Annotated in this window: 49 protein-coding genes and 1 tRNA gene; 19 read left to right on the forward strand and 31 right to left on the reverse strand. The window is 63.7% G+C overall.

Features of this window, described 5'->3' with window-relative positions:
* Positions 1 to 155 precede the first annotated feature (155 nt).
* The 6 genes from IVA82_RS32635 to IVA82_RS32660 all read right to left on the reverse strand — a co-directional run bounded on the left by IVA82_RS32635 (position 156) and on the right by IVA82_RS32660 (position 7,342).
* On the reverse strand, positions 156 to 917 hold the full coding sequence (locus IVA82_RS32635) for a slipin family protein (RefSeq protein ID WP_247381412.1): 762 nt from the start codon (positions 915 to 917) through the stop codon (positions 156 to 158).
* Positions 914 to 2,296 (reverse strand): nodulation protein NfeD, encoded by a 1,383-nt coding sequence (locus IVA82_RS32640; protein WP_247381399.1) that lies wholly within the window; start codon positions 2,294 to 2,296, stop codon positions 914 to 916. The genes IVA82_RS32635 and IVA82_RS32640 overlap by 4 nt, the downstream gene beginning before the upstream one ends.
* A 143-nt stretch (positions 2,297 to 2,439) precedes the next feature.
* The gene (locus tag IVA82_RS32645; RefSeq protein WP_247381401.1) at positions 2,440 to 3,540 is read right to left on the reverse strand and encodes a dihydrolipoamide acetyltransferase family protein; all 1,101 of its coding nucleotides are present in this window, start codon (positions 3,538 to 3,540) and stop codon (positions 2,440 to 2,442) included.
* 20 nt (positions 3,541 to 3,560) lie between these two features.
* Positions 3,561 to 4,541 carry an alpha-ketoacid dehydrogenase subunit beta gene (locus IVA82_RS32650; protein WP_247381403.1) on the reverse strand — a complete coding sequence of 327 codons (981 nt, stop codon included), beginning with the start codon at positions 4,539 to 4,541 and terminating at the stop codon, positions 3,561 to 3,563.
* Entirely contained in the window at positions 4,534 to 5,631 is a 1,098-nt protein-coding gene (gene pdhA, locus IVA82_RS32655) for a pyruvate dehydrogenase (acetyl-transferring) E1 component subunit alpha (RefSeq protein WP_247381405.1), read from the reverse strand. Before pdhA ends, IVA82_RS32650 begins: the two co-directional genes overlap by 8 nt.
* Before the next feature lie 937 nt (positions 5,632 to 6,568).
* A complete protein-coding gene (locus tag IVA82_RS32660) occupies positions 6,569 to 7,342 on the reverse strand; it encodes a gamma-glutamyl-gamma-aminobutyrate hydrolase family protein (RefSeq protein ID WP_247381408.1) in 774 nt (257 codons plus the stop codon).
* A 236-nt stretch (positions 7,343 to 7,578) separates the two neighbouring features.
* Here IVA82_RS32660 and IVA82_RS32665 point away from each other — a divergent pair, with 236 nt between their 5' ends.
* Positions 7,579 to 8,724, forward strand: coding sequence for an AI-2E family transporter (locus tag IVA82_RS32665; RefSeq protein ID WP_247493697.1), 1,146 nt, complete (start codon positions 7,579 to 7,581; stop codon positions 8,722 to 8,724).
* 97 nt (positions 8,725 to 8,821) lie between these two features.
* On the opposite strand, the gene IVA82_RS32670 is transcribed toward IVA82_RS32665, so the two are convergent.
* The 6 genes from IVA82_RS32670 to IVA82_RS32695 form a co-directional block, all read right to left on the reverse strand.
* Complete coding sequence (locus tag IVA82_RS32670) at positions 8,822 to 9,118, reverse strand: antibiotic biosynthesis monooxygenase family protein (RefSeq protein ID WP_247387237.1); 297 nt, start codon at positions 9,116 to 9,118, stop codon at positions 8,822 to 8,824.
* Between the two features lie 101 nt (positions 9,119 to 9,219).
* A complete protein-coding gene (locus tag IVA82_RS32675; protein WP_247387236.1) occupies positions 9,220 to 9,456 on the reverse strand; it encodes a hypothetical protein in 237 nt (78 codons plus the stop codon).
* Positions 9,457 to 9,515: 59 nt separating this feature from the next.
* Entirely contained in the window at positions 9,516 to 10,736 is a 1,221-nt protein-coding gene (locus tag IVA82_RS32680; RefSeq protein WP_247387235.1) for a GGDEF domain-containing protein, read from the reverse strand.
* Between the two features lie 229 nt (positions 10,737 to 10,965).
* Positions 10,966 to 11,442, reverse strand: a complete 477-nt coding sequence (gene rpsI, locus IVA82_RS32685; RefSeq protein WP_148745852.1) for a 30S ribosomal protein S9 — start codon at positions 11,440 to 11,442, stop codon at positions 10,966 to 10,968.
* 2 nt (positions 11,443 to 11,444) lie between these two features.
* Entirely contained in the window at positions 11,445 to 11,909 is a 465-nt protein-coding gene (gene rplM, locus IVA82_RS32690) for a 50S ribosomal protein L13 (RefSeq protein WP_247387234.1), read from the reverse strand.
* 159 nt (positions 11,910 to 12,068) lie between these two features.
* Positions 12,069 to 12,497 carry a PaaI family thioesterase gene (locus IVA82_RS32695; protein WP_148745854.1) on the reverse strand — a complete coding sequence of 143 codons (429 nt, stop codon included), beginning with the start codon at positions 12,495 to 12,497 and terminating at the stop codon, positions 12,069 to 12,071.
* 82 nt (positions 12,498 to 12,579) lie between these two features.
* On the opposite strand from IVA82_RS32695, the gene IVA82_RS32700 reads away from it, so the two are divergent.
* From IVA82_RS32700 to IVA82_RS32715, 4 genes are all read left to right on the forward strand, one after another.
* On the forward strand, positions 12,580 to 13,404 hold the full coding sequence (locus IVA82_RS32700) for an enoyl-CoA hydratase (RefSeq protein ID WP_247387233.1): 825 nt from the start codon (positions 12,580 to 12,582) through the stop codon (positions 13,402 to 13,404).
* Positions 13,405 to 13,503: 99 nt separating this feature from the next.
* Positions 13,504 to 14,088: a CoA-binding protein gene (locus tag IVA82_RS32705; protein WP_247387232.1), complete on the forward strand. Its 585-nt coding sequence runs from the start codon at positions 13,504 to 13,506 to the stop codon at positions 14,086 to 14,088.
* Positions 14,089 to 14,227: 139 nt separating this feature from the next.
* Entirely contained in the window at positions 14,228 to 15,508 is a 1,281-nt protein-coding gene (locus tag IVA82_RS32710; RefSeq protein WP_247387231.1) for an O-acetylhomoserine aminocarboxypropyltransferase, read from the forward strand.
* A 118-nt stretch (positions 15,509 to 15,626) separates the two neighbouring features.
* A complete protein-coding gene (locus IVA82_RS32715; protein WP_247387230.1) occupies positions 15,627 to 15,968 on the forward strand; it encodes a hypothetical protein in 342 nt (113 codons plus the stop codon).
* A 19-nt stretch (positions 15,969 to 15,987) separates the two neighbouring features.
* Here the strand turns inward: IVA82_RS32715 and IVA82_RS32720 are convergent, their stop codons facing one another.
* Entirely contained in the window at positions 15,988 to 17,070 is a 1,083-nt protein-coding gene (locus tag IVA82_RS32720) for a COX15/CtaA family protein (RefSeq protein WP_247387229.1), read from the reverse strand.
* A gap of 125 nt (positions 17,071 to 17,195) precedes the next feature.
* Between IVA82_RS32720 and IVA82_RS32725 the strand changes: the two genes are divergently transcribed.
* Positions 17,196 to 17,417: a DUF2842 domain-containing protein gene (locus tag IVA82_RS32725; RefSeq protein WP_027529931.1), complete on the forward strand. Its 222-nt coding sequence runs from the start codon at positions 17,196 to 17,198 to the stop codon at positions 17,415 to 17,417.
* On the opposite strand, the gene IVA82_RS32730 is transcribed toward IVA82_RS32725, so the two are convergent.
* Positions 17,407 to 18,450: a polysaccharide deacetylase family protein gene (locus IVA82_RS32730; RefSeq protein ID WP_247387228.1), complete on the reverse strand. Its 1,044-nt coding sequence runs from the start codon at positions 18,448 to 18,450 to the stop codon at positions 17,407 to 17,409. The two genes, IVA82_RS32725 and IVA82_RS32730, sit on opposite strands and share 11 nt — an antisense overlap.
* A gap of 131 nt (positions 18,451 to 18,581) precedes the next feature.
* On the opposite strand from IVA82_RS32730, the gene IVA82_RS32735 reads away from it, so the two are divergent.
* Entirely contained in the window at positions 18,582 to 19,763 is a 1,182-nt protein-coding gene (locus IVA82_RS32735; RefSeq protein ID WP_247387227.1) for a GNAT family N-acetyltransferase, read from the forward strand.
* A 183-nt stretch (positions 19,764 to 19,946) separates the two neighbouring features.
* Here IVA82_RS32735 and IVA82_RS32740 read toward each other — a convergent pair whose 3' ends face one another.
* Entirely contained in the window at positions 19,947 to 22,202 is a 2,256-nt protein-coding gene (locus IVA82_RS32740) for an exopolysaccharide transport family protein (protein ID WP_247387226.1), read from the reverse strand.
* A gap of 202 nt (positions 22,203 to 22,404) precedes the next feature.
* On the opposite strand from IVA82_RS32740, the gene IVA82_RS32745 reads away from it, so the two are divergent.
* The 3 genes from IVA82_RS32745 to IVA82_RS32755 all read left to right on the forward strand — a co-directional run bounded on the left by IVA82_RS32745 (position 22,405) and on the right by IVA82_RS32755 (position 26,644).
* Entirely contained in the window at positions 22,405 to 23,538 is a 1,134-nt protein-coding gene (locus tag IVA82_RS32745) for a glycosyltransferase (protein WP_247387225.1), read from the forward strand.
* A gap of 119 nt (positions 23,539 to 23,657) precedes the next feature.
* Positions 23,658 to 25,205 (forward strand): undecaprenyl-phosphate glucose phosphotransferase, encoded by a 1,548-nt coding sequence (locus IVA82_RS32750; protein WP_247387224.1) that lies wholly within the window; start codon positions 23,658 to 23,660, stop codon positions 25,203 to 25,205.
* A 185-nt stretch (positions 25,206 to 25,390) separates the two neighbouring features.
* The gene (locus IVA82_RS32755) at positions 25,391 to 26,644 is read left to right on the forward strand and encodes an O-antigen ligase family protein (protein WP_247387223.1); all 1,254 of its coding nucleotides are present in this window, start codon (positions 25,391 to 25,393) and stop codon (positions 26,642 to 26,644) included.
* Here the strand turns inward: IVA82_RS32755 and IVA82_RS32760 are convergent.
* The gene (locus tag IVA82_RS32760) at positions 26,616 to 27,089 is read right to left on the reverse strand and encodes a MarR family transcriptional regulator (protein WP_247387241.1); all 474 of its coding nucleotides are present in this window, start codon (positions 27,087 to 27,089) and stop codon (positions 26,616 to 26,618) included. The genes IVA82_RS32755 and IVA82_RS32760 overlap by 29 nt on opposite strands.
* Positions 27,090 to 27,235: 146 nt before the next feature.
* Here IVA82_RS32760 and IVA82_RS32765 point away from each other — a divergent pair, with 146 nt between their 5' ends.
* On the forward strand, positions 27,236 to 28,432 hold the full coding sequence (locus tag IVA82_RS32765) for an FAD-dependent monooxygenase (RefSeq protein WP_247387222.1): 1,197 nt from the start codon (positions 27,236 to 27,238) through the stop codon (positions 28,430 to 28,432).
* 205 nt (positions 28,433 to 28,637) lie between these two features.
* On the opposite strand, the gene IVA82_RS32770 is transcribed toward IVA82_RS32765, so the two are convergent.
* Genes IVA82_RS32770 through IVA82_RS32780 form a run of 3 tightly spaced genes read right to left on the reverse strand, consistent with a single transcriptional unit; the run spans position 28,638 to position 31,430 of the window.
* Positions 28,638 to 29,816 (reverse strand): saccharopine dehydrogenase NADP-binding domain-containing protein, encoded by a 1,179-nt coding sequence (locus IVA82_RS32770; RefSeq protein WP_247387221.1) that lies wholly within the window; start codon positions 29,814 to 29,816, stop codon positions 28,638 to 28,640.
* Positions 29,817 to 29,825: 9 nt separating this feature from the next.
* Positions 29,826 to 30,608 carry a DUF169 domain-containing protein gene (locus tag IVA82_RS32775; RefSeq protein ID WP_247387220.1) on the reverse strand — a complete coding sequence of 261 codons (783 nt, stop codon included), beginning with the start codon at positions 30,606 to 30,608 and terminating at the stop codon, positions 29,826 to 29,828.
* 54 nt (positions 30,609 to 30,662) lie between these two features.
* The gene (locus tag IVA82_RS32780; protein WP_247387240.1) at positions 30,663 to 31,430 is read right to left on the reverse strand and encodes a YdcF family protein; all 768 of its coding nucleotides are present in this window, start codon (positions 31,428 to 31,430) and stop codon (positions 30,663 to 30,665) included.
* Positions 31,431 to 31,621: 191 nt separating this feature from the next.
* Here IVA82_RS32780 and IVA82_RS32785 point away from each other — a divergent pair, with 191 nt between their 5' ends.
* The 3 genes from IVA82_RS32785 (at position 31,622) to IVA82_RS32795 (ending at position 33,528) form a co-directional block, all read left to right on the forward strand.
* Positions 31,622 to 32,563, forward strand: coding sequence for an acetamidase/formamidase family protein (locus IVA82_RS32785; protein ID WP_247387239.1), 942 nt, complete (start codon positions 31,622 to 31,624; stop codon positions 32,561 to 32,563).
* A 224-nt stretch (positions 32,564 to 32,787) separates the two neighbouring features.
* A complete protein-coding gene (locus IVA82_RS32790; RefSeq protein ID WP_007603456.1) occupies positions 32,788 to 32,985 on the forward strand; it encodes a hypothetical protein in 198 nt (65 codons plus the stop codon).
* A gap of 72 nt (positions 32,986 to 33,057) precedes the next feature.
* The gene (locus tag IVA82_RS32795) at positions 33,058 to 33,528 is read left to right on the forward strand and encodes a GcrA family cell cycle regulator (protein ID WP_247387219.1); all 471 of its coding nucleotides are present in this window, start codon (positions 33,058 to 33,060) and stop codon (positions 33,526 to 33,528) included.
* A gap of 274 nt (positions 33,529 to 33,802) precedes the next feature.
* Here IVA82_RS32795 and IVA82_RS32800 read toward each other — a convergent pair whose 3' ends face one another.
* Positions 33,803 to 35,281, reverse strand: coding sequence for a porin (locus IVA82_RS32800; protein WP_247387218.1), 1,479 nt, complete (start codon positions 35,279 to 35,281; stop codon positions 33,803 to 33,805).
* Between the two features lie 401 nt (positions 35,282 to 35,682).
* Between IVA82_RS32800 and IVA82_RS32805 the strand changes: the two genes are divergently transcribed.
* Positions 35,683 to 36,189 (forward strand): MarR family transcriptional regulator, encoded by a 507-nt coding sequence (locus IVA82_RS32805; RefSeq protein ID WP_247387217.1) that lies wholly within the window; start codon positions 35,683 to 35,685, stop codon positions 36,187 to 36,189.
* 10 nt (positions 36,190 to 36,199) lie between these two features.
* Here the strand turns inward: IVA82_RS32805 and IVA82_RS32810 are convergent, their stop codons facing one another.
* The 3 genes from IVA82_RS32810 to IVA82_RS32820 form a co-directional block, all read right to left on the reverse strand.
* A complete protein-coding gene (locus IVA82_RS32810; protein ID WP_247387216.1) occupies positions 36,200 to 37,312 on the reverse strand; it encodes an alpha/beta hydrolase in 1,113 nt (370 codons plus the stop codon).
* A 253-nt stretch (positions 37,313 to 37,565) separates the two neighbouring features.
* The gene (locus tag IVA82_RS32815) at positions 37,566 to 38,537 is read right to left on the reverse strand and encodes an SDR family NAD(P)-dependent oxidoreductase (protein ID WP_247387215.1); all 972 of its coding nucleotides are present in this window, start codon (positions 38,535 to 38,537) and stop codon (positions 37,566 to 37,568) included.
* A 146-nt stretch (positions 38,538 to 38,683) separates the two neighbouring features.
* The gene (locus IVA82_RS32820) at positions 38,684 to 39,592 is read right to left on the reverse strand and encodes a dihydrodipicolinate synthase family protein (protein ID WP_247387214.1); all 909 of its coding nucleotides are present in this window, start codon (positions 39,590 to 39,592) and stop codon (positions 38,684 to 38,686) included.
* Positions 39,593 to 39,920: 328 nt separating this feature from the next.
* Here IVA82_RS32820 and IVA82_RS32825 point away from each other — a divergent pair, with 328 nt between their 5' ends.
* Positions 39,921 to 40,160 (forward strand): hypothetical protein, encoded by a 240-nt coding sequence (locus IVA82_RS32825; RefSeq protein WP_015685698.1) that lies wholly within the window; start codon positions 39,921 to 39,923, stop codon positions 40,158 to 40,160.
* 120 nt (positions 40,161 to 40,280) lie between these two features.
* Here IVA82_RS32825 and IVA82_RS32830 read toward each other — a convergent pair whose 3' ends face one another.
* On the reverse strand, positions 40,281 to 41,255 hold the full coding sequence (locus tag IVA82_RS32830; RefSeq protein ID WP_247387213.1) for an alpha/beta hydrolase: 975 nt from the start codon (positions 41,253 to 41,255) through the stop codon (positions 40,281 to 40,283).
* Positions 41,256 to 41,376: 121 nt separating this feature from the next.
* On the opposite strand from IVA82_RS32830, the gene IVA82_RS32835 reads away from it, so the two are divergent.
* Complete coding sequence (locus tag IVA82_RS32835) at positions 41,377 to 42,009, forward strand: TetR/AcrR family transcriptional regulator (RefSeq protein ID WP_247387212.1); 633 nt, start codon at positions 41,377 to 41,379, stop codon at positions 42,007 to 42,009.
* Positions 42,010 to 42,598: 589 nt separating this feature from the next.
* Here the strand turns inward: IVA82_RS32835 and IVA82_RS32840 are convergent.
* From IVA82_RS32840 to IVA82_RS32870, 7 genes are all read right to left on the reverse strand, one after another.
* Positions 42,599 to 42,676: transfer RNA gene (locus tag IVA82_RS32840), tRNA-Pro, on the reverse strand.
* Positions 42,677 to 42,781: 105 nt separating this feature from the next.
* Positions 42,782 to 43,357 (reverse strand): MerR family transcriptional regulator, encoded by a 576-nt coding sequence (locus IVA82_RS32845; RefSeq protein WP_247387211.1) that lies wholly within the window; start codon positions 43,355 to 43,357, stop codon positions 42,782 to 42,784.
* Between the two features lie 24 nt (positions 43,358 to 43,381).
* Entirely contained in the window at positions 43,382 to 43,723 is a 342-nt protein-coding gene (locus IVA82_RS32850; RefSeq protein WP_028171641.1) for an integration host factor subunit alpha, read from the reverse strand.
* Positions 43,724 to 43,856: 133 nt separating this feature from the next.
* Positions 43,857 to 44,837 carry a beta-ketoacyl-ACP synthase III gene (locus IVA82_RS32855; RefSeq protein WP_247387210.1) on the reverse strand — a complete coding sequence of 327 codons (981 nt, stop codon included), beginning with the start codon at positions 44,835 to 44,837 and terminating at the stop codon, positions 43,857 to 43,859.
* Positions 44,834 to 45,895 carry a phosphate acyltransferase PlsX gene (gene plsX, locus IVA82_RS32860; protein WP_247387209.1) on the reverse strand — a complete coding sequence of 354 codons (1,062 nt, stop codon included), beginning with the start codon at positions 45,893 to 45,895 and terminating at the stop codon, positions 44,834 to 44,836. Before plsX ends, IVA82_RS32855 begins: the two co-directional genes overlap by 4 nt.
* Positions 45,896 to 46,194: 299 nt before the next feature.
* Complete coding sequence (locus IVA82_RS32865) at positions 46,195 to 46,758, reverse strand: DUF177 domain-containing protein (RefSeq protein ID WP_148739123.1); 564 nt, start codon at positions 46,756 to 46,758, stop codon at positions 46,195 to 46,197.
* Positions 46,755 to 47,306: a ubiquinol-cytochrome C chaperone family protein gene (locus IVA82_RS32870; protein ID WP_247387208.1), complete on the reverse strand. Its 552-nt coding sequence runs from the start codon at positions 47,304 to 47,306 to the stop codon at positions 46,755 to 46,757. The genes IVA82_RS32865 and IVA82_RS32870 overlap by 4 nt, the downstream gene beginning before the upstream one ends.
* A 98-nt stretch (positions 47,307 to 47,404) precedes the next feature.
* Between IVA82_RS32870 and IVA82_RS32875 the strand changes: the two genes are divergently transcribed.
* Together IVA82_RS32875 and IVA82_RS32880 are read left to right on the forward strand one after the other, a co-directional pair.
* Positions 47,405 to 47,881, forward strand: coding sequence for an outer membrane protein assembly factor BamE (locus IVA82_RS32875; protein ID WP_247387207.1), 477 nt, complete (start codon positions 47,405 to 47,407; stop codon positions 47,879 to 47,881).
* Between the two features lie 98 nt (positions 47,882 to 47,979).
* Positions 47,980 to 48,981, forward strand: coding sequence for a tripartite tricarboxylate transporter substrate binding protein (locus IVA82_RS32880; protein WP_247387206.1), 1,002 nt, complete (start codon positions 47,980 to 47,982; stop codon positions 48,979 to 48,981).
* Positions 48,982 to 49,215 lie beyond the last annotated feature (234 nt).

The following is a 49,215-nucleotide window of genomic DNA, read 5'->3' on the forward strand; positions in this document are numbered from 1 at the left end:
TCTCGCGATGACGCCCTTGCGCTTCGCTAACCCTTCGCCGCCATCAGGCTGGGTAAAGGACTTCCACCTCCAAGCTGTCGAACATGCTCGGCACACCAAGCAAAAGGCGCTCCGCGAGGGGCGCCTTTTCGTTTTGGAGCGTGGAAACGTTCCAGCTACGGGTTCTCCCGTCGCGGAATCAGATGATCGAGCAGGCCTGCCGGCAGCGGGAAGACGATGGTTGACGACCGCTCGCCCGCGATGTCGTGCAGAGCTGCGAAGTATCGCAGCTGCATCGCCTGCGGCTCCTGCGCGAGGATCCGGCCCGCCTCCACGAGCTTTTCGGCGGCCTGTTGTTCGCCCATCGCGTTGATCACCTTAGCGCGCCGGAGCCGTTCCGCCTCGGCCTGCTTGGCGATCGCGCGTACCATGGTTTCGTTAAGATCGACGTCCTTGATCTCTATGCCGGTGACCTTGATGCCCCAGATGTCGGTCTGCTTGTCGAGGATTTCCTGAATATCGGCGTTCAACCTGTCGCGTTCGGCGAGCATCTCGTCGAGCTCGTGCTTGCCAAGCACCGAACGCAGCGTGGTCTGGGCGAGTTGGCTGGTGGCGGCCATGTAGTCGCCGACCTTGATGATGGCGCGCTCGGGATCGACGATGCGGAAGTAGAGAACGGCGTTGACCTTGACCGAGACGTTGTCGCGCGAAATCACATCCTGGGGCGGCACGACCTGCACCATCACCCTGAGATCGACCTTGACGAGTTGCTGCACGATCGGAATGAGGATGAACAGGCCCGGCCCCTTCACCCCGGTGAACCGGCCGAGCGTGAAGATAACGCCGCGCTCGTATTCCCTGAGAATGCGAATGGCCTGGGTGAGAAACATGACGACGATCAGCGCAAGCACTGCGTAAACCGAATATTCAATCATCAGAGTTGACCTCCCTTGCCGTTCGCAGGATTCGGGCGCCGGACCACCAGCGTCAAGCCGGCGATATTGGCGACCTCGACCCTCTCGCCGGGCTTGAAGGTGTCGGCGCCGCGCGCTTGCCAGCGCTCGCCATGCGTAAAGACGTGCCCCTCGTTCTCGTTCCAGTCGATGACTTCCGCGATCAGGCCTGGCATGGCTAGTGCACCCACCCGTGCCGGACCTTTGCGGGCGCGCCGAAGCGCGCTCAGCACGACGAGAAGGAGACCTATGAACATCGCTGCCGCGAGAGCGATGACCCACCACGACAGCCGGTAACCCGGCGCTTCGATCCTGACCAGCATGACGGCGCCCAACACGAAGGCGACGACGCCGCCAAGGCCGATCACGACGGTCGGATTGAACGCTTCAATGGCGAGGAGCGCGATCCCAACCAGCATCAAGCCGAGACCGGCATAGTTGATCGGCAGCAGGTTGAGAGCGTAGAGGCCGAGCAGCAGGCAGATGGTCCCGACCACACCTGGAGCGACCGCGCCGGGAGACATGAACTCGAAGATCAGGCCGTAGATGCCGACCATCAGCAGAATGAACGCAACGTTGGGATCGGTAATGACAGCCAGGAATCGGGAGATCCATCCGGGATCGACGGCTTCGATCATGGCATTCTGCGTTGCCAAGCGTTGCACCCTGCCGCCCGCGACCTCGACTACGCGACCATCGATTTGCCTGAGCAACTCGGCCGGATCGCGCGCCACGAGATCGATGGCGTGCGCCTCCAACGCGCCGTTGGCGGATAACGTGGCGGCTTCACGGACCGCCTTCTCGGCCCAATCGGCGTTGCGGCCGCGCAGTTCGGCGAGGCTGCGGATAAAGGCGACGGCATCGTTCGTCGCCTTTGCCGTCATCGCGTCCTTCGGCTCATCCTTCTTGTCTTTGTTGTCCTTGTCGGGTGTGCCGCTCGGCAGGCCCGGAAGCGGTCCGCCAATCTGCACCGGCGTCGCGGCACCGATATTGGTGCCCGGCGCCATCGCCGCGATATGAGTCGCATAAAGGATATACGTCCCGGCGCTCGCTGCATGAGCGCCGGCCGGCGCGACGTAGCCGACGACGGGAACGGACGAGCCGAGCACATCCGCGATGATCTCGCGCATGCTGGAGTTGAGGCCTCCAGGGGTGTTCATTCTCAGGATCACGATCTCGGCGTGCCGTTCGCCTGCCTTGACCAAGGCCTCCTTCACGTAGCTGGCCGACGCCGGTCCAATGGCTCCGTCAATCGTGACCGTTAATGCAAGCCGGCCGCTCTCCTCGGCCGATCCGGGAAGGAGGCAAAAAAGCAGAGCGACGATGCTGGTCGTCGCGACGAGGGCCGCCTTTATGATCTGCACGGCAAGGGCTCCCTTGCCACAAATATGGGGTTCCGGTCCGGAACCTCAATGCCCCGGCACAACACACCATATGGGCGTTGTGCGGTGCGCTCGATGAGATGCGGCCGGGTGGCCTTTCGTGCGAGCGCGTCGCAAGCAGCGGTTCACGACATCTGCTCAAGATCCGACTTGAGGGCGACCAGGAAGCGGGCAGCTTCACCACCCGTCACTACGCGATGATCAAAGGTAAGCGATAGCGGCAGCGTGCGCCTCACGGCAGGTTGCCCCCGATGCGGGACCACGCGCTGCGAAATTCGCCCGGCTCCTATGATGGCCGTCTGGGGCGGCACGATGATCAGATTGGCAAACCGGCCGCCCATCATCCCGAAGTTCGATAGCGTAATCGTCGCGCCGCGCAGCTCTTCAGGTGGTATCGAGCGCGCGATGGCGTCGGCCCGGAGCCGGTCAAGCCCGGCCCGCAAGTCCGAAACGCCGCGTCCTGCAATATTGCGCAACACGGGAACGATCAGGCCGCCCTCGGTATCGACGGCGATGCCGAGATCGACGCGCGCCAAGAGACGCCGTTCTCCCGCGCCGGAATTGTACCAGGCATTGAGCGCGGGCTCTGCCTTGCAAGCGGCAGCGATGGCCCGCACCAGGCGGATTGTGACGTCCTCGCCCGTCGGCCAATCGTCAATGTCGGCTTCATCAGTTACCGTAGCTGGGGCAATTTGCGCATGGGCTGCTGCCATGCGTTGGGCCATGGCGCGCCGCATCCCTCGCAGCGGCTCGGCGCCACCGGCTTCGGACATGCCCTTCGCAGCCCGTTCGACATCGGCGCGGGTGATCGTGCCGCCGGGCCCCGTAGCCGCCACGCTCTCCAGATCGACATCGAGCTTGTGCGCGAGGGCGCGCACAGCTGGAAACACCTGACGCTGCGGCCCGGTCGGCGGCGCGGAGGAAATCCCCGTAGCAGGCAGATGTTCGCCGCTACCGAGTTCGCCGACGATTGTGCCCCTGTCCTCTTCGACGCCTTCCGCAAATTCGACGAGAGGCGTGCCGACCTTCACGATGTCGCCCTTGGCGCCGAACACGTGTGCGATGCGTCCGCTCGCCGGCGATGGTATTTCGACCACCGCCTTGTCGGTCTCGACGGAAAGGAGCGGTTGATCGGTGACGACGTGATCGCCCTCGCCGACATACCAGCTGACGATCTCCGCCTCTTCAAGACCTTCGCCAAGATCGGGCAGCGTGAATTGGCGCATGGGACGAGGTCCATTCAGATTCAGCTGAACTGGCAAGTCTTGCGGGCCGCCGTCACAATCCGTTCGACGGAAGGCATGTAGTATTGTTCGAGACGCGCCATCGGAATGACGGTGTCATACCCGGTGACGCGGATCACGGGTGCGAGTAGCGAGGATAGGCCGCGCTCGGCGATGGTCGCGGCGATCTCGGCGCCGAATCCGCCCGTGCGGGCCGCCTCGTGCACGATGACGCAGCGGCCAGTCTTTGCGACCGAGTTGAGGATAGTCTTTTCGTCGTAGGGCTTGAGGGTCGCGAGATCGATGACCTCGGCGGCAATACCATCAGCCGAGAGTGCATCGGCCGCAGCCATGGCTTCCTTCACCATCGCGCCCCAGCTAACAAGCGTGAGGTCGCGACCTTGCCGCAAGACGAAGGCGCGATCCAGCGGCAAGGGCTCACCATTGTCCTCCACTTCGCCCTTGGCCGCGCGATACAGACGTGTCGGCTCGAGAAACACCACTGGATCGGCATCGCTGATCGCAGCGAGGAGAAGTCCATAAGCGCGCTCCGGAGACGAAGGCATGACGACGCGCAAACCGGGAATATGCGCGAGCATCGCCTCGGTGCTTTCAGAATGATGCTCGGGCGCACGGATGCCGGCACCGTGCGGTGTGCGCAAAACCATTGGACAGGTGAGCCGTCCCTGGGTGCGGTTGCGCAATCGGGAGGCATGGTTCACCAGCTGATCCAGGCAGGGATAGATAAACCCCATGAACTGGATCTCGCCGACCGGTTTCAGTCCCTGCGCGGCCATGCCGACGCAAAGCCCGCTGATCAGAAGCTCGGCAAGCGGCGTGTCGAGGACACGCTCCGGTCCAAAACGCTTTTGCAAGCCCGCGGTCGCGCGGAAGACGCCCCCATTGACGCCGACATCTTCACCAAGCACGACCACGTCAGGATCATCCTCCATTGCGCGTGCAAGCGCCAGATTGATGGCTTCGACCAGCGTTGCCTCAGGCATCGTGCTCTCCCGCGAGCTCGCGGCGTTGCGCGGCATAGGCTTCGGGCAGATCGGCATAGAGGTGATCGAACATCGTTTCGGGCCGGCGCGGCGCCGTTGCCAGATAAACGTCGGCCGCTGCATCGACGCGCTCGTGACACTCGGCGGCAAGCTGCTCCTCGTCGACTTTGCTCCACATCTTTTGGGCGACAAGATAATTCCTCAGCCGCGCAATCGGCTCTTCCTTCCAATGCGCTTGGACATCGTCGGCCGAACGATAGCGTGACGCGTCGTCGGAGGTCGTATGGTCGCCGAGCCGGTAGGTGACCGCCTCGATGAGGTGGGGGCCTTTGCCATCACGCGCGGCGGCAATGGCCGCTTCGGCAGCGGCGTGCATGGCCACCACGTCACTCCCGTCGACCCGCTCGCCGGTGAATCCTGCGGCGATCGCCTTTTGTGCCAGCGTTTCGCAAGCCGTCTGCAGTCGCAATGGTACCGAAATGGCCCATTGATTGTTGGCCACCACAAAAACAAGCGGCAATTTGTGCACGCCGGCGAAATTCATCGCTTCGTAGACATCGCCTTTCGAGGTCGCGCCATCGCCGAACAGGCACACCGCGACTCGCGCTTGCTTGCGCAGCTTGAGGGCGTAGGCGACGCCGGCGGCGTGCGGCGCCTGGGATCCGACCGGAACGCAGAACGGGAAGTCATGGGCCGGTCCTGAGAACTGGTTGCCCCGTTCGTCGCCGCCCCAGAACAGCAGGATCTCTTCCGGTCTGACGCCGCGCCAGATCAGCGCGCCATTGTCCCGGTACGAGGGCAGCAGCACATCCTCCCCCCGCATCGCGCTGGCGATGCCGACCGATACCGCCTCCTGACCAAGCGAAACGGCGTAAGTCCCAAGCCGACCGGTCCGCTGCAATGCAACAGCCTTTCGGTCGAATAGACGCAGAAACACCATGGCGCGGTAAAGCGCGGTGAGCAGCTTGGCGTCGGAGGCGAAGGCGGGAAGCGGCCGCTGAATCGAGCCGTCTGGCGCGAGGTAGCTGCGATAACACACCTCGAAGCGCGCAATGACAGGGAGATCCTGATTTATCCTTCGGCTGGCCACGCTCTCGCTCCCGGAGCGATTGTGCCCTCTACAACTCATTCAGGTGGTGTTTGTGCCAGACGATGCAAGACCGCCGCAGGACTGCTCGGCAGGGTTCGCAATCCTTGCTGCACCGCCGCTTGCGGGCGGTCGATTCACACGATCATAGGTCGCGTCATTGAGAAGGATCAACCGCATGATGTTTGCGCTTATGGACGCCCACGGCGACGGAGCCATCTCGTTGGCAGAGTTTTAGGCGGCCCATTGAGCGAATTTTCAAGGCAATGGATAACAAGTGAGACACGATAATGCCTGTGACAGGCATTCTGAGGATGATCTGTGGCAGCAAGAGCAAAGAACCATCAGTTTCGGACGGCCTACAAACTGAAGGCAGCTCGCAACGTATGGCGACAAGCGTTCTGCGCTCGCGCGCGCAAATGTCCGCATCGACGACGTTGCTGCTCGTCGCATCACGACGCCGCCTCCTCGCCGTCATTCCGGGATGCGTGCGCAAGCGCGCAGGCCCGGAATCCATCGGGCTGCGTATTCCGCCGCGCAATGCATCGCTCCCCGAGGAGAACACGAACGACACCGTTAAAACCATCCGCGTAGGGAAGGTCGGGCGATCGACTACACTTGTGGTCCAACCCGTGTGCATTACCGTAGCGCACGGACCAAGGGTGCCGCTGGCGCCCGGCCTTCCCTGCGCCCTTTGGTCTCCATTGGGCGGGACGAACCGCAAAGCTCGGGCAAAACCTGCCGCGAGACTACGAAGGCGTGTCTGCCATTGCCATTCGGAAAGCCACTTGAAAGATCGATGCAGTTGCCCGGACTCGCCATTGCGTGCGCAGCGAAGAAATCCAGAATCCCGCCGCGGAAAGACTCTGGATTGCTTCGCTGCGCTCGCAATGACGGTGTGGCGAAAGCATGCCTAAAAAGCCTGTCAGCCTCGGACCGCCTACGCCGCCGCTCGCTGCCGCTCCACCAGCGCTTCGCCGAAAGACTCGAACAGCTTGCGGTTGATCGGATTGTGCTGGGGGTCGTATTCGGCGTGCCATTGCACGCCGAGCGCAAAGGTCGGGGCTTCCGCGATGCGAATCGCCTCGATGGTGCCGTCCTCGGCAATGCCTTCGATCAGCACGCGCTTGCCGGGATCGAGGATGCCCTGGCCGTGCAGCGAATTGACCCGGATCCTCTCGCAGCCGAGCAGCTCTGCAAACGCCCCGCCGGGCGTGAGATCGACGTCGTGGCGGTCGGCAAAGATCACGGTCGGATCGGGATGGATCTCGCCGTTCTCCAGCCGCGGCATACGGTGGTTCATGCGGCCGGGAATTTCGCGGATTTCGGGATGCAGCGAGCCGCCGAAGGCGACGTTCATTTCCTGGAGGCCCCGGCAGATGCCGAACAGCGGGATACCGCGGGCGACGCAGGCGACCGAGAGCGCCAGCGCGACCTCGTCGCGATGGATATCGTAGGGCTCGTGCTTCTCGCAGGGGTCGACGTTGAAACGGGTCGGGTGGACATTGGCGCGGGCGCCGGTGAGGATGATGCCGTCGACCGCATCGAGCAGCGCGGCGATATCGGTGATGTCGGGCGAGCCCGCGAACATCAGCGGCAAGCCGCCGGAGACCTCGGCCACGGCGCGCAAATTACGCTCGCCGACCATCTGGACCTGAAATCGATTCTCGACGCGATGGGCATTCCCGATCACGCCGACGACCGGCTTTCTCATCGCCCGTTCCGACCTCCCGTAAGAAGATTCTCCAAACATGCCCTCCCCATGGAACAAATTCAACCGAAGGGATCGCGGGACGGCAATGCTATTTTCGCGCAGAGTCCCGCCCCAAGGGCCGACCAAGGGCCGACCAAGGGCCGGGTGCGGATCCTGCGCCCCGCTCCGGCTTGATCCCGGGCGGGATTTCGCGAAAGAGTGCCCCGCCCGCCCGCCGCCTTCGAAAAGGACGTGACGTGACCATTCCCGCAGACGAACGGCTCCGGACCCGCACCGATCTGGCTCGAGATCAGGCTTGGGCAATTTCGGTCGGCGGCATCGGCGTGGTGCTGTTCGCCGCGCTACTCGCCTTCACCTGGTATTTTGCCACCACCCTGCTGCTGATCTTCACCGGCATGCTGCTCGGCGTCGGTCTTAACGCGCTGACCAACGCGCTCGGCCGCCGCGTTCACCTGCCGCATACGTTACGGCTTGCGATTGTCTGCGTCGCGCTTGCTCTGATGCTGGCAGGCGTGGCCTATCTCGGCGGGGCCACGATCGCCGAGCAGGCCTCCTTGCTCAGCAAAACCATCAAGTCGCAGATTACCAACGTCAGGTCATTCCTCGAGAACCACGGCATCGATACCAGCTTCTTCGATTTCGGCAGCGCCGCCCCCGCCGCCTCCACGGACGCGGCAACCACGCCCACCCCGAACCCGCCCTCGCACGGCCAGTTGCCGGGCGCAGGCGCCCTCGCCTCCAGCGGCGGGGCGATCGTGAGCCAGACCTTCAAGCTACTGCTCGGCACCATCAACGCGGTCGGCAATGTGTTCATCGTGCTGTTTCTCGGGCTGGCCTTCACCGCCCAGCCGAGCATCTATCATGACGGCCTGTTGTTCCTCGCACCGGCAAGGCATCGGATCCGCGTGACCCTGGTCATCGACCGGATCAGCGAGACGCTGGAGCGCTGGCTGATCGCCCAAATCATCGTCATGCTCGTAGTCGGCGCAGTGACCTGGATCGGGCTTGCCGTCATCGGCATCCCCGGCTCGTTCATCCTGGGAATCCAGGCCGGCCTTCTCGCCTTCATCCCGACCGTCGGCGCCATCATTGCCGGCGTCGTGGTGGTGCTGGCGAGCCTCGCCTCAGGGTGGATCGCGGCGCTGTCCGCGCTCATCCTGTTCCTCGGCGTGCACGCGATGGAGAGCTATGTGCTGACGCCGCTGCTCCAGCGCCAGGCGCTCGACATTCCGCCCGCCACGCTGTTCGCGTTCCAGATCCTGCTCGGCGTCGTGTTCGGAATCTGGGGCTTGGCCTTGGCGCTGCCATTGGTGGCCATCGCCAAGGTCATGATCGACCATTTCAAGACGTATGAGGCGACGCCCCGGGCCGAAGCCGCCTGAGCACGATCCGGACCCGAAGGGCCGCGTTAGCGCAAAGTGCGCAGCGGTTTTCCCTCGCGACAAACGCGGAACGCGTTTGCGCGTTGGCGGAGAGTCCTCAGGCGGTCAGCAAAGTCTCGGTGTGCTCGACCTCGGGGGGCGAGGCAAAATACTGGCCGACGAGGCCGCGCCATTCGGCAAAATTCTCCGAGCCGCGGAAATCGACAGTGTGGTTTTCCAGCGTTTCCCACTTCACCATCAGCCGGTAGCGCTGCGGCTTCTCAATGGATTTGTGCAGCTCGAAACCGTGAAAACCCTTGGCGCGGCCGAAGGCGGCCTTGGCCTTGGCGACGGCGGCTTCAAAGTCCTTCTCGCTGCCCGGCTTGACGTCGATTTGCGCGATCTCGGTGATCATCGGTTTCCACCCTTTTTGTTAGATGGGCGTATCTACCGCAGCCGGCGACAAAGAAAAAGGCGCCGGAACGGCGCCCTGATCGGCTGAAAATGCGGGCGGGCTCAGGCAAGCAGCAGAACGGTGCCTGCGACGATGAGCGCGCAACCGACGAACAGCGCGAGCGGCCAGTAGCTGCGGCTCTGGATATAGCGTCCCTGCGCGCGGCGCTCGGTGATCAGCGCCGTCTCGTATTCGTCGGCGGTGGAGAACACGCAGGCGAAGCCGCCGCGCGCCGAAGCCGCAGCGGCTTCGAGCGACATCAGCGCGGCCTGCGGGTTCTGTCGACGGATCGATTCCATGACCGCAATGGTAGGGATCGAATGGTAAACAAGCGATTACCGCGAGGCCTCGTCGGGGCTCAGGCCGTGGCCGGTTGCGGTCGCGGCACACTGACACGCGCCGCGCTCTGGCGCCGCCAGTTCTCCAGCGACAGCGGCAGCTCCTCCGCCGCCTCGACGCGGTTGCGGCCGCCGCGCTTGGCCTGGTAGAGCGCGGTGTCGGCCGAAGCCAGCAACACCTCAAGTTCGGTGCCGGCCGGACCACCGGCCACGCCGATGCTGACCGTGGTATCGACCGGGCCTTCATCGACCACGACGCCGGAGGTCTCGAACGCCTCGCGTACGCGCTCGGCAACCAGCACGCCCTCCTCCAGCGAGCACGGCAGCAGCGCTGCGAACTCCTCGCCGCCGATCCGGCCCGAGAGGTCAGAGATGCGCAAATTGCTGACGACGATGGTCGAGAACAGTTTCAGCATCTCGTCGCCGGCGGGATGGCCGAAGCGATCGTTGATTGACTTGAAATGGTCGATGTCGAAGATCATCACGGTCACCGGCCGGCCGGCCTTGGCCTCGCGCTCGATCACCCGCGTACAGGCCTCCGAGAAACCACGACGGTTGAGCATGCCGGTCAGGGGATCCGTCGACGCGGCGGTGCGGTGCACGGTGACCGTGCGCTCCGACACCAGCATGAAGATCACGAACACGGTGCCGACGGCATAGAGCACGAGCTCGACCGCGAACACGGTGACCCAGATGCTGCCGGAGAAGCCGGCGTCGTTCGGGCGCAAGAAGCTGCCGATCAGAATCGGCAGCATCAACACGCAGCCGTGCATCACCGGTACCACGAAGGCCGGCCAGCGGCGCTGCAGGCTCTTGCGCCGTTCGACCCAGAGCTCGCTCGCGGTCAGCGCCGCATAGAGCGAGACGATGCCGGCGCCGATAATCATGCGCAGCATGGACGCCGCGGGATCGAGCAGCGTCACGGCCGCGACCCACGCAAGCGCGCCGAGCACGAGGCCGGGCCAGTTCGGCTTGCGGCCGTGGAAGACGCGCGCGGCATTCCACACCATACCGCAGGCGACGAACCCGACCGCGTTCAGCGCCAGATAGAGCTGCGGACCGAGCTTGTCGCCGGCCGCAGTCCACAGCGCGACGGAGGCAGCGCCGAGAAGATACGCCGTGCCCCACCATTTCAGTGCAGAGCTGTTCTCCTGCCTGCCAAAAAACACCATCATGGCGCCGAGCAATGCGGCAACCATGGTGGCGACCAAATAGAGCGTGATGCTATCGAGCGACATCATGTCGGCCCCCTCTTAAACATAGCAGTTACGCGACCGGCCCAGCCGATTTGCGCGCCCTTCCAAATGCGACGCTATGTCCCGCGAGTTCCATTCAGGTTTTCATGCAAGGCCAAGTTTTCCGGAAACACGCCATCAATTTGCATACAAACGAACAACAAAAAGGGCGCTGAAATCAGCGCCCTTTTGCATCTCATTGAAGCCGCTTTCGCGACGAATGTGACCGAAGCGATTAACGCTTCGAGAACTGGAAGGACCGGCGGGCCTTGGCCTTGCCGTACTTCTTGCGCTCGACCACGCGGGAGTCGCGGGTGAGGAAGCCGCCCTTCTTGAGCACTGTGCGCAGCTCCGGCTCGAAATAGGTCAGCGCCTTGGAGATGCCGTGACGCACGGCACCGGCCTGGCCGGACAGACCGCCGCCGGCGACGGTGCAGACCACGTCGTACTGGCCGGCACGCGCTGCCACGACGAACGGCTGCTCGATCATCATGCGCAGCACGGGACGGGCGAAATAGACCTCGACCTCACGCGCGTTGACGGTGACCTTGCCGGCGCCCGGCTTGATCCAGACGCGGGCGACCGCGTCCTTGCGCTTGCCGGTGGCGTAGGCGCGGTTGAACTTGTCGACCTTCTTCTCGTGTCTGGGCGCGTCGGGCGCGGCTGTCTTGAGCTGCGAGAGCTGGTCGAGCGACTGAATGGATTCGGCCATGGTTATGCGGCCCTCGTGTTCTTGCGGTTCAACTTGGCGATGTCGAGCTTTTCCGGCGTCTGCGCCTCGTGCGGATGATCGGCCCCGCCGTAGACGCGGAGGTTGCCCATCTGCACGCGACCGAGCGGACCACGCGGGATCATGCGCTCGACAGCCTTCTCGAGCACGCGCTCGGGATGCTTGCCCTCGAGGACCTGGCGCGCGGTGCGCTCCTTGATGTGGCCGACATAACCGGTGTGCTTGTAATAGGTCTTCTGCTCGCGCTTGCGACCGGTAAGGACCGCATGCTGCGCATTGATGATGATGACGTTGTCGCCGCAATCAACGTGCGGTGTGTAGGTCGGGAGGTGCTTGCCGCGCAGGCGCATGGCGACGATGGTGGCGAGGCGGCCGACGACCAGACCTTTGGCGTCGATCAGCACCCACTTCTTCGTCACCTCAGCCGGCTTTGCCGAAAAGGTTTTCATATCGGAGTTTCCGTGGACGGGGAGACATCGGCGCGAACACCGCACCGGACTGCGCGGTTTTCTAGAGAAGAGACGCGCAGCGGTCAATGCCCAAAGACGGAAATTACTTCAACAAAATCATTGGCTTAAAAATATGGTGCTATATTACCTGCAAAAACCTCAAACAGTTGGAATGGAATAGGTCGATGTGACATGGGCAATCGGATCGGGCGACGTTCCCGACAACAGATTTACCTCGCCGACCGCCAGGCGCTTGCCGAGCTTGAGAAGCCGGGCCTCGGCGAGCACGTCCTGGCCGGGCTGGCCCTTGCGAAGGAAGTTGATGTTGAGATTGGTGGTGACCGCGAGCCCGATTGGCCCGATCGCCGACAGCAGCACCACGTACATCCCGAAATCCGCCAGCGCCATCAGCGTCGGACCCGACACGGTTCCGCCCGGCCGCAGCATCTTTTCGCTGTAGCGCTGGCGCAAAAGGCAGGTCTGGCCGTCCGCACTCTCGATCGTGATGTCGCCGCCACTGAAGGCCTGGGGAAACTCGTCACGGAGAAACAGCTCGAGCTCCGCCACGCTCATTTTTGCTAACGCCATGCCCCCTCACCCTCGCTTCACGTCGCCTGTTACATTAAGTTATCTGCGTCATCCAACTGCAATAACCCAAGCGGAATCTTCAATGTCCGTCCAGCCCGTCCGCATCCCCTCCCCGGAACCGCCGATCCTGCTGCGGGAGATCGTCGGCAATGTCGCCGTGTTGACGCTGAACCGCCCCGCCGCGCGCAACAGCCTGTCGGAGACGATGATCGGCCAGCTGCATGCGAGCTTCAACGCGATTGCCGAGGACAAGCGCATCCGCGCCGCCGTCATCGCCGCCAACGGCCCGGCCTTTTCCGCCGGCCACGACATGAAGGAATTGACCGCGCGCCGCAGCGACCCCGATCGCGGCCGAGCCTATTTCGCAGCGATCATGAACGCCTGCAGCGCGATGATGCAGGCGATCGTGCGTCTGCCCAAGCCGGTGGTCGCTGCCGTCCAGGGGATCGCGACGGCGGCCGGCTGCCAACTCGTGGCGAGCTGCGATCTTGCGATCGCTTCGGAGGCCGCAAGCTTCGCCACGCCAGGCGTCGATATCGGCCTGTTCTGCTCGACGCCGATGGTGGCGCTGTCACGCAACGTACCGCGCAAGCAGGCCATGGAGATGCTGCTGACAGGCGAGCCGATCCCGGCCGCGCGCGCCCGCGAGATCGGTCTCGTCAACCGCGTCGTCGCCGCAGGCACCGAACGCGATGCCGCGATCGAACTGGCAGAAAGGGTTGCGCTGAAATCGGCCTACACCGTCAAGCTCGGCAAGGAGGCGTTCTACCGCCAGGCCGAAATGAGCCTTGCCGAGGCCTATCGCTATGCGGCAGAGGTGATGACCGAGAACATGATGGCGCGCGACGCCGAGGAAGGCATCGGCGCCTTCATCGAGAAGCGCACGCCGACCTGGCGGGACGAGTAGAGTTGTCATTGCGAGCGAAGCGAAGCAATCCAGGATGGCTCCGCGGCGACAGTCTGGATTGCTTCGCTTCGCTCGCAATGACAACATGAAAAGACGAACATGAACCACGACGCTTATCCCGACAATTACATCCGTGGCATCCTCAACAGCGTGAAGTCGATCGCGATGGTCGGCGCCTCGCCGGTGAATGTGCGGCCGAGCTATTTTGCGTTCAAATATCTGGCGCAGCGCGGCTACGACATGATCCCGGTCAATCCCGGCCATGTCGGCAAGGATCTGCTCGGCAATCCATTCGTCGCCTCGCTTCGCGACATCGGCCGCCCCATCGACATGATCGACATTTTCCGCAACTCCAGCCACATCATGCCCGTGGTCGAGGAGGCGCTGTCGCTCGAGCCGCTGCCGAAGGTGATCTGGATGCAATTAGGGGCGCGCGACGATGCGGCGGCGGAAAAGGCCGAGGCTGTCGGCATCAAGGTCGTGATGAACCGCTGCCCCAAGATCGAGTATGGCCGGTTGTCGTCGGAAATCTCCTGGATGGGCGTCAATTCGCGCACGCTGAGCTCCAAGCGCGCGCCAGCGCCGACGCAAGGCATGCGCTTATCCCTCAATCGGATGAGTGTTGGTGGCGGCGACACCGCGGCATCGGATCGCGCCGCCAAAAACAAGAGCGAGCAAAGCTGACGCAATTGCGAAGCATTCATTTCGCGAACCCGACAAGGCGTAGCACGATCGCTCTGATGTGAACCGGCGCCTTGACGACAGGCGCTGTGACGATCAGCATGCCGCGCCATTTCGGACCACAAGAACAGGACGCCATCTAATGAGCGATCGCCTTCCGGGATTTTCGACCCTCGCCGTGCATGCCGGCGCACAGCCCGATCCCACCACCGGTGCGCGCGCGACGCCGATTTATCAAACGACGTCTTTCGTCTTCAACGACGCCGACCACGCCGCCTCGCTGTTCGGCTTGCAGGCATTCGGCAACATCTATACTCGCATCGGCAATCCCACCAACGCCGTGCTGGAAGAGCGCGTTGCCGCGCTCGAAGGGGGCACGGCTGCGCTCGCAGTCGCCTCGGGCCATGCCGCGCAGGTCGTGGTGCTGCAGCAATTGCTCCAGCCCGGCGACGAGTTCATCGCTGCGCGAAAGCTCTATGGCGGCTCGATCAACCAGTTCACGCACGCCTTCAAGAGCTTTGGCTGGAACGTTGTGTGGGCCGATCCCGACGACATCGCGAGCTTCGAGCGCGCGGTGACGCCGCGCACCAAAGCGATCTTCATCGAATCCATCGCCAATCCCGGCGGCAGCATCACCGACATCGAGGCGATCTCGACGGTGGCGCGCAAGGCGGGCGTGCCGCTGATCGTCGACAATACACTGGCATCGCCCTATCTGATCCGACCGATCGATCACGGCGCCGACATCGTCGTGCACTCGTTGACGAAATTCTTGGGCGGCCATGGCAATTCGCTCGGTGGCATCATCGTCGATGCCGGCACCTTCGACTGGTCGACGGGCGGCAAATATCCCATGCTCTCGGAGCCGCGGCCGGAATATCACGGCATCAGGCTGCAAGAGACCTTCGGCAATTTCGCCTTCGCGATCGCCTGCCGCGTGCTCGGCTTGCGCGACCTTGGACCCGCGCTGTCGCCGTTCAACGCCTTCATGATCCTCACCGGCATCGAGACGCTGCCGCTGCGCATGCAGAAGCACTGCGACAACGCAAAGGCGGTCGCCGAATTCCTCACCGGCCATCCGGCGGTGGCCTCGGTGAGCTATGCCGGCCTTGCCAGTGACAAGTACAACCAGCTCGCGCGCAAATACGCGCCGAAGGGCGCGGGCGCCGTGTTCACCTTCAGCCTGAAGGGCGGCTACGACGCCGGCGTCAGCCTGGTCGAGAAATTGCAGTTGTTTTCGCACCTTGCGAATGTCGGCGACACCCGTTCGCTCGTCATCCATCCGGCCTCGACCACGCACAGCCAGCTCGACGACGCCGCCAAGGTCAGGTCCGGCGCCGGTCCCGACGTGGTGCGGCTCTCGATCGGCATCGAGGACAAGGAAGACCTGATTGCGGATCTGGAACAGGCGCTGAGCGCGTAGCTTTCCTGGTCATTCCGGGGCGCTTGTGCGCCTCGGAATGACGGACCTCGTTAACAGTCATTAACCATAACTGCCGCATACATCGTTGCTGGATCGCCCCTTTGATTCGGAGCCGACGATGCTGCGCTGGATGGTGCCTGCCTTTGCCGCGACGCTGACCATCTCGGCCGCCCTCGCCGCCGATCTTCCTGCCACGCCGAAGCGGCGGGCAACGGCGCCGCCGGAACCTTCGAAGGTCTTTGTCGAGACTGATCCGGATGCGCTGATCTCGCCTGCCTACGGCATCGGCAGCTACATACGCAATCTGCCGGGCACGCCACTCCTGCCCGGCTCGCACACGCTGCCGGGCTACTACGGCCGCCCCTGGGACTACGACTATCAGGGCTCGTATTACGGCGGCAAGCAGGTCGATTATTTCTGGCGGCTACCCTACTCGTGCGGCATCTACGGCTATTGCTAATCAGCCGGGCTGATAGTGATCAGCCGGGCTGACTGATGGGAACCGCGCGCGGCTGTGCGCCGATTGAATGACGGATGGCCAGCCGCTCCGCCTGCATCACCGCCAGCGTCAGCACCACGATCGCGACCGCCTGGTGCGCGAGCGCGAAATCAAGCGGCACCTGGTTGAGCAAGGTGAGGATGCCGAGCACCGCTTGCAGGCTCACCGCCGCGAACAGCCAGAGCGCGCCGCTTGCCGCCGCCCCCGCGCGCGACCGCACCGCATCGACCGCGTGAAGCGCCGCCAGCACGAACAGCGCATAGGCCGTCATGCGGTGCTCGAACTGCACAGTCAGCACATTGTCGAACATGTTGCGCCACCATGGCGTCTCGAACCACAGCCGATCCGCCGACGGAATGAACGCACCATCGATCGTCGGCCAGGTGTTGTAGGCACGCCCGGCACGCAGGCCCGCAACCAGCGCGCCGAAATAGATCTGCAGGAAGGTCAGCCCGAGCAGCAGCCCACTCGTCAGCCGCAGCCGCGCAGGTGCGGCGATCGGCGGCCGCTCGGACAGCCGCCGTACCGTCCAGACGATGCCGGCGAAGATCAGAAGCGCGAGCACGAGATGCGTCGCCAGCCGATACTGCGATACCTCGACACGCTCCGTGAGGCCCGAGGCCACCATCCACCAGCCGACCGCGCCCTGGAGCCCGCCGAGGGCGAACAGCAGCCAGAGCCGCCGCTTCAATTCACGGGGCAGTCCGCCCCGCCACAGGAAGAAAAGAAACGGCAGCAGATATGCGACGCCGATGAAGCGGCCGAGCAGTCGGTGGCTCCACTCCCACCAGAAGATCTCCTTGAACTCGGACAGGCTCATGCCGGCATTGAGCTCGCGATATTGCGGGATCTTCTTGTAGGCCTCGAACGCCTCAGTCCACTGTGTCTCCGCGAGCGGTGGAACGCTGCCCGTCATGGGCTTCCATTCGACGATCGAGAGTCCGGATTCCGTCAGCCGTGTCGCACCGCCGACCAGCACCATCAGCGCGATCAGTGCGGCCACGGAAATCAGCCACCAGCGCACGGCGCGATGCGGCTCGGACGGGGCGGAAATCGTCGTCATTTCGGAGGCGAAGCCAGAACTTCTATCTGAGAAACTTAAACCAATGAGGCTTGAACCGGACTGCGTGCCCCTTATAGTCCCCCGCTCCCACAGCGCAAGTTACGCGAAGGCCGCAGCATCCCGCCATGACGATCCGCACCCGCAAGTTCCTCGGCGCCATCCTGCTCCTAGTGCTCGCCACTGTCTGGGCCTTGCTCGGCATGGCGCTGGCGCAGATGCCGTGGATCGCCGAGTCCGGCTGGCGGCAGGCGATCTATTACGTGGTCGTCGGCATGGGATGGGTGCTGCCGGCGATGCCGATCGTGAGCTGGATGCAGCGGCCCGACCGCGCGAAATCTAGTTCATAGCGCTGCCCGTCGGCTTCACCGGCGGAAAGGCGATGCCCGAGACCAGCACGCGCATCACGCGCAGCGAACGCCCCCGGCCGTCCCATGATATCCGCGGCAGCGCCCGCAAATTGGTCCGCCCCTCCGCATCCACGATGCCTGGTATCGTCGACACCGCGCTGACAAAGCCCGCCTCCTCCGCCATCACGACGTGAGCGCGCCGAAACGAGGAGCGATCGCCGAACGGAAACGCCAGGTGCCGGATTTCGCGGTGAAAGGCCGCTTCCGCCACCGCCTTGCCCATTGTCATTTCGCGCAGCGCGGCGGCATCTTTCATGTTGGCGAGAACGGGATAGTTCACGGTCGCGCTGCCGATCGTGACGAGCGGATCGGCAGCTAACCTCGCCAGATCCTCCCAGTCCATCGACGCCTCGCGCGAGATGGAAGCAAGATCGATCCGGTAGCGCGTGCAGAGATCGTTGATCGCCGCAGACAGATCCGCCGGCGGCAGCGAGCGCAACCAGCTCTCCAGGAACGAAAACAGCGCCTGCTTCTCGGCATTGCTGGCGACGGTGAAGCGCTGCTCCCTGTCACCCATCATCAGGCTGATGCGGCTCGCGCGCGCAATCACCTGCTCGAGCCCGAGCCACCAGGCTTCGCCCACGCCATCGGGAAAGGCGGTGGGAACGTAGAGCGTGAAGGGCACGCTGTGGTGCGCCAGCACCGGATAGGCAAAGCTGATCAGGTCCTTGCCGGCGCCGTCGAAGGTGAGCGCCACGAAGCGCCGCTTTTCCGGCAGCGTCACCGCGCGCCGGCAGACCTCGTCCATGCCGAGGAAATCGTATTTCCACCGCGTCAACGCGCGAATGGCGCGGTCGAGGAATTTCGGCGTGATCTCATTGTCGCGCAACGGCTGGAACGCGCCGCTCCGCCGCGGCCGCACGGCCCCGAAGCGCAGGATCGCGCCGGCGCCGCGACTGCGCAACAAAGGCTGGCCGGTGAACCAGGCCAGTTCGAGCCGCAGTCGCTCCAGCCATCTGTCGTCCGATGCCAATATCCCCACCTTTGCGTCAGCCTGGCGGTCCGTCCCTGTCTTATTGTCCTTACCCTTTGTTGACATTTGTTTGCAAAGGTCGGCCAAAGGCCGAAATACCTAAATTTTTGCTTTCTCGACAGGTTTCGCGAATGACCATGGCTGCGGCGATGCAAAGCCGGACGGCAGAAGCGCCAGCGCGGTCGAAAGCGGGCCGCATCGCGCATGTCGACATCGTCAGCGATCCCGGCGAGGCCGAGCCGGTCTGGCGTGCCCTCGAGGACCCCGATCACCTGTCCACGCCCTACCAGCGCTTCGACCTGTTAAGCCCATGGCTGCGGCTCGCCGGCGGCCACGAAGGCGCCCGCCCCTTCATCGTCATTGCCCGCGATGCCGAGCACAGGCCGCTCGCGCTGCTGCCGCTCGTGCTGCGCCAGAGCCACGGCGTGCGCACCGCCTCCTTCATGGGCGGCAAGCACATGACCTTCAACATGGGACTGTGGAACGCCGAGTTTGCCGCGCAGGCCGCGGCGTCGGATCTCGACGCGCTCTTCGCGCCGCTGCGCGAGCACGCCGACGTGCTGGCGCTGACGCAGCAGCCGCTGCGCTGGCACGACCAGCAGAACCCCTTTGCGCTTCTGCGGCAGCAGAGCTCGATCAACGGCTGCCCGCTGCTGGTGATGGAGCCCGGCGGTCCGCCCGCTTCGCGGATCAGCAATTCGTTTCGGCGCCGGCTGAAAAGCAAGGAAAAGAAGCTTCAGGCGCTCGCCGGGTATCGCTATCACCTCGCCACTACGGACCCGGACGTCACCCGCCTGCTCGACTGGTTTTTCCGCGTCAAGCCGGCGCGGATGGCGGAACAGAAACTGCCGAACGTGTTCGCAGAGCCGGGTGTCGAACCGTTCGTCCGCTGCGCCTGCCTGTCGCCGCGCGGCGACGGCCGCATTATCGACATCCATGCGCTCGAATGCGATGAGGAGGTGATTGCGATCTTTGCCGGCGTTGCCGACGGCCAGCGCTTCTCGATGATGTTCAACACCTACACGATGTCGGAACACGCACGCTACAGCCCCGGCCTGATCCTGATGCGCTACATCATCGACCGCTACGCCGAGCGCGGCTACTACTCGCTCGACCTCGGCATCGGCTCGGACGAGTACAAACGGATGTTCTGCAAGGACGACGAAGACATCTTCGACAGTTTCGTCCCGCTGACCTCGCGGGGAACACTCGCGGCGATGGCGATGTCATCGCTGAGCCACGGCAAGCGCCTGGTGAAGCAGAACCAGATGCTGTTCGATCTGGCACAGCGGCTGCGACGGGCGTTCGGGTAGAAGTCCATCCGCCTACGAGATGCCTTTCCTTCTCCCCTTGTGGGAGAAGGTGGCGCGAAGCGCCGGATGAGGGGTATTTATCCGCGAGCGCTATTGGAGAGATGGACTCGCGGAGGGAGACCCCTCACCCGTCCCGCCGCTATCGCGGCGAGCCACCCTCTCCCACAAGGGGAGAGGGAAAAACTACGCCGCCACCACGCGCGGCGCTTCCACCGCGTCCGACGGCTGCACGGGCTTGCTCAGCATCGTCACTTCGCTGAAGCCGACCGCCCTGAGCTGCTCGCACGTCAGCGCCCGCGCTTCGGCGGTCATGGACGCATCGGGCACCACGACGGCGCGGGCATTCGCCGTCAGTAGCTCCGCCGGAAGGTCCGAGGCGCCGCCGGCGTCGATCAGCACGTGATCATAGGCGCGCAGCAGCGCATCGATCGCGAGCGTCACCCGCGGCGATTGAAGCAGACTGCGATCGAAGCCGGGACGGCCGGCCATGACCAGATGCAGCCGCGAGAGCTTGTCGCGGGTGATGACTTGCGCGAACGACGCCTCGCCCTGCATCAGCTCGGCAAGACCGGGCGCCGAAGCATCGACGGCGATCGCGGCAATCGTCGGCGAGGACGCGGCGAGATCGACCACGACGACACGGGCCTCGCGCGCCAAATGGCGGGCGAGCGTCAGCGTCGACAGCGTGATGGCATCGCCCGACGCGGTGCCAAGCACCGTGACCTTCTTCGCCGCCGCACCCGCGGCGCGTAAGCTATCGGCCAGTTGCCCGATCTCGGCGAATTCCCTGACACCAGCATCGACATCGACATCGGCATCGGCCGTCATCTCGGGTTGGATCGGCGCGGTCTCCATGACTGTCTCGTTGACGGCTGACTCACGGCGAATCGGCGCCTGCATTTGCGCCTGCGCCGGCATGATCGCGGCGACTGCGCGCGGCGCGGTCTGGCGCAGGAGTTCGCCGGTGACGACGACACCGGATGAGAGCAGCAGCGTCGCCAGCGTCGCGATCAGGACGATCGGCAACTTCTTCGGATAGGCCGGCGTGTTCGAGACGGCAGCGCGCGAGATGATGCGGCCCTCCGCCGGCGCCGTATCGATGCTCTCGCGGGTGCTGGCCTCGCGATACTTGGCGAGATAAGTCTCGAGCAGGTCGCGCTGCGCCTTGGCCTCGCGATCCAGCGCACGGAGCTGGACGTCCTGGCCGTTGGTCGAAGTCGCCTGCTTCTTCAGTTGCTCGAGGCTCGCGGTCAGGCCGTCGACCCGGCCGCTGGCGATGCGGGCGTCGTTTTCAAGCGACCGCGAGATCTTGGCCGCTTCGTCGCGAATCTGATTGTCGAGATCGCCGAGCTGCGCCTTCAGTTCCTTGATCCGCGGGTGATTACCGAGCAGCGTGGATGATTGTTCGGCGAGCTGCGCACGTAGCGTCACCCGCTGCTCCAACAGCCGCCGCATCAATTCGGAGTTCACCACCTCGGACGCTTCGATCGGCTTGCCGCTCTGGAGCATCTCGCGGATCAGCCGCGCCTTGGATTCGGCGTCCGCCTTCATCGCGCGGGCATTGTTGAGCTGGGTGTTGACCTCGCCCATCTGCTGGTTCGACAGCGTGGTGTTGTTGGTGCCGACGAACAGGCTCGACTTGGAGCGAAAATCCTCCGCCTTCGTCTCGGCGTCGGAGACCTTCTTGCGCAGATTCTCGATCTCGCCCGCAAGCCACTGGCTCGCATTGCGCGCCTGATCCTGGCGCGCATTCTGCTGAAGCGCGAGGTAGCCGTCGGCGATCGAATTGGCGACGCGCACGGCAAGCTCGGGATCGGCCGACTGAAATTCGACCACGATCACGCGGGACTTGTCGACGGCGTAGGCCTGGAGGCGGTCGTAATAGGCGTCAAGTACGCGCTCTTCCGGCGTCATCGAGAACGGATCGCGGCCGATGCCGACGAGCGCCGCAAGCGACCTCAGCGGCGAAATTCCCTGCAGCACCGGATCGAATTCGGGCCGCTCCGCAAGCTTGTTCTTTTTGATGATGTCGCGCGCAAGATCGCGCGACAGCACCAGTTGCACCTGGCTCGTCACGGCTTCGGGGTCGAGCGCCTGCCGCTCCTCGGTGCCGCGGTCGCTGCTCGGCCGCAGGAACACGTTCTCGCGGCCGTCGATCAGAATCCGCGATTCGGATTTGTAGCGCGGCGTCACCAGATTGACGACGGCGACCGAGGCGACGAGCGCCAGCACCGTCGGCACGACGATCCAGCCGCGCTTGCGGACGAGCGCGCCCCCGAGCGCATGCAGATCGATATCGCCGGATTCGACTGGCGCCGGCTTGGCCGCGACGGGCGCGGGCTTTGCTTCGACCGTCGGCTTGGGTTCGGCTTTAGGCTTGGAAACAGCCCGCTCGATCACCGCCTTGTCCTTGCCGGCACGCCAGAACGCTAAACGCATCGAACACTCCCGCAGGGCAACGCCGCAACTCTACCTCGACCGGCCCGATTACACTCCATTAAGGTTGCTGCTGGGTTAATCGCACCCTGTCGCGCGTCGCGCGGGCGCCGACGCACTGTTTGTTAACCACGAGGCCCCCTTAATCCATCTCAATATTTCGAGAACTTTGTTCGGCATTCGCCGTCGAGCGCTGGTTTTGATCATGCCCCCCTCTCCCGACCAGCCGCTTCGCATCCTGCACGCCGTGCGCGCGCCCGTGGGCGGCATTTTCCGGCACATCCTCGACGTCGCCAACGGACAGGTCGACCGCGGCCATCATGTCGGCATTCTCGCCGACAGCCTCACCGGCGGCGAGCGCGCGGACAAGGCGCTGGCCGAGCTCGCGCCGCGGCTGGGGCTCGGCGTGCACAGGATGGCGATCCGCCGCGATCCGTCGCCGGAAGATTTTCTGGTGTGGCTCCGGATGCGGCAGCTGATCGCCAAGCTCAAGCCCGACGTTCTGCATGGCCACGGCGCCAAGGCCGGCGCCTTTGTCCGCATGCGGCGGCGCTCCGACGACATCATCCGCATCTACACGCCGCATGGCGGCTCGCTGCACTATCCCCTCAACACCATCAAGGGCGAGTTTTACGCGCGGCTCGAGCGGGCGCTGATGGGCTCGACAGACCTGTTCCTGTTCGAGAGCGCGTTTGCCCGCGACACCTATCAGCGCATCGTCGGCACGCCGAAGGGCGTGGTGCATTGCGTCTTCAACGGCGTCGCGCCCGAGGAATTCGAGCCGGTCGTCACCACCGAGGATGCCACCGACCTCGCCTATGTCGGCGAGTTCCGGCACATCAAGGGCGCCGACCTCCTGGTCGATGCAGTCGCGCGCCTGCACGCGAACGGCAGGAAGGTCACACTGACGCTTGGTGGCGACGGCGAGGAGACGGCGTCGTTGAAGGCGCAAGTCGAGAGGCTCGGCCTTGACCGCGCCATCCGTTTCATCGGCCACGTCAAGGCGCGCTACGGCTTTTCCAAGGGACGGCTTCTGGTCGTCCCCTCCCGCGGCGATTCCATGCCTTATGTGGTCATCGAAGCCGGAGCTGCCGGCATTCCCATGATTGCGGCCCACGTCGGCGGTATCCCCGAAATCTTCGGCGCCGAAAGCCCTGCCCTGTTCGCCGCCAGCAACGCGGAGGCCATGGCCGAGGCGATTGCGGCTGCGCTCGATAACCCGCAGGCGACCATCCAGCGTGCGGTGTCGCTGCGCCAGCGCATCTCGGCGCATTTCTCCCAGCAGGCGATGGTCGACGGCGTGCTCGCGGGCTACCGCGACGCATTTGCCAATCATTAACCATCCTTAAGACCGCTTTAGAGATTCTTCCGATTTGTCCGCTATCCGGTGAGCCAGGGGATTCTCGCCCGGGGCGCAGGAGGCTGCGCCGCCGGTTCTTGGAATGGACAGGGACGCCCGTGGAACCGCTCAACGCACGCTCGATGCTCGATGCCGCGACCAGCGCCGCGGCCAAGCCGGCCGACCAGCCCTTTGTCGAACGCCGTCGCCGCCTGACGCCCGCCGCGCTCGACGTCGTCAACCAGAAGGTCGCTCGCGCCTATTCGCCGATCGTGATTGCCGGCGCCGTGCGTGCGATCGATTTCGTCGTGTTGAGCCTCGTCGGCATCGCGATCTATGTCGGCTATGTCATGCCGCTCACCGATTTTCGCTGGGACTATCTCGCGTCCATCTTCGCGGTGGCCATCGCTGCCGTGATTTGCTTTCAAGCCGCCGACATTTATCAGGTGCAGCTGTTCCGCGGGCAGCTTCGGCAGATGACGCGAATGATCTCGTCTTGGTCGTTCGTCTTCCTGCTGTTCATCGGCGCGTCTTTCTTCGCCAAGCTCGGGGGTGAGGTGTCGCGGCTGTGGCTTGCCGCGTTCTACTTCCTCGGACTCGCCGCACTGCTTACCGAGCGTCTTGTGCTGCGTTCTCTGGTGCGCGCCTGGGCCCGCGAGGGTCGGCTCGACCGCCGCACCATCATCGTCGGCTCCGACCGCAGCGCCGAGCAACTCGTCGAGGCGCTCAACGCGCAGGAGGATACCGACATCCACGTGCTCGGCGTGTTCGACGACCGCAACGACAGCCGCGCGCTCGACACCTGCGCCGGCGCGCGCAAGCTCGGCAAGGTCGACGACATCGTCGAGTTCGCCCGCCGCACCCGCGTCGACCTCGTGCTGTTCGCGCTGCCGATCTCGGCCGAGACGCGCATCCTGGAGATGCTGAAGAAGCTATGGGTGCTGCCGGTCGATATCCGCCTGTCCGTTCACACCAACAAGCTGCGCTTCCGTCCCCGCTCCTACTCCTATCTCGGCGAGGTGCCGACGCTCGACGTGTTCGAGGCGCCGATCACCGACTGGGACCTGGTGATGAAATGGCTGTTCGACCGCGTGGTCGGCAGTCTCGCCCTGATCGCCGCACTTCCGGTGATGGCACTGGTCGCGGTCGCGATCAAGCTTGACAGCCGCGGCCCGGTGCTGTTCCGCCAGAAGCGTTTTGGCTTCAACAACGAGCGCATCGATGTCTACAAGTTTCGCTCGATGTATCACGATCAGGCCGACCCGCTGGCTTCAAAGGTCGTGACCAAGAACGATCCGCGTGTTACCCGCGTCGGCCGCTTCATCCGCAAGGCCAGCCTCGACGAGTTGCCGCAGCTCTTCAACGTGATCTTCTCCGGCAATCTCTCCCTGGTCGGCCCGCGACCGCATGCGGTGCAGGGCAAGCTTCAGAGCCGCCTGTTCGACGAAGCCGTCGACGGCTATTTCGCCCGCCACCGCGTCAAGCCCGGCATCACGGGCTGGGCCCAGGTCAACGGATGGCGCGGCGAGATCGACAACGAAGAGAAGATCCTGAAGCGCGTCGAGTTCGATCTCTACTACATCGAGAACTGGTCCGTGCTGTTCGACCTCTATATTCTCCTGAAGACGCCGATCGCGCTGCTGACCAAGAACGAGAACGCGTATTGAGATGAATGCGTCAAGAACGCGCTGTCATCGCCCGGCTTGACCGGGCGATCCAGTAAACGCCGGCGGCGAGCGTCGCCACTGATAGCGCGGAGTACTGGATGCCCCGCCCCGGTGCGCAAGCGCGCACAAGGCGGGGCATGACGGCGGAAGTTGTGTGTGCACTTGCGTAAGCGTGTGAGCGTTTGATGGCGTATGCGGCAACAGCTGGGGATTTGAGTGCAGCGGCTCGCGCTGCACCCGGCGTGCTGGCCTTGCAGCGCGCGCTGGTGTGGCTGGTCGGCGTCGCCGGCGCGATCGTCTTCATCGAGCCGAGCCCGTACGAGATCGTGACGCTGCTTGCAACCGTCACCTTCTTCGCCACCGGCCTGCGTCTGAGGCTGGTGCTGATACCGCTGCTGCTGCTGCTGGTCTTGCTCAACGTGGGCTACACCATTTCCGCGATCCCGCTGCTCGAGCAGTCCGAGGTCGCAAGCTGGATCGCAACCTCCTGGTACATGGCAGTAACCGTTGTGTTCTTCGCCATGGTGATTTCCGAGGACACGACGGCGCGGCTCGACATGTTGCGCCGTGGCCTCGTGGTCGGCGCGATGATCGCTGCGCTCTCGGCGATCGCGGGCTATTTCAACCTCGTTCCCGGCGGACGCGACCTGCTGACGCTGTACGAGCGTGCGCGCGGCACCTTCAAGGATCCCAACGTGCTCGGCGCCTTCCTGATCTTGCCGGCGCTGTTTTGCCTGCAGAGCGCGGTCTCCGACCGGCTGGGCAAGGCGTTTCGCAACGTCATTGCCTTCGGCATCATGGCGCTGGCGATCCTGCTCGCCTTCTCCCGCGCGGCCTGGGGCGGCCTGGTCCTGACCTCCGCTTTCATGCTGGCGCTGATGGTCCTGACCAGCCGAACCAACGCGCAGCGCTCACGCATCATCATCATGACGACCGTCGCCGCGGTGCTGGGGCTAGCGCTGATCGCGGTGCTGCTGTCATTCGATCCCATCGCGGAGATGTTCAAGCAGCGCGCGAGCTTCGATCAGAGCTATGACGAAGGCCGCTTCGGCCGGTTCGGCCGGCACATCCTCGGCGCGGAGATGGCGCTCGACCTGCCGTTCGGCATTGGGCCGCTGCAATTCCACCGGTTCTTTCCCGAGGACACCCACAATTCCTATCTCAACGCCTTCATGTCCGGCGGCTGGCTCTCCGGCGTCTGCTATCCCGCGCTGGTCTTCACCACCGTAATCATGGGTTTTCGGCACATCTTCGTGCGCGTGCCATGGCAGCGCGCCTATCTCGCCGTCTTCTCTGCGTTCATCGGCACCGTCGGCGAGAGCTTTGTGATCGACACCGACCATTGGCGGCACTTCTGGATGATGCTGGGTGCGATGTGGGGCATGATCGCAGCCGCGCAAGTGCACAAGCTCAGGGCTGACGAAGCTTCTTCAGCTTGAGATCTGGACGCTTCTCCGGCGGCGTGTCGAGCAGTCCCTTCAGCGCCTCGGTCGCCGCGAGCACGCCCTTGTAACCCTCCGTCGCAAAGCGCAGCAGCAGCACCAGTTCCTCGTCGGAATAGGTATTGAACACTTTCTCCATTGCCTGCTGCATTGGCACGTAGAACTGGCCGATCTTCATGGCTGCCTCCGGCACGACAGCAATGAAGACTTTGCGCCGGTCGTTTTCATCCCGCTCGCGGCGCACCAGCCCTGCCTTCTCGAGCCGGTCGACCACGCCCGTGATGGCGCCCGTCGTGAGGCCTGTCACCTCGGCGAGCCGGCCTGCTGTGACGCGCCCTTCGAGATAGAGGATGTCCATGCATTCGAGGTCGGAGTTGGCAATTCCCGCCACGTTCGCAACGGTTTGCCCATAGAGCACGCCCTGCGCGGAGGACCGCCGCATCGCTTCCTCGAGCTGCTGCAACAACGCCGTGCGCGCCTTTGCCCTTGACAAGGCCGACCTCATATCTTAGCGAAGATATATCTTAGTTGCTAAGAGAATTAGCAACCTTAATTCTCCTAGCACTACCGAAACGTCGGGAGCAAGCCATGCCTTACCGTCCCCGCAAGGCGCTGATCATCGGCGCAGGCATCGCCGGGCCCGTCACCGCGATCCTGCTGCGCCGGGCCGGCATCGAGTCCGCGATCTACGAAGCCTGGCCCTATTCCAAGGGCATCGGCGGCGGTCTCCAGATCGCGCCCAACGGCATGTATGTCATGGACGAGATCGGGCTCGCCGGCGAGTTGATCAGCCGCGGCTCGATCGCGGAATCCTTCGACTTCTTTTCGCAAGGCGGCGAGAGACTCGGCTCGATCAATCGCGACCTCGAGCGGCGCTTCGGGCAGCCCGCGGTCAACGTTTGCCGCGCAACGCTGAACGAGATCCTGATCGACAAGGCCTGGTGTGCTTGCGTCTCGCTCTATTTCGACAAGCGCCTGATCAGAATCGAGGACCGCGGCGACCAACCGATCATCGTCTATTTCGCCGACGGCACCACCGCCGAGGGCGACTTCTTGATCGGCGCGGACGGGGTGCATTCGGTGGTCCGACGCCAGGTGATTCCGGATGGGCCCGTGCCGTTCAACACCGGGCTGATCGGCTTTGGCGGGTTCGTGCCGCACGCAGTCCTCGACGGCAGACCGATCGGCAGGCACGTCGAGACTACCTTCGGCCAGAGTGGCTTCTTCGGCTACGGCTATTGCAGCCCGGATCCGAACGAGGGCGTGATGTGGTGGAGCACGCAGCCGGCGCACGGCATGGATGCCGCGATGTTCCGCGCGCTCGATGAGGGGACACTGAAGCAGCATCTGCGCGGCTTCCATCGCGGCTGGCACGATCCGATCCCTGATATCATCGAGGCCGCCGAGAACATCGTCGTGACCGACACGCTCGATGTGGCGACATTGCCCACCTGGTCGCGCAAGCGCTCGTTGCTCATCGGTGACGCCGCGCATGCCACGAGCCCCCATGCCGGCCAAGGCGCCTCGCTGGCGCTGGAGGATGCGATGCGGCTCGCCCGGCTGATGCAGGATGGCCAGGACCTCGGCGCCACTTTCCAGGTATTCGAGGCCGAGCGGCGCCCGCGCGCCGAGAGGATCGTGGCAATGGCGCGCCGCAACGGCAACAGCAAGCGCGAATTCAGCGCCACCGGCGCCTGGGTCAGGAATCAGATGATGAAATGGCTGTTGCCGCTCGGCGCCAGGGGGATGGACTTCATGTACGCGTATGATGCGCGGGCAGTGTGAAGAAGGACTCTGTCATGCCCCGCGACCCGGCTACGCCAAGGCTTCGCCGGGGTTGAGGTCCCCGGGGCGCCGAAGCTTTAGCGAAGGCGGCAGGCGGGGCATCCAGTACGCCGCGGCCTCTCGGCTCAATCATTGCCGTCTCTGGATACTGGATCGCCCGGTCAAGGCCGGGCTATGACACCGTGATTGTGGCGCGTGACTGCGCCTATCGCTCCACCTCAAACGTCAGTCCCGCATGCTCCTGCAGCCGCTTGATCAGCTTGTGCTGCATCGCCGCGCCCGGGGTCCAGATCCCTCCAGGCACGTCGGTCGCATCGCGCAACAGACAGAGCGCGCTTTCGGCGATCATCTTCGAGGTCGAACCATAGCCGGGATCACGGTCTCCTTTCACCGACGCACGGACTTGGCGGCCGTCGGAATCGATCGCGACAAAAAGCAAATCGTAGAGTCCGTTCTCGCGTTCCTCTTTCGAAGGCCCCTCTCCCGGCTTGGGACCGGCTTGCGTAGCCATGCGGTTATTGGCAGCCACGATGCGCTTCGCCTCGGCCTCGCCCTCATCGCCGGGCCCAGCGATCTGCATCTCGTCGTACACGAACTCACGCCCGTAAGGAAAACCCATTAACATGTTGGAGCGATGCACGTTGCGCGTGTTGATGTTAGCCATGAAGAACGGCGTCAACCAGGTCTGCAGATCCTCGTCGAAGATCGGTTTGTTGCCGGGGGGCTGCTTTGGCCCTTGGAAGTCCGGCGTGAGCGCGAAGGGGTCGCGCACCAGCGCCAACAGGCTCGGATCCTTTGATGCGGCCTCGAAGATCGCTCGGCCGCTTGCGGCGGTTCCGCCGGAGAAGGTGCCGCGCATTTCGCGCACCCGCCCCTTGACGCGCGGTGCAGGCGTACCGAGCACGCGCCTGGCCTCTTCCTGAACAAAGAAAGTCCCAAGTTCGAACGGAATCGAGTCATAGCCGCAGGAGAACATGATCCGCGCGCCCGACTCTTGCGCGGTTCCGAGATGGGCATCGATCATGCGACGCATCCACGGCACCTCGCCACACAGATCGAAATAATCGGTACCCGTAGCAGCACACGCCGCAATAAGCTCGTTGCCGTAGAGCAGATACGGCCCAACGGTGCTGATCACCGACATCGTCTGCTCCGCCATCGCTTTCAGCGAGGCCGCATCCGACGCATCCGCCACGAGCAGCGGCGTGTTCCCGGGCGCACCGATCGCATCGCGCACCGATTTCAGCTTGCCGAGGCTACGGCCTGCCATCGCCCATTTGAGCGCGTTGTCGTTCTTGTAATGCGTCGTCAGGTATTCGGCGACGAGCTGGCCGGTGAAGCCGGTCGCGCCATAGACGACGATATCGAATTTCGTTGAGCTCATGGTCGACCTTTACTTCTTCGCGTAACTCACGCCCATGCCGGCACGGACGTCGCTTTGAATTCCATAGGGCGGGATCGGATAACGTAGGCCGTTTTTGGCCAGCGCCTTCATGCCCAGAATCGCCTTGGCGAGGTGTCGAGGCTTCAGGGCCATCAGCATCTCCTCGTCCGGCACGCCGCCATAGCGCCGTTCGGCATAGCATGGCAAGGACAGGCTGGGCTCGCCGGTCTTGAGCGCCCGCCCCCAGGAATCCGCGCAAGCCGTCTCGCCGACCACGCCCCATTCGAACTTCCTGTAGCCGGTATATTGCAGACCGTTGATGAGGATGATCATCTGCCCCGGCGTTGCGTAAACGAGGCAGATGTCCGGCGGATCGAGCCGGCCGCTCGCAAGCGGACTCACCGCGAGCGCGTGGTACGGGCCGAACGGAACCACGTCCAGCGCCTCCTGGCGCTTGCGGGCATCCTCGGCCGTGCCGTGCCAGACACCGACATAGTTTTCGCCGGCGAGCCATTTGTCGTCCTGCGGGGCAAGGCCAATCACCGCGCGGCACTGCGCGCCGACGAGATCATCGGCGGTGATGCCGACGGTCCAGCCCAAACGCGCGGCCATGCTGACGATCTGGTCCGTGGTATGGATCGCGTTCGGCCGCCTGATCTTCGGGATCGCCTCCATCTCCGCGATGTGCGCGAACAGCTTCATGCCGATCACCGTCGTCTTCAGCCGCAACAGGCTATTGAGATCGGCGGCGAGGCCGGCAAGATCGATCGTGTCTGCACTCTGCTGCGGCATGGCGTTCTCCCGGCCGGCGATCACGCGCGGGCGTTGTTGTTTCTTAGCCTCGTTCTAGTCCTTGGCAGGTGCCGGAAGCAACTCGTCGGTCCTGCCCATGAGGCGGTAGGCCAGAAGACCGATCCATTCGCGCACGGCCACGTCGGTTCTGCCGAGCCCATCGGCACCGATGTTGGTGAAGGAGAAAAGGTCGTCACGCCCGCCCATCCGCCAGTCCACGGGATAGGCTTCAACATTGAATCCGGCCTTGCGAAAAATCCCCATCGAGCGCGGCATGTGAAAGGCTGACGTGACCAGAATCCAGCGCTCTCCCCGCCTCGGCGTCACCAGCTGTTTCGTGAAGATTGCATTCTCGTAGGTGTTGCGCGAATTCCGCTCCAGGATCAGGCGTTCCTTCGGTACCCCCAGATTTTCCAGGATCGGCGCAGAGTAGTCGGCTTCCCTGGCATCGGTCGAGACCAGGTTCGCGGTTCCTCCGGTGAAGATGATGCGCGCATTGGGATAACGGCGCGCGAGCTCGGCCGGCGCAAACAAACGATCCGCCGCATGCGAAACGACGGGCGTGTGGTGCGCCGCCGACAGGTCGGTGTCGACGGAGCCGCCGAGCACGATGACGCCGTCCGGCGCACCGTGCGACGAATCCCACGGCGGAAAACGCGACTCAAGCGGATAGAGCAAGAGATTGCCGAGCGGAGAAAACGCCGCCAATGCCAGCAGGATCAGCGTGGCCGCTGCAAGCTTGCGGCCGACCGCAGCAAAGCGCGTCGCCATCAGCACGAGCGACAGCATCCCGAGCTCGACCAGGAGATTGATCGGCAGCAACGCGGCGCCGAAAGTCTTGGAGAGGACAAAAAGCAGGGGAGCCTCGCTGGAATGATCGTGCTTGTTGCGCGTGGGCTTGACCCGCCGGTCCATCTTCGGAAGTCTTCTTGGAAGAGGATCGATTGCCTGGTCAAGCCCGGCCTTTGCAGGTTCTCATGGCGAATTCAGATGAAACCAACTGGACGTGGCCGATGACCCATCACCACCTGCATTCAAGCCCGGAAACCTGCCACTGGGGCTTCTTCGAAGCCAGGCTCAAGCCGGTGCTGACGATCGACAGCGGCGACGAGGTCACGATCGACACTATTAGCGGCGGGCCGGACGTGGTGCCGGACCGCAACCAGTTTCACGTTCCGCCGGAGCTGTTCGAGGTGCATGCGAAATCCGAGCGGATGCTGCCCGGCCATATCCTCACCGGTCCGGTCGCCGTCAACGGGGCAGAGCCCGGCGACGTGCTGGAGGTCGCAATCCTCGACGTCCAGCTTCGGCAGGATTGGGGCTGGAATCTGATCAGGCCGCTGTCCGGCACCCTGCCCGACGATTTCCACGAGACGCGTATCCTCAACATCCCCCTGGATCGGGCGCGGATGGTCGGCCACATGCCGTGGGGCCTCGACCTCCCCCTCAAACCGTTCTTTGGCGTGATGGGCGTTTCGCCGCCGCCGGCCTGGGGCCGCATCTCCTCGCTGATTCCGCGCGCGATGGGCGGCAATCTCGACAACAAGGAGCTGGGTACCGGCGCGACGCTGTATCTGCCGGTGTTCGTCCCGGGCGCACTGTTCTCCTGCGGCGACGGCCATGGCGTGCAGGGCGACGGCGAGGTCTGCGTCACCGCGATCGAGACCGCGCTGCAGGGCCGCTTCCGTCTAACGCTGCGCAAGGACCTGCGGCTCGATTATCCCCGCGCCGAGACGTCGTCGCACTACATGACCATGGCGATGGACCCCGACCTCGACCAGTGCGTAGTACGGGCGTTGCGCGACATGATCGTGCTGCTAGGCGAAAAGCGAAACCTGTCGCGCGAGGACGCCTACACGCTGTGCAGCCTGGCCGCCGATCTGCGGGTGACGCAGACCGTCAACGGCTCCAAGGGCATTCATTGCATGATCGAAAAGGCGATCGTGCACGGCTAGATCGGCCTGTCTCTCTTCTTCGGTCCAGCTCCACCGCCATTCTCCGGTCCAGCTCCTCCGCCGCACGGGATACCGGCGCGGCGCACGCCGTCGTGGATATTTTCTCTAGCGATTCCAATAACCTCAAGAACAGTTGCAATCTGGATTTGACTTCCGCCACCGAACCTAAATAGAGTCTTAATCGTTACTTTTATGTACCTGAGTAAGAGGCTAGCGTTCGGGCCATGGCCACCGAAAAAGCCGAGACTGACCGCATTCCCGTAACCTTGGCGCTCTCGACCATCACCTATCTCGAAAAGCTGGTGAGACAGGGCACCCACGGCACCAGCGTTCCCGGCGTTGCGCGGACATTGATCGAAGAAGGCATCCGTCTCGCCATCAAGGATGGGCTTCTGTCGATTCGCGACAATGGCAGGACGTGAACGCGCGCCAACGTGAGGCGGACGGATCTCGAAAGGCGGATGGCCGAGATCTGCAACCTGGGACCGCTACAAATGCCTGTTCTCTCACCAACCTGGACCGACGAGCGAATCGAACTTCTGAAGCAGCACTTCGAGGCCGGCCTGTCCTGCCGCGAGATCGCCGCCGACATTGGCGTCAGCCGCAACGCCGTAATCGGCAAGCTATCGCGGCTCAATCTGACGCGCGGCAGGTCGACCGACGAGCGCAAGCCCGACAGGAGCTTCGCCCGCGCGCCCAAGGCGGTGCCGCGGCTGCAATATGAAATGCTTGCGACGCTCTATGGCGAGACCGGCGCCCCTGCGGTCACGGGGCCGATCGATGACGCTAATCGCTGCTCGCTGCTTGAGCTCGCCGAGAACCGCTGTCGCTGGCCGATCTCGACGCCCGGTGCGGAGGATTTCTGCTTTTGCGGCAACGCCGCGCCCGACGGCCAGTCCTATTGCGCCGGCCACAGCCGCCTCGCCTACCGGCCGAATTCCCGCGCGCGAATCATGCGCGGCTGAGGCCGCTTCGGCTTCTCCAAAATGAAAAACCTCCGGCAGGGCATTGCCGGAGGTTCCTGGAGGCTTAGCATCAAACTAAGAGCCGTAACTTTCGAAATCGGCTGGCAGCTATATAGCTTAGTAGCTCAGGTAAGTAAATAAGATTGAGGCCGATCGAACCGCATGGCTCGTCTTCGTCGGCTGCACGGGCTGCCCGGATTTTCCGAAAGCCCATCTCGCAAGATACCCCGGCGGTGTCCCGCCGGGGTTCTCTGATCGATCTACGCGATCGATCTTAGAAGTTGCGCTGAGCGCGGAGGAGCATGCTGATCGAGTTCTGGTCCTTCAGCTCGTACACGGCCGCCGGCTTCGCAGCGGTGGCAATGCCCGGGCTCGCGATGGTGCCAGAGTACTTCTGGTCCAGATGCGAGTAGCTCAGGTCAGCAGTGAATGCCAGGTTCTTGACCGGAGTCCACACCGTGTTGACACCGATGACCGCGAAGTTGAAGTCCGGATTACAGGTAGCACCCGCGAGCGCGATAGCAGCGAAGTTGCCGCAGATCAGGGCCTTGCCGGCATTGCCGTACTTCAACTGGGCATAGCCGCCGTAGACGGCGCTCGCCCAGTTCGGGGTCCAGTTGTGGGTATAGCCACCACGGAGGCCCCAGGTCTTGACGGTATCGATGCCGGTACCAACGCCGAAGACGCCGTCAGAAAGACCGGCGAAACCGGTGCTCTGATACGCGCCAGCGCCGCTACCGCTGAACATGAAGAAGCTCTGCGGGAACAGGCTCTGGAAGTTGTAGCGAGTCGCGCCATCCGTGTAGACGGCCTGCAGGTTGATGTTGTCGCCCGCACCGGTCGGGATGTTCTTGATCGACAACGCTCCCTGCACAGCCCAACCCCACTTGTCGGAGGGGTGACCGGTGACTTCCGTCGCGCCGTAGTAGGCAGGATGGAGGTCATGCGCGGCAACCGAGATCTGGGCCAGACCCCAGGCCTGGTCGACGCGGACCTGACCGATGATGTCAGGAGAACGCGTGCCACCCCAAGCGTTGGCACCATAGACGCCCGTCACGAACTGAGCGGCCGTACCCGACGACACGTTCCAAAGGTTCGACTGACCGTTGTTCGCCGTCGTCTCGTCCTGCAACGCGAGTGAAGCAGTGATGCCCTGGCCGAAGTCAGCCGTGTAGGCAACCTGGTTCACGCCGTTGACGTGGTTGCTGCCGCCCGGAAGCGTATCAGGACCGCCAGCCGGATAGCTCTGCCACGGGGCATCGAAGATCGAGACCGTGCGGCCGAAGGTGAAGCCAGCGAACTGGATGAACGCATGGTAGAGGCCGAGCGAGGCGGAACCGGTTGAGAACGTCGAGGGATTGCTGCCGGTGACCGTCTGAGAATCCCAGCTGAAGATCAAATCGGCGTAGGTTCGCACCACGCCGTACTCGGTCGCCGTGCGTGTGTCGACGTTGAAGTCGAAACGAGCGCGGCCGGTATAGTAGTTGGTCAGACGGTTGTTCGATCCCGCGTTCGCGCCTTGCTGGAAATTATAGTCGCCTGCGCCGCCAAGAATCGCGTCAGCGCGCAGATAACCGCCCAGCTTGATGCAGGTATCGGTGCCCGGCATATAGTAGAATCCAGCACCATACAGCGAGCAGATCTTGACGTACTCGACCGCCTTGGCCTTGACCGGAAGATCGGCCGCCTGGGCTCCACTCACGGCGATCAGACCCGCCGCAGTGCCGAGCAATAGGCTCTTCACCATTTTCATTTAAAATCTCCAAGTTGCTCATTTTGCGGAGACCGGACCGTGAGGCCCCCAATCCCCGTCTCTTCAATCCGCTCGGCCGCTTCGCGCTTTCGGACGCACCTGCTTGAACGTGAGGAACGTGAGCGAACCACCTGCAACGGGACGATCGAGACCCCCCACCGTCACGGATCAATATGCCTGCGCCGTTCTGTTAATCAAAATAGTTTATTGGATAAGCCTTGTGGTTTCACTAAACCTGTGCCTTGGGCGCAACACCCCGGGCTGGCCAACATGCTGACGTCATCATCTTTGTAATATTACTGACAAAATTACCCTGCTCGGCACTTGCGTCAAGGCAGGCTTGCGTGAACTATGAGCTGCCAGAACGCCTGCCTGAAGAATCTGTTCACGGGAGTGACGCTGTGTCCGCGACGAGGAAAGAGGGAGCGCGCCTGCGCTCCATCGGCAATCTGGATATCATCAAGCGCTTCACCTGGGAGATATCGTCAATCAATATGTATCTCGAGGAGCTGCGCCAGTTCTGGGCCAGGACGCTCGGCATCAGCGGCCCGCAATGGCTGATCTTGATGGCAATCTCCGACCTCGACAAGGACGACGGCATCCCGGTCAACGTCGTCTCCAAGCTGCTCCACGTCGATCCCTCGTTCGTCACCACCCAGTCGAAGCTACTGGAGAAGAAGGGCCTGTTGCGCCGGCGGCCCTCGCCGACCGACGCCAGGGTGGTCCGGCTGTCCCTGACCGAGAAGACGCAAAAGCACCTGACAAGCCTCAACGAACAGTACAAGACGATCAAGGAATTCGTCTTCCAGGAGTTCGACGAGCACGAGCTGACCGAGTTCACCACCAAACTCGCGACGTTGAAAACCCGTCTCGAAAAGGCCTGCGTCCGCCTCACCCTCGACTTCTGATCCGGCCCCTCTAGGCCCGCCCGCCAGCGCCGAGCCGCGATTCGAGCCAGTCGAAGATGTATTCGTTGGCAAGGCTCGGATTGTCCGCGTGGGACTGCGCCGCGCCGGTTTCCGCCGCGGTGAACACCTTCAGCATGATCTCGGAGCTGCCGAACCGGGAGTTCTGCACGATCTTACGGGCGCGATCGGCCTTGAGCCAGCCGTCCTCACCCAGCGTAATAAGCACCGGGCAGTCGATGCTGCTTGCCATCAGTGGCGAATGCGGCACCGGAACGATGCTGACGTCGCTCATCGCGAAACGGCTGGCGAAGAAGGCGCGCTCGTGCAGGTCCCACAGGCCGCCGTCGCAGACGGCCGCGGCGAGCCGCGGCTCCTGCAACACCGCACGCGCGACGAACGAGGAGCCCCAGCCATCGGCGAGGACCCCGACGCGCTCGAAATCGACGTCGCTGCGCGTTTCCAGATAATCCATGACGCTGGCGATCGAGCTCTCGAGATCGCGGCGCTGAAGCAGTACGTCGAGATAATCGTCGCGCTGGTCGCCGAACAAGTCCAGCGCCAGCATCGAGAATCCGCGCTCGCGCGCATGCGGCGCGAGCTTGAACAGGAATTCCTCTTTACGGTGCCCGGGTTCGCCGATGCAGATCACGGTGGGCGCCCGCCCGTTCGCGGATGGCGCAGGCAGGAAATAGCCCTGCAAGTAATGGCCGTCGATCCACGGCACCGTCACGACTTCGCCCGCTGGACCGCGGGCGGCGAGGAAGCGCCGGGCGCAATCCTGCATCGCGAGCACCGCGACCCAGCGCCGCTCATCGGCCTGATCGAGCGGCATTGCGGCCGCGCCGTAGTAGTTCATCGCACGCAGCCAGTTGCGCTGCGCGGTCGCCTTGTGGCCCTCCGCGAACGCAGCCTCGGCTCGCTCGCGGCTGGCCTGTGCAAGCTTCTTCCACTCGCGATGCCAGGACAGTTCGTCGCCACGCTTCAGTTGCCGTGCGATCATCAGGCATTCGGCGATAGTGGCGCCGCCATCCTGGGCCGCGGTCAGCAGCCGCGTGAACTCAGCGGAGATGTCCTCTCTCTCCGGGCATAGGATCCAGTCGTCGGAGAGGCATGCGGGTATCATCGGGAGCTACGCTTCATCGCTGGCATTACCCTTGATTGATTAAACTATTCTGGTTCGCCAACCAAGCTGGCGTGCGCCGAATGAGACCCGTTCGAGATCACCATCGCTTGAACGCACCCATCATGTCGCATGCGTGACATTCGATTTTGTCATATGGGCACGAGCACGCGAGGGATGGCACGCAAAAATTACCAGCGCGCGTCTTGCCATGATGGACGTCATACCTATATCGGCGCGCGTTTCGCTGACAGTCTCAGCCAAGCCGCCAGCCGACCTCCTGGGTAAAACTTTCGTAGAAGGCGCGGTCATAGGCCTGTTCGGGCGTAGCGCGGACGCGCCCGTCGAGTCGCACCGCGTCCTCGCCGACCAGGATGCGCCATCGCTCGGCTTTCACGCCGTCGAGAATGATCTTCGCGGCCTGCGCAGCCGAAGTCGGCGCATCCTCGAGAAAGCTGCGGGCGCGCTCGGCGAAGACCGCCTGGATGTCATCGTCCGACATTTTGTCAGCATCTGGCACGCCGGCAGCGACCATGCGTTTGCGGGTCAGCGCGACCTCGTCGGGATTGAGGCGGTCGGACCCGTCATTGCTCTGCACCTTGCGCGAATTGGAGACGATCGAGGTGCCGATGTGACCGGGCATCACCACCGAGCACTTGACGTGCGGGGCGTGCAGGCGGAGATCGTTGATCAGCGCTTCGGTAAATCCCTTCACCGCGAACTTGGCGGAGCTGTAGGCGGTGTGGGCCTGGTTCATGCCGATAGAGGCCCAGAAGCCGTTGACACTGGCGGTGTTGACGATGTGGGCCTCGTCCGCCGCGACCAACATCGGCAGGAAGGTGCGCACGCCGAGATAGACGCCGCCCCAGCAGATGTTGAAGGTGCGCTCCCACTGCTCGCGGGTGTTGCTAAACAGGCTGCCGCCACCGCCGATGCCGGCATTGTTGAACAGAAGATGGATCCTGTCCGTGTTCTGCTGCTCGGCGAGCTCGTCGCGGAAGCGCTTGAGATGATCTTCGATCGAGACGTCCGCGACATGGGTGGTGACGCGCAGGCCCTGCGGCAGCTTCTCGGCTTCGCACAGCCGCTTGGTCTCCGCCATCGCGGCTGCCGAGACGTCGCACATCGCCACATTGCAGCCCTCGGCAACCAGCTGCCGCACGAGCTCGCGCCCCATCCCCGTGCCGCCGCCGGTGATGACGGCGATCTTTCCTGCAAAATCCTTCATGGGACTTCAGCCCCTCCCCTTGCCGGTATGTTTCTTCGTCGGGTGCGCCGGCGTGCCGGTCGCGCGCAAAATGTAGCAGCGCCGCATCCGCAGGTAAAAGCGGCTCGGCCCTGCCATGCTCAACGTCAGTTATTTCGGCTGACGCGCTATTCCGCGGCTTCGATGCGCTGTCCTCTCAAGGCGCCGAGGGCCCCCAGCGCCTTGCGGGTGGCGACCTGCTGGGCGGGCGAGGCCTCCGGCATCGGCGCGCGCGGATATGTCTTGGGCAGACCCTGGAGGGTCTGCGCGTAGCGCGTGCAGGCCGGCAGATTGTCGGCGATGATCGCGTTCCACAGCGTCAGCAGCTTCTTGTGCAGATCGAGCGCGCGCGGATGGTCGCCCGCCTTCACCGCGTCCCACAGCGCGACGGAGGCATGCGGTGCGGCGGTCAGGATCGCGGCGATCGAACCATGGGCACCGAGCGTGTAGGACGGATACATCAGGGCATCGACCGCGCTGTAGATCAGCTTGTCCGGCGCCATCATCATGAGGTCCGCGAACAGCTTGAGATCGCCCGCGCTCTGCTTGACGCCGACGACCAGCGGCACCTCTGTCATGATCCGCGTCAGCAGCGCCGGCGACAGATAGGACCACGGCACGACGTTGTAGATGATGATGGGCATGCCGGTCTCGTCGGCCATCGCGCGGAAGTGCGCCACCATCGCCTCATCGTCCGGCTTGAACAGATAATGCACCGGCGTGACCTGGAGAGCTGCAACATTCATGTCGCGCACCAGCCGGCCGCGGCGGATCGCATCACGGGTGGAGTCGACGATGATGCCGGCGATCACGGGGATGCGTCCGTTCACGGCGTCCACGGTCGCCGCGATCAGGTCGCGATATTCCTCGTGGTCGAGCGTGTGCCCCTCGCCGGTCGAGCCGCCGGCTGCAACGCCGTGAGCGCCGGCACCGATCATCCAGTCGACCTGGGGCGCCACGAGCTTGAAGTCGATCTCGCCGTCTTTCCGGAACGGCGTCGTCATCGGCGGGATCACGCCGGTCGGTCGTACTTTCATGTTCTGCCCTCGCGTTTCCATACACGTTGAAGCGGCTCCGCTCTTTTGGCGGGTGTCCACGGTCTGCAAGCCTATCGGCTATGAGGGGGTTGTGAAGGACCGTCGGCGCGGCGCTGCCCTAACGATCAAACATCCCTGCGCTCATCCCTGCCGGTTCCCCGTATTTGTCCGGCTTCGGGTTAAGGGTAATTTTTTTACAATCCGAATCGTCAAATGGAATCCGGACGCTGGGGCGAGTCGGCCAGGCCAGCGTGTTGTTTGCGTCACAGGCTCTGGCACTCCGCTTGCATCCTCTTCGTGGTCAGAAACTACCGATGAGGTGACAGGAATGTTCGTGACCGTCGTTGCCGTGCTCTGCCGGCTTAGCGCAGCCAGCTCAGGCAGTTGCGTCGAGGAAATCGTGACCGACAGCAACATGACGCCCGAGATATCGATGATGCAGTGCGCGGTCGGCGCACAGGCCCCCCTTGCGAAATGGATGGGCGAGCATCCGATTTATCACGCCAACTGGCGCCTCGAGCGCTACAAATGCGTGCCGGGTCACTACGAGATCAAGGGCCACGCCTAAGGCCCCGCAAAACTACATTATCGAGGAAACGCCCCGGGGGCTGCCTATTCCCTCCGCGCGGGCTGCACAGCGCCAGACCCATTGCGCCGGCGCGCCGTGTGACGACGATCACACCGCCCCTCAAGCCACCGCACCAAGAATCATCGCCCGTGCCTTCCGCCCTTCCGGCGTCGGCATCAACGCGTAATTGTGCGGCCGGTCGCGCAGGAGATGCAGTTCAACCGGCACGCCCGCCGCCCTCGCCCTTGCGGCGAGATCGACGCTGTCGGGATAGAGCAGATCGCGCGTCCCGGAGAAGATCAGCATCGGCGCGAGCGAGCGGAAGGCGCCGTTTAGCGGGCTGACGAAGGGATGGCCGACATCGAGCTCGCCGGCATAGAGCCGCCCCGCCGCGATGATCCCCGGAATGTCCTGGATGGGATCGCGCGCTGCGATCGTCACCTGTTCAGGGCGACTCACCGACGCATCGGCGGCGGGCGAGATCAGCACCAGCCGATTCGGCTGCCGACGTCCGCGATCGCGCAGCCACTGACATGCTGCGAGCGCGACGCCAGCGCCGGCCGAATTGCCGACCACCGTGACCTTTGCGGACCCGGCATCCTCCAGCAGCATCCGCAGCAGTTCGGCTGTCGCCGGTACGACCTCCTTGGCCGTGGCGCGCGGCGCAAGCGGATAAATCGGCACGACGCAAACGGTGCGCGCCCCGCGCGTCATCCGGCCAACGAGGCGCCAATGCGCAGCCACGATCTCGTTGATGTAACCGCCGCCATGCAGGAACATGACGTAGTTGCGCCCCTCGTAGCCGGAAGACGGCGCCGTGTAGTAGACTGGCCACCCGCCCATTTTGGTCAGGGTCACTTCGACGCCAGGGCCCAAACCGGTCGGCTCATGCGAGGCCGGCTGCAATGCCATCTTGTGCACATGCGCCTGCACGGCCTCGGCCGACGCCAGCTGCTTCTTGAACGGAAGCAGGCCCAGCAGCACGTTGAAGCAACGGCTCTGCAAGCTGGGCCCTGGATCGTCGGGCGGCGACGCATCCAGCGTCCTGCCGCCCGGGCAAAACTGCAAGGCCGACACGATCTTCGCGACGCTCATGGTCACATCCCCGACTGGCTACGAAGGCGCGGCGACAGGACGCTTGCCCGCCCGCGCCTCCTTGCGGCTATAATGCGAGCTATCACTCGCTTTTTCTACTCGCATTCGAAAGCGCCACCGCATGGCCCGCAAGCCGCCGACAAAGCCTCGGAAAAATGCCTCTCAGGAAAGGTCGCGCGCGACGGTCGACGCGCTGGTCGAAGCAACCGCTCGCGTTCTGGTCCGGGAAGGTTTTGAGAAGGCCAGCACCAACCGGATCGCCGAGGTCGCCGGCGTCAGTGTCGGCTCGCTGTACCAGTATTTCCCCGGCAAAGAGGCGCTCGTCGCCGCCGTGATCGAGCGCCACAACCAGGAGATCATGGGGCTCGTCCGCGCCGCGTTCACCGAAGTCGCGGACATGCCGATCGAGACGGCCGTGCGCGAGCTCGTCACGGTCGCGATCGAAGCCCATCGCATCGACCCAAAACTGCACCACGTGCTCGCCGAGCAGATCCCGCGCACCGGACAGCTCAAAGACGTCGAAGCCTTCAACCGCGAAGTCCACCCCCTCGTCCGCGCCTATCTCGAAAGCCGGCGCAAGGAAATGCGCAAGATCGATCCGGGGCTCGCCACCTTCATCTGCGTCAGCGCGATTGAGGCAGTGGCGCACAACACGGTTCTGAACCAGGCGGAGATGCTGTCGGATAGGATGGTGCGGATGCTAGTGGACGAGACGACGAGGATGGTGGTGGGACTCTTACGACGGACCGCCTAGCATTTCGTTGTTCGGCAAGGACTTGACGTTGGGCATTGTCGAAGACCTGCCAATCGAAAGTGGCCGGCCGGGCCACGAAATAACTTCAAGATGGATTTCGACAAGCGGCGGGTCGGACTGCAGCCGCAAGGACGGCAGGCGTTGCCGAGTTACGGGTCTACATCAAGATTACGTGCGCGAGCCTGTTTTGGGGGTTGAACCACACGCAAAAGCACCATCTATCCGGGCAAGCGGGTGAATAGCTGAGAAAGTTAAGTGATACAGTCATCAGAATGGAAAGGAATGACCGTCGCCGCGGCTGTTGCGCTCATCTCAGTATCCGTTTTGGCGGCCGACGCGGTCCTGGACCTGAACGTCAGCGGGTTCACCAAACGCCTCGAGGGCGCGCAGGCTTCCATCCTGGAAGCGGTGGGGCACCATCAGCGCACCTTCGCCGTTCGGGCGTGGGCCCGCGACAAAGCTGTTCCGGAGCAGCAGTGTCCACGCAGCTCCGGCCAATTGCGCGACGCTGGCATCGGCCCGTTCGAAAAACAGAAATCAGCTTACCGATCCGCGATTGCGCAGGAATTTGGTCCATCTCAGATGAAAATGGTCGGAGCGAGAGGATTTGAACCTCCGACCCCTAGTCTCCCAGACTAGTGCGCTAACCGGGCTGCGCCACGCTCCGAATGCCGTTCCATTAGCTAGGATCGCCGCTTTGCGCAAGGAGCGATACCAAATTGGTGTCGGCTCAAATCCACGGAACTCACCGTAAAGACGACGAAATGCGGCGTCAGCCGTCCTTCAGCGCCAAGTCCAGCATCTCCCGGCAGGCAACGAGGTCGCCGAGCACCCGTCGGAGCCGCTCCCGATCGAGGGCGCTGGGACCGGCCGGCGGTGCGGTGCCGCCCTTGCGGAAGGTGGTAAGGATTTCCTCGTCGTCGGTCTCCGAAAAGCGGAAGTCGATGCCTTCCGCTTCTTCGCCCTGGTAGTCGTCATCGTCGGTGTCGAGGGTGCCGCGGGCGCCCGTCTCTTCCTCGGGCTCCATCAGACTGTGGCCGATGGCGTCCTCGATCGCCCCGAACGAGACGGCGGCCGAGCTGTCAGCCAGGCCCTGAACCGACTTGATGCCGTGCTCTTTGAGGATCCGCTGCACCCCGCGGATGGTGTAGCCCTCCCCGTACAAGAGACGGCGGATGCCCTTGAGCAGGTCGACGTCGTCGGGGCGATAGTAGCGGCGGCCGCCGCTGCGCTTCATCGGCTTGATCTGGGCGAATCGGGTCTCCCAGAACCGCAGCACGTGCTGCGGAATGTCGAGTTCCTGCGCTACTTCGCTGATGGTGCGGAACGCATCCGGCGCCTTGTCCAAATGCAAAATCCTTTGCGAGGGCGGTTACGCCTCCGGTTGTACCTTGCTGCCGTCGCCGTTGGTGCGGTGCTGGGCGTTGATGCGCTGCTTCAGGATCGCGGACGGCTTGAACACCATCACCCGGCGCGGCGAGATCGGCACCTCGGTGCCGGTCTTCGGGTTGCGGCCGATGCGCTGACCCTTCTTTCGCACCATGAAGGAGCCGAATGAGGATAATTTCACCGTCTCGCCCTTCTCAAGGCAGTCGGTGATCTCCTTCAACACGAGTTCCACGAATGCGGACGATTCCGTGCGCGACAAGCCCACCTTCTGGTAGACGGCTTCGCACAGATCAACACGCGTTACGGTTTTGCTGGTATCGGTCATCGCCCTGCCCCACATCACGGCGAACAATTGTTGTCTGAAATTATGAGGTTACGATACTGCGGTCAACACCGCTCATCAATGCAGACGCATCGATAATCGTCGCTGATTCGGGCAAAATTTTATCGAGTGTGGCTTACCAGCGCACCAGCGCCGAACCCCAGGTGAAGCCGCCGCCCATCGCTTCCAGCAGAACCAGGTCGCCGCGCTTGATGCGGCCGTCCTTGCGTGCCGCCGACAGCGCCAATGGGATCGAGGCCGCCGAGGTGTTGCCGTGACGGTCGACCGTCAGCACCACCTTCTGCGGCGCGATATGCAGCTTGTGCGCGGAGGCGTCGATAATTCGCTTGTTGGCCTGGTGCGGCACGAACCAGTCGATGCTTTCGGCATTGAGCCCGGTCGCCTCGAAGGCGTCGACGATCACGTCGGTGATCATGCCAACCGCGTGCTTGAAGACCTCGCGGCCCTCCATGCGCAGATGACCGACAGTCTGGGTCGAAGACGGCCCGCCGTCGACGAACAACTTTGCCTTGTGCCGGCCGTCCGAGCGCAGATGCGTGGTCACCACGCCGCGATCGGTCGCAGCCTTGCCCGGCTGCTCCTGCGCTTCCAGCACCACCGCGCCGGCACCGTCGCCGAACAGCACGCAGGTGCCGCGATCGTTCCAGTCGAGGATGCGCGAGAAGGTCTCGGCGCCGATTACCAGTGCACGCTTGTAGGTGCCGGTACGCAGGAAATTGTCGGCGGTGGCGAGCGCAAACACGAAGCCCGAGCAAACCGCCTGGAGATCGAACGCCGCGCCATGATTGATGCCGAGCGCGTGCTGCACGGCAACGGCGGTTGCCGGGAACGTGTTGTCCGGCGTCGAGGTCGCGAGCAAGATCAGCTCGATAGACTGCGCGTCCACGCCGGCATCTGTGAGCGCGGCCTGCGCCGCCTTGATCGCCAGATGCGAGGTGAACTCGCCGTCGGCCGCGATGTGCCGCTCGCGAATGCCGGTGCGCTGCACGATCCACTCGTCGGACGTGTCGATGCGCGCCGCCAATTCGGCATTGGTCACCACCTGCTCCGGCAGATAGGCGCCGCAGCCCAGCACGACCGAACGAATTTTGGTCACGAAACAGCCTCCTGCGCGGTTGGCGCGGAACTAAGCGCACCTCCTTCGCGGTTGAGCATCTGATTGATCTTGTTCAGGAGATCGAATTTGACCATTTCATAGCCAACATCGATTGCATAGGCAAAGCCTTCGGCGTTGGTTCCGCCGTGGCTCTTGACCACCACTCCGTTCAATCCCAGGAACACACCGCCGTTGGACTTGTTGGGGTCCATTCTCTCACGCAGGGTCTGGAAGGCGCGGCGTGCAAAGAGATAGCCGATCCTCGACATCCAGCTCTTGCGCATCTCGTCACGGAGCAATGCCGCGATCTGCCGCGCGGTTCCCTCGGCGGCCTTGAGCGCGATGTTGCCGTTGAAGCCCTCGGTGACGATGACGTCGGCCAGCCCCTTGCTGATGCCGTCGCCCTCGACGAAGCCGATGTAGTCGAGCTGTGGCAGGTTCATCGCGCGCAGCATTTCTCCAGCCTCGCGAATCTCCTCGTGGCCCTTGATCTCCTCGACCCCGATATTGAGCAAGCCGACGGTGGGGCGAGGCTTGTTGAACAAGACGCTTGCCATCGCCGCGCCCATCACGGCCAGCGACACCAGATGGTGCGCATCGCCGCCGATGGTGGCGCCTAGGTCGAGCACGACGGTATCACCGCGCATGGTTGGCCACACCGCGGTGATTGCCGGGCGGTCGACGCCCGGCAACGTGCGCAGGTGAAAGCGTGCCATCGCCATCAGCGCGCCGGTATTGCCGGCCGAGATTGCGACATCCGCCTCGCCCTTCTTCACCGCGTCGATCGCGAGCCACATCGAGGAGGTCTTGCGGCCGCGCCGCAGCGCCTGGCTCGGCTTGTCCTCCATGCTGACGGCAACGTCGGTATGGACAATCCTGGAGGCGGCCTTCAACGCGGGGTGCTTCTCGAGCTCGGGCTCGATCTTGGCGCGGTCGCCGACCAGCACGAATTCGGTCTCGCGGTGCCTGCCGAACGAGATGGCGGCGCCTGGAATGACCACGGCGGCGCCGACATCGCCCCCCATGGCGTCAAGCGCGATGCGAACCTTACTTGGCATAAAAGTCCTGGAAACCTGGTCTGATGCGGTCGTCAACTAGCGGGACCGCGAAATGGATTCGCCATGGATATGGCGATCGGCGAAGCGCCACGCTGCGCCCCGACCGGGGCGCGACAATAGCGTTTTGTCATCCCGAAACAACCTCTTGCCCCCAGCCTTTTGCATTTGGGGCGATCCGGCTCAAGATGCCAGAATTGCGACAAAGCTAATGTAAATCAAGCGGATAAGCCAGTCTCCCAAACCATCCAGGCAAACGCTTCGCGTTCCGTCGCAGAAACGACCTCGCACAGGATGGCCGCCTATTCGTCTTTCTTCTTGTCCTGAAGCGCTTTTAGCACCGCAAACGGATGATCCCCCGGATCGGAGGTCGTGACCTCAGCCTCGAACACCGCACCGGACTTGCGCGGATAGGGATCGATCGCCAGGAACAGCGCGTCGGTGGCGAGCCGGCCAAGATCGATGATGCCGCCAACGATCGCCTCCGGCGGATCGGCAATTTCGGGCGGCTCCTCGTTATCCTGCCCCTCCTCGATCAGGTCGGCCAGCCGCCGCACCTCGGCCTCAGGCGCGAACATCAGGTCGATCTCCTCGTCGATCTCGTTCTCGATCGGATCGAGCGTCACCACGCAGGTCTGGCCGACTCGGGCCCGCGCGTAGCCCGTGACATGGACGCGGCCTCCGCTTTTCGGCGTGACGTCGAAGGCCGCCTGGGCGGACAGGATCTCGCGCAGCCCGGCGAGTTCAGCCATCGCCTGCCGCTCGGCGGCGGAAGCCTCAAGCTTGCGATGCAGGCCTGTGTCGGGGACGTGTGCGACGGTAATGGGGACCCGCCAAGGGTCTGGTCCGGCAGTGGGTCGGCTCATGGCGTGACATCCTCGGGAAGCGCCGGTGGAAACACAAAGGTGGCGTCCAGAAGCGCCGCCTCACTGGTCCGGGCCAGATCGGCCGCCGTTGCCTGGGCGTAAGCCGACAGCTGCCGCGCCTGATCCATTCCAGCACCGTTCAAGATATTCTTGCAGATGGCGGATGCCAGCGCCTCGCCGCCATCCTCCACTGCCTCGTCATAGGCCTTCGCCCGGCCGTAAAAGGCCTCGCCGAAGGCCCGCATCCGCTTCGGCACGCTTTGGTCGCCAACACCCATCTCGCGCAGATTGTCGTCCATGTCCTCGCAAAAGCGGTCGAAGAGCGCCTGTGACAGCTCCGCGCTGCCCGAAACGGTGCGCAGGCGTCGCAGCAACAGCCACAAATGCAGCAGCAAGAGGTCGAAACGCCCGTTAACCGTATCCGGCACGCTCAAGTCGCGGTAGAATATGGGTTCTCGCGCCTGCGTCACGATCATGCCATAGATGGCCTCAATGGTGCCGCGCGGGGCGAGCCGGGGTTTCCTGAAGTGATTGAACGGCCAAAGCATTGTGGTTTCCGCAAGCGGGCGCGCGCGTGTTGCATTCACAGCCTCCGCCCGGTACTTCAGCGCCTCGCGCGACGCAAGGGGACGGAATCGGTTCCGCAATGACGATAGCTAATCAAAACAGCCTGCGCGCAGACAAGCGGCGCGGCCTTCTTGCGCGCTGGCGCATGGTCGTGGCCGCAGCTGTGATCGGGACAGCGCTCGCGGGGTGCACCGGCGAACAATTCCAGAAGGGCTACATCCTGCCGGCCGGCGCGCTCGAGCAGATTCCGATCGGTGCGAGCCAGGACCAGGTGCTGATCGTGATGGGCACGCCCTCCACCGTCGCGACACTCGACGGCGAGGTGTTTTACTACATCTCGCAGCGCTCGGAGCGCATGGTGGCCTTCATGAACCAGAAGGTTGTCGACCAGCGCGTCATCGCGATCTATTTCGACAGGAACCGGCGTGTGCGCCGGCTTGCGAATTACGGCCTCCAGGACGGCAAGATCTTCGACTTCATCAGCCGGACGACGCCAACGTCGGGCCAGGAGATGAGTTACCTCACACCCATCTTCAAGCTGCTCAGCTTTAACTGAGCCTTCAGCCTGCGGCGTCGTGCCGCCCCGCGCGACTTGCCGTCGCACGTCGCCTTCCCTACGCTCGGCTGCAAAGCAAGAAGCTGGGGAGTGGATTCGTGCCCAAAACTTTGATTTCCCGTCGTCGCATACTCGCTGGCGTTGCCGGCCTTTCCGCCGCAGCCATCCTGCCGCGCACGAGTCTTGCCGACTGGAAGCCCACCGAGAACGTGCGGATCGTCGTGCCGGCCGCGGCCGGCGGCTCGACCGACGTCATGGGCCGACTGCTGGCCGCCCATCTGCAAGCCGCCTGGGGACAATCCGCCGTCGTGGAAAACCGCTCCGGCGGCGGCGGCACGATCGGCACGGCGGAGGTGGTCCGCGCCAGGCCTGACGGCCACACCATCCTGATCGGCAATCCCGGTCCGAATGCGATCGCCTACAGCATCTTCAAGAACCTGAACTACAAGCAGGACCAGCTCCAGCCGGTCTCCAACATGATCCGGATCCCGAACATCGTCTCGGCGCATCCGAAGACCGGCATCAAGTCGATCGCCGAGCTGATCGCCTTCCTCAAGGCCAACCCGGACAAGCTCAGCTACGCCTCCTCCGGGGTCGGCCAGAGCCCTCACCTCACCGGCGCCTGGTTCTTGCAGCTCACCGGGCTGAAGATGACGCACATTCCATTCCGCGGCGCCGGCCCGGCGCTCCAGGCCGCGCTGGCCGGCGACATCCAGATCCTGTTCGACAATCTCTATCCGAGCCTGCCGCAGGTGCAGAACGGCACGCTCAATGGCCTCTGCGTCACCACGCCGGAGCGCAGCGACCTCGCGCCGAACCTGCCGACCATGCGCGAGAGCGCGCCAGAACTGGCCAATTTCGACGTGTCATCATGGTTCGCCGTGTTCCTGCCGAAGGGCGTCCCCGCTCCGGTCCTCGAAGCGCTGAACCTCCAGGTCAAGGCGATGCTCGAGCGCGACGACATCAAGAAGAACATCCTCGCGATGGGCGCCCGCGCCGACTACGGCACCCCGCAGCAGTTTTCCGACTTCCTCGATGCCGAGACGAAGAAGTTCGCCGGCATCATTGCGAAGGAAGGGCTGCAGATGGACGTGCAGTAGGCGACTGCGCGAACGCTAAACCACGACCTCCGTCATTGCGAGCGCAGCGAAGCAATCCAGACTGCCTCCGCGGAAAGACACTGGATTGCTTCGCTGCGCTCGCAATGACGCGGTGAGAGACTTTCGCACCAAAACAATCGGGATAGGGGGACGCCTCGCGGCGTCGCCCCTCCCACACCACCGTACGTACGGGTCCGTATACGGCGGTTCGGTGGATTATGCGGGTCTCGCAAC

This window comes from Bradyrhizobium sp. 142, assembly GCF_023074015.1.
Lineage (GTDB): Bacteria > Pseudomonadota > Alphaproteobacteria > Rhizobiales > Xanthobacteraceae > Bradyrhizobium.

What these genes read in the sequence shown, in the direction of transcription:
- IVA82_RS32645 (WP_247381401.1), bottom strand. Translation starts at nt 3,540, where the DNA reads ATGCGCCAATTCACGCTGCCCGATCTTGGCGAAGGTCTTGAAGAGGCG.
- IVA82_RS32650 (WP_247381403.1), bottom strand. Translation starts at nt 4,541, where the DNA reads ATGCCTGAGGCAACGCTGGTCGAAGCCATCAATCTGGCGCTTGCACGC.
- IVA82_RS32660 (WP_247381408.1), bottom strand. Translation starts at nt 7,342, where the DNA reads ATGAGAAAGCCGGTCGTCGGCGTGATCGGGAATGCCCATCGCGTCGAG.
- IVA82_RS32670 (WP_247387237.1), bottom strand. Translation starts at nt 9,118, where the DNA reads ATGATCACCGAGATCGCGCAAATCGACGTCAAGCCGGGCAGCGAGAAG.
- IVA82_RS32675 (WP_247387236.1), bottom strand. Translation starts at nt 9,456, where the DNA reads ATGGAATCGATCCGTCGACAGAACCCGCAGGCCGCGCTGATGTCGCTC.
- IVA82_RS32680 (WP_247387235.1), bottom strand. Translation starts at nt 10,736, where the DNA reads ATGATGTCGCTCGATAGCATCACGCTCTATTTGGTCGCCACCATGGTT.
- rpsI (WP_148745852.1), bottom strand. Translation starts at nt 11,442, where the DNA reads ATGGCCGAATCCATTCAGTCGCTCGACCAGCTCTCGCAGCTCAAGACA.
- rplM (WP_247387234.1), bottom strand. Translation starts at nt 11,909, where the DNA reads ATGAAAACCTTTTCGGCAAAGCCGGCTGAGGTGACGAAGAAGTGGGTG.
- IVA82_RS32695 (WP_148745854.1), bottom strand. Translation starts at nt 12,497, where the DNA reads ATGGCGTTAGCAAAAATGAGCGTGGCGGAGCTCGAGCTGTTTCTCCGT.
- IVA82_RS32700 (WP_247387233.1), top strand. Translation starts at nt 12,580, where the DNA reads ATGTCCGTCCAGCCCGTCCGCATCCCCTCCCCGGAACCGCCGATCCTG.
- IVA82_RS32705 (WP_247387232.1), top strand. Translation starts at nt 13,504, where the DNA reads ATGAACCACGACGCTTATCCCGACAATTACATCCGTGGCATCCTCAAC.
- IVA82_RS32710 (WP_247387231.1), top strand. Translation starts at nt 14,228, where the DNA reads ATGAGCGATCGCCTTCCGGGATTTTCGACCCTCGCCGTGCATGCCGGC.
- IVA82_RS32715 (WP_247387230.1), top strand. Translation starts at nt 15,627, where the DNA reads ATGCTGCGCTGGATGGTGCCTGCCTTTGCCGCGACGCTGACCATCTCG.
- IVA82_RS32720 (WP_247387229.1), bottom strand. Translation starts at nt 17,070, where the DNA reads ATGACGACGATTTCCGCCCCGTCCGAGCCGCATCGCGCCGTGCGCTGG.
- IVA82_RS32725 (WP_027529931.1), top strand. Translation starts at nt 17,196, where the DNA reads ATGACGATCCGCACCCGCAAGTTCCTCGGCGCCATCCTGCTCCTAGTG.
- IVA82_RS32735 (WP_247387227.1), top strand. Translation starts at nt 18,582, where the DNA reads ATGACCATGGCTGCGGCGATGCAAAGCCGGACGGCAGAAGCGCCAGCG.
- IVA82_RS32740 (WP_247387226.1), bottom strand. Translation starts at nt 22,202, where the DNA reads ATGCGTTTAGCGTTCTGGCGTGCCGGCAAGGACAAGGCGGTGATCGAG.
- IVA82_RS32745 (WP_247387225.1), top strand. Translation starts at nt 22,405, where the DNA reads ATGCCCCCCTCTCCCGACCAGCCGCTTCGCATCCTGCACGCCGTGCGC.
- IVA82_RS32755 (WP_247387223.1), top strand. Translation starts at nt 25,391, where the DNA reads ATGGCGTATGCGGCAACAGCTGGGGATTTGAGTGCAGCGGCTCGCGCT.
- IVA82_RS32760 (WP_247387241.1), bottom strand. Translation starts at nt 27,089, where the DNA reads ATGCGGCGGTCCTCCGCGCAGGGCGTGCTCTATGGGCAAACCGTTGCG.
- IVA82_RS32765 (WP_247387222.1), top strand. Translation starts at nt 27,236, where the DNA reads ATGCCTTACCGTCCCCGCAAGGCGCTGATCATCGGCGCAGGCATCGCC.
- IVA82_RS32770 (WP_247387221.1), bottom strand. Translation starts at nt 29,816, where the DNA reads ATGAGCTCAACGAAATTCGATATCGTCGTCTATGGCGCGACCGGCTTC.
- IVA82_RS32775 (WP_247387220.1), bottom strand. Translation starts at nt 30,608, where the DNA reads ATGCCGCAGCAGAGTGCAGACACGATCGATCTTGCCGGCCTCGCCGCC.
- IVA82_RS32785 (WP_247387239.1), top strand. Translation starts at nt 31,622, where the DNA reads ATGACCCATCACCACCTGCATTCAAGCCCGGAAACCTGCCACTGGGGC.
- IVA82_RS32790 (WP_007603456.1), top strand. Translation starts at nt 32,788, where the DNA reads ATGGCCACCGAAAAAGCCGAGACTGACCGCATTCCCGTAACCTTGGCG.
- IVA82_RS32795 (WP_247387219.1), top strand. Translation starts at nt 33,058, where the DNA reads ATGCCTGTTCTCTCACCAACCTGGACCGACGAGCGAATCGAACTTCTG.
- IVA82_RS32800 (WP_247387218.1), bottom strand. Translation starts at nt 35,281, where the DNA reads ATGAAAATGGTGAAGAGCCTATTGCTCGGCACTGCGGCGGGTCTGATC.
- IVA82_RS32810 (WP_247387216.1), bottom strand. Translation starts at nt 37,312, where the DNA reads ATGATACCCGCATGCCTCTCCGACGACTGGATCCTATGCCCGGAGAGA.
- IVA82_RS32815 (WP_247387215.1), bottom strand. Translation starts at nt 38,537, where the DNA reads ATGAAGGATTTTGCAGGAAAGATCGCCGTCATCACCGGCGGCGGCACG.
- IVA82_RS32820 (WP_247387214.1), bottom strand. Translation starts at nt 39,592, where the DNA reads ATGAAAGTACGACCGACCGGCGTGATCCCGCCGATGACGACGCCGTTC.
- IVA82_RS32825 (WP_015685698.1), top strand. Translation starts at nt 39,921, where the DNA reads ATGTTCGTGACCGTCGTTGCCGTGCTCTGCCGGCTTAGCGCAGCCAGC.
- IVA82_RS32830 (WP_247387213.1), bottom strand. Translation starts at nt 41,255, where the DNA reads ATGAGCGTCGCGAAGATCGTGTCGGCCTTGCAGTTTTGCCCGGGCGGC.
- IVA82_RS32835 (WP_247387212.1), top strand. Translation starts at nt 41,377, where the DNA reads ATGGCCCGCAAGCCGCCGACAAAGCCTCGGAAAAATGCCTCTCAGGAA.
- IVA82_RS32850 (WP_028171641.1), bottom strand. Translation starts at nt 43,723, where the DNA reads ATGACCGATACCAGCAAAACCGTAACGCGTGTTGATCTGTGCGAAGCC.
- plsX (WP_247387209.1), bottom strand. Translation starts at nt 45,895, where the DNA reads ATGCCAAGTAAGGTTCGCATCGCGCTTGACGCCATGGGGGGCGATGTC.
- IVA82_RS32865 (WP_148739123.1), bottom strand. Translation starts at nt 46,758, where the DNA reads ATGAGCCGACCCACTGCCGGACCAGACCCTTGGCGGGTCCCCATTACC.
- IVA82_RS32870 (WP_247387208.1), bottom strand. Translation starts at nt 47,306, where the DNA reads ATGCTTTGGCCGTTCAATCACTTCAGGAAACCCCGGCTCGCCCCGCGC.
- IVA82_RS32875 (WP_247387207.1), top strand. Translation starts at nt 47,405, where the DNA reads ATGACGATAGCTAATCAAAACAGCCTGCGCGCAGACAAGCGGCGCGGC.